Source organism: Pseudodesulfovibrio halophilus DSM 5663 (genome assembly GCF_059568665.1).
The window spans coordinates 31,464-84,453 of the sequence record NZ_JCANTV010000004.1; the positions used below are offsets into that span (position 1 = coordinate 31,464).

The following is a 52,990-nucleotide window of genomic DNA, read 5'->3' on the forward strand; positions in this document are numbered from 1 at the left end:
CACAAATTCAGTTCCAAAGTGCTCCGTCGGCCCAAACGCTCCCATCCAAAACTCCCGGCAAATCACCCTCTCCCGACAACCAAGTACCGCAGCAACTGCCTGTCGAGTCAAAGAGGCTCTTTTGACCGGCCACGCAGGGTCGGGTGATATCTATAGACGCGGACGTTCCACTAAATCTTGCGAAATGGATGCCTCCGGCGGGTCTCCGACGGGCCCTTCAGGCGGACCAAAGGGGCGGCCCCCCTTTGGAAACCCTGAGCTGTCAGCGGGCCTGCAGCGCACGGTTCATGCGACCGCAAAACCCGCGTCCCAGCTGCAACCCCGTTGACGGAGATATTGGACGCTGCAATTCTTGGCCGAACAGCTTGGAACTCCCTACGCTGTGATATCCCCCCACTACCTGAAACCGTCGTCAGCCACCCGCCAAGCCGCCTACACGTCAGGGCTTTCGGAAAGCCTCAAAGCGGCTTGGCAAGCCAAAAGTTTTTGGGAGATTCTTAAGAACCCTTTTGCAAAAGGGTTCTTAAGCCCCCGGAGGGCCCTCGAAGAAACAAAAGAGGCCGGGTCATCTGACCCGGCCTCTTTTGTTTGTGTCTGACCGTTCTTTTCGGGCCTGATCAGTCCTGCTGCATCCTTTCGATGAGCTGCTGAAGCCTTGCGGCCTGTGAGGCGAGTGATTCGATGGCTTCTCGCGACTCTTGCATGGCCCGTGCGGTTTCGGAAGAGACGGTATTTATCTCGTCTGTGGCGCGGTTGACTTCTTCGCTGGTGGCGGACTGTTCTTCGGCTGCGGTGGCGATGTTCCGTACCTGATCGGCGGACTGTTCCACGAGCGTCTGGATTTCGGTCATGGAGGAGCCGGCCTTTCCGGCGAGTTCGGTACCTTCGGTGATGGCGGAGACTGCTTCTTCCGTGGACTGGAGGTTTTCTCGTGCGCCGTCCTGAATATCCCTGACGGCCTGTCCCACTTCCTTGGTGGCGGCCATGGTCTTTTCGGCCAGCTTGCGGACTTCGTCGGCGACCACGGCGAACCCACGTCCTGCCTCGCCTGCGCGGGCGGCTTCGATGGCGGCGTTGAGTGCGAGCAGGTTGGTCTGGTCGGCGATGTCTTCGATCACCTGCATGACGGTGCCGATGCCGTCCGCCTGTTCTCCGAGGGTGCTCATGCTGTTTTTGAGTTGTTCGGAGCGTGCCTCGATGCGGTTGATGGCCCGGACCACCTGCTCCACAACGTTTGCGCCTTCCTGCGCCTGCTGCTTGGCGTTGTCCGCATTCTCGGCGGCGTCGGAGGCGTTTTTGGCTACTTCGAGCACGGTGGCGTTCATCTGCTCCATGGCCGTGGAGGTCTCGGCAACGCGTTCCTGTTGCAGGTCTGTTCCTCTGGAGGCCTGTTCGACCTGTGTGGCGAGCTGTTCGGCTGCGGAAGAGAGCTGTTCCGAGATGGTGTCAGCTTCCTGCGCGATGGAAACGATGTTCTCGCGCTGTCTTACGGCTCTGCGTTCCCCTTCCTTGATGGCGGTCATATCCTTGATGAGGGTGAAGCCGCCGATGACCTTGCCGTCGAGATCCTTGAGCGGCGCGGAGTCGACGATGATGTCGTACTGCTTGCCCTTGTCGGTTTTTCCCGAGGTCTCGACCCCGAGCAGGCAGGTGTCCTGATGCAGGCATTCGTGGAGCTTGGTCTTGCGGCTGGCGTCGCCGTAGACGAACAGGCCGAAGGGTTGTCCGATGTAGTCCTCGGGCCTTCCGGGCTTGTCGAAGAGGTCGAGCTCCTGCTGGTTGATGAAGGTGATGCGTTCGTCAAGGTCCACAACGACGCAGGGGACGGTTATGCCGCTGAGGAGCCCCTGAGAGAAGCCGAGCTTGGTCTTGAGTTCCGCGGTCATGTCTCGCACGGCGTCGATGGTTTCGCCGATGGCGTCGTTTGCGGGGTAACTGATCTCCGCGTTGTAGTCGCCCTCCGCCACTTTGTGCGTGAAGGAGGAGAGCCCTCGCAGGGGTCGCACCACCATGCGGATAAGCAGCACGAGGATCAGCGAGATGACCACTACGGCTACGGCTGCGATGCCCACATTCCAGTAGAGCACCTTCTTGTCCACGCCGTGCATCATCTCTTCATGGGTGAGCGAAAAGCCGTAGCTCCATCCCCACGGCTCGAAATACTTGATGAACACCTGCTTGTCGTCGCCCCGGAAGACGTACCTGACGAAGCCGTCCTCCTGTTCGCGAAACTGTGACCAGAAGGAGTAATCTTTCAGACTTTTCCCTTCAAGCGAGGGGTGCAGGATCAGGGTTCCCTTTCGGTTGAAGATGAACCCGTAGCCTTCGCCACCGATGCTCGCGGCCTCCACGGCCTTGCGAAACTCGTCGGTAAGGATTTTGCGGCCCACGTAGATCACGCCGATGACTTCGCCGGAGGCGTTCTTGAGCGGCTGGTAGGCGGTCTGGTACCATGCGTTCACCACGTAGGCGATGCCGCGGTAGGTCTCGCCTTTCATGATGGTCTTGTAGACAGGGCTGGAAGACGGGATGTATGTGCCCACCGCGCGGCTGCCGTCCTTCTTCAGCACGTTGGTGGAGATGCGCAGCAGCTTCCCGGGCAGCAACTGAAAGATCGTGGCGGTTCCGCCGACGCGCTTTTGCACCCTGTCCACGACATCATGAGTCCCGGTCACCGTGTGCAGGCCCATCTTCATCTTCGGGATGGTCACACGCTCGCTTTTGCCCGTGATCTGGTTGACGATGGTCATGGACGTGGAGTCGTTGCGATCCAGATACGGAGTGCCCTCCTCCTCTATCTCGGCCTCCATGTACGACAGGTCGCCCTTGACCTTGTCCGCGAGCGTGGAGTGCTGCATTTCCATGGTTTCGAAAATGCTTTGTGAAAATGCTTCCATGGAAGTTTCGCCGAGCACCGTGAGCGAGTTCTGTACCTGTACGTAGGTGATGGCGGACATGGTCACGATAGCCAGCACGACTACGGACAATACCCCAATTTGCAGCTTGGACTGGAAAGGCATGTTCTTGAGCACGAAAACCCCCCGTTTTCGATGGAATGATACGTCCGGCCTCCTCCGCCCGAAAGCAACGCCACTTCGGGAAGGATTAACTATTTTGTCACTCCGCAAATGAGAAAAGTCAATGGAATCATGAGAGCTTTTGACGCATCATATCAAAAATGTCGCAGCGCCGGCACCGCAGAGCACCACCCACAGCACGTCCACGCGCATCCTGAGCGCAATGAAAGCGGCAACGGCAATGGCGACGGACACTGCCGACCACTCGGTGCTCAGCACAAAACGTCCCGCCACTGCGGCCATGAGCCCCACAAGGCTGATCAGGCTGCCCTTGAGCATCCGGGCGGCCATGGGAGAGGCAACCAGAAGGCGGGATACAGGGGCAATGAAGCGCAGGATGATGAAGGACGGGGTGAAGACCCCCACGGTCGCCACGGCGGCTCCGGCCAGCCCGGCCACCTTGTAGCCCACGAAGGTGGCGGTCATGACGATGGGTCCCGGCGTTAGCTGTCCCAGCGCTATGCCGTCCATGAACCCGGCTTCGGTCAGCCAGCCGCGCACTTCCACCACCTCGTGCAGCATCAGCGGCACGGAGACGTAGCCGCCGCCGAAGGCGAACAGGTCGATCCGGGCCATGAGCGCGGCCAGTCCGCCGAGTTCGGGCCGGAGGGAGTGCAGCGCAAGCCAGCAGCCCGCCGCCAGTAGAACGAGGCATGAGGGGACGAGAAAACCGCCACGGCCGCTTCCGCGCGGGGCGTCGGGGCGCAGGGCGGGAAGCTCCCTGAACAGAGGCACCGCCAGCAGACAGACCGCCACGAGGGCGATGATCGGGTTGCCCTTGAACGCCAGCCAGACGCCCGCGCCGAGGGCGAGCAGGCGCGCCCTGAGGGAGTCGCAGTATTGCAGGGCGAAGTCGAAGGCGGCACTGAGCACCAGCGCCACCACAACCACCTGAAGCCCGGCGAACGCCGCCTGTATCCGGGGCATGTCCGCGCCCTTGAAATAGAGCATGGACAGCCCGAGCATGAGCAGAAAGGCCGGAAAGGAAAACCCGAGATAGGCTACAAAGGCACCGGCCGTACCGCGAATACGCAGCCCGGCCCACGCCGCAACCTGCATTGCCGTTGCGCCGGGAACGAGCTGGGCCGCGCCCATGCCGAGGCTGAAATCTTTCTCGTCAAGCCAGCCGTGGCGTTCCACAACGGCTTTTTTGATGTAGGGTATCATGGCCGGGCCGCCGAAGGCGGTGGTCCCCAGTTTCAGAAATACGCCCAGCAGGGCAAGCAGGCTCGGTCTGGTCAAAGTCCCTCCATGACGTATGGATGCCACCGGGATTCGCTCATTGCAACCCACCGTTGCGGTTGAGAATTGCCTTGGCACCTGCTATCCCATCGCTAAAGGGAGGTTCCGTCCCATGTTCAAGAACGACCAACAGTACACTCTGGACAGCGTGGTCCGCATCGGCATCACCGCCGCGTTGCTCTGGGGAGCGGTGCTGCTTCTGGATACGCTCAGCGACGTCCTGCTCCCGTTTACCGCGGCGCTGGCCTTTGCCTACTTCGTCAACCCGTTGGTGGAGCGCGTCCAGAGCAAGGTGAAAAACCGCAAGCTCGCCGTGGGACTTACTTTAAGCTCCCTTTTCGTGGTGCTCGGCACCGCGCTGTGGGTCACCGTCCCCATGGCCATCCGGGAAGTGACGCGCACCGGCAAGCTCCTGACCTCGCTGGTCAACGATTCCAACATGGCCCAGCGCGCCGTGGAATACCTGCCGGAGGACATCTGGAGGGCGCTGGTGGACTTCGTGAAGCGGCCCGAAATCCGGGAACTGCTGACGGAGTCGGGACTGCTGAACACCGCACAGGAGGCGGCCAAGAAGGTGCTCCCCGGCGTCTGGAACCTCGTGAGCGGCACCGCGGACACCATGCTCGCAGTGGGCGGGCTCATGATCATCCTGCTGTATCTCATCTTTCTGCTGGCGGACTTCGAGCGCCTCAAGCACTGGACCGACCAGCTACCCCCCTCGTGGCAGAACCCGGCAAAGGAATTCTCCGACGAATTCACCGGCGCCGTGGACCGCTACTTCCGTACGCAGGCGTTCATCGCCCTTACCGTGGGCATCCTGTTCTCAACGGGCTTCCTGATTCTGGGTATGCCGCTGGCGGTGCTGCTGGGGTTGTTCATCGGCCTGCTGAACATGGTGCCTTATCTGCAGACGCTGGGACTCATCCCGGCCTTCATTCTGGCGGGGCTGGACGCACTGGCGACGGGCGGGAATTTCTGGGCCGCGCTCGGCGGCGTCGGGCTGGTGTTCGCAGTGGTGCAGACGCTTCAGGACGGATTTCTGGTGCCCAAGTTTCAGGGCGACAGCCTCGGCCTTTCGCCGTGGATGATCCTGCTCTCGCTTTCAGTATGGGGAAAGCTGCTCGGCTTCCTCGGGCTGGTGCTGGCCCTGCCGCTCACCTGTCTGGTGCTGGCCTACTACCGTCGCAAGATCATGCACCGGCCCACCTGACGGGCCGACTTCCGAGTAAGGGGTCGTGCGGTTACAGATCGCACTGCTTGGGCGCGTTGCTGTTCTCCGGCTCCACCTGAAATGGAAGGATGATGAATATCTCGTTCCCTTCCGGATGCACGTCCAGCCCCACTTCTCCGCGATGCAGCTCCACCACCTGTCTGACAAAGTACAGGCCGTGTCCCGATCCCTGCTCCGCGGCGGTGTCCGCCCCCCGGAAGCCCGGCTCGAACAGCTCCATGGGATCGTCCACGTTCGGCGGCTCCCCGGTGGTGAACACGAACATGCGTATGCCGCTTCTTTCCTTTCCGAAATAGTCCTTGAGGATGCGCCAGCCGTAACTGATGAACTTGCCGCGCCTGCCGTCAGAGGTTTCGATCTCGCCGGTGTACTTGACGGCGTTGGAAAAGAGGTTGGCGAAGACCTGCGAGATCAGGCCCACGTCCATATACATGCGGATGGCCTGATCAGGCGAGCCGCCGAAAGAGAGGTCCACCTTGATGCCGCGCTCGGTGAGCCGCTCGCGGTATCGCTCCAGCTGCGGCTCGATGACCTGACGCATGAGATTGCACGGCCGCTTCTCCAGAACGTAGCGTCCCTCTTCGAAGTGCCTGCGGCGCAGCAGCGTCTCGAGGAACATGCTGGTCTGCACATAGTGGCGGTATATCTCCTCGTACTGCTCCCGCAGGCCGCCGTGCAGCCTGTCGAGCTTTTTCGCCATGGTGCGGCAGCACTCGTTGTCCGCGGCTTCGGCCTCGTCGCGGAGGTCGGCGAGGGAGTCTATGCGCCGCCGGAGTCTGTTGAAATACAACTTGAAGTAGATATTGGGAACGATGACGTTGTGGCCGATGTCCTCCACCAGATTCCTGATGAAGTCCAGATGCTCGCGGCTCCTGTCGCGAAGGATGCGGTTGTGGAGCTGAAACCCGACGCGGTTGGCGTATTTTTCCAGAAACAGGAGCATGGCGTCTTCGTGCTCCCGCGGCAGCGCCACCACCAGCATGCCGATGATGTCGTCCGGCGGGGTAAAGGGAAGCATGTCGTTGAATTCCGGGTTGCACCGGACCGGGATGTAGAGCCGCTCGCCGCGCCGGACCGTCTCGCGGCCCATGTCCTCGTCCCACCCCCGGGTGATGCGGGGGTCTCTGGAATATGCTCTGGAGCAGGACGCGAGGACGAAGGTCTCTTCATCTTCCAGCACGTACATGGCACTTTCCAGCTTGAAGACGACCTTCAGAATGAGGATGAGAGTTTCATAGAACCGGTCACGTCCTTGAAACTCCTGACTGAGATCGAAGAAAATCGTCAGGGCGCGGCTTTTCTTCTCGTCGAACGAGTAGCGCCTGTAGTCCTCGATCTTCTCCCTGATGCGGTTTTCGATGTAGTCGTCGTCAATCCCGCACGTCGTTGGCCCGTCGAAACGCATGAAGCCTCCCGGACTCTGAATAAAGGGGTCCAGGAGGCTTATATACCTTTCCGTTCGGGCGGTGACAAGGTGTGCCGAAAAAAACTAATCCTACATCAGCACGTTGAAGAGATATCCGACCAGCAGGATGCCCGCGCCCACCACGGCGGTGAAGACCGCCAGCAGCCGGAACTTGAGCACCCGGCGCAGGATCAGCAGCTCGGGCAGGGACAGGGCGATCACCGACATCATGAACGCCAGGGCGGTCCCCAGCGCCGCCCCCTTGCCGATGAGCGCGTGCACCACCGGGACCATCCCGGCCGCGTTGGTATACATGGGGATGCCCATGACCACCGCCGCGGGAACGCCCCACCAGGCCTCGCGGCCCATGATGCCCGCAAGGAAGTCCTCGGGGACGTAGCCGTGGATGCCCGCGCCCACGGCGATGCCTATCACCACGTACAGCCAGACCTTGCCCACGATCTCCCGTATCGATTCCAGCCCGGCCCGCACGCGATCGCTCAGGGTCATGGAAACGGAACTCGGCGCTCCACCCATGGAGAGCTGGGAACGCACCCAGTCCTGCAGATGCGGCTCCATCTTCAGCCGCCCAATGATCCACCCCGCGACCACGGCCACGGCGAGACCGGTGACGAGATAGATTCCGGCCACCTTCCAGCCGAACAGGCCGTAAAGCAGGACCAGCGCTACCTCGTTGACCATGGGGGCGGAGATGAGAAAGGAGAAGGTCACGCCAAGCGGCACACCGGCGGTCACGAAGCCCACGAAAAGCGGAACCGCCGAACAGGAGCAGAACGGCGTCGCCACACCCAGCGCCGCCGCGAGGCCGTTGCCCGCCAGCTGCCTGCGGCCCGCCAGCATGGCCCGCGCGCGCTCCGGGGTGAAGTACGAGCGCAGGATGCCCACGAAAAACACAATCAACACCAGCAGCATCAGCACCTTGGGCGTGTCGTAGATGAAAAACGCCACGGCCGCGCCGAGCGGCTTGGCCATGTCCAGCCCGAAGACCTGCGCGGTCACATGGTCGGCAACCGGCTTGAGCATCTTGTAGACTGCGAACCACAGGACAATGGCGGGGATGCCTATCCCGAAAATCCTTGCCGCGCTCCACTGGGGAGCCTTCTTCGCCCCGCCGCCTTCCGACATGCACGCGCAGGGTTCCTGCGGTGCCATGTTGAGTTCCTGCATGTTATTCCGTTCCTTCGGTTTCAGCCATCCGCTGCGCGAGGCAGGCCACGAAGCCCCCCACGCAGTCCAGATCCAGCGAGTAGTATTGCCAGTTGCCCTGCCGTCTGGAACTCACCACGCCCGCCCGCTTGAGTACGGACAGATGCCGCGAAACCGTGGACATATCCAGCCCAACGGCCTCCTGAAGCTTGCAGACGCACTGTTCGCCTTCGACGAGCATGCAGACCATCTTCAGTCGCGCGCCGTGTCCCAGCGCCTTGAAAACCTCGGCGCAACCCTCGATTCCGGCATCCGGCAACCGTGCGGCTGCCATGTCTTCCATCTGTTCAATTTGCATGTTTGGCAAAATAGACAAACAACATTGCGCTGTCAACCGCCGTGCGAGATTTACTCCCGGCAGGTTTTGTGACACATTCCGCCGGAACACAGCAGAACCCTCACCGGAGCCCAGAGCATGGAACAGACCGTTCTCGTACACGTTACCGGACAGGACCGTCCGGGCCTGACCGCCACCCTTTCCGAAGTGCTTGCCGAATACGGCGCGGACATTCTCGACATCGGCCAGGTGGTCATTCACGACTTTCTCACGCTCGGCTTCCTGCTGAAGCTGCCCCGCGACTCGCGCCCCGTGCTCAAGGAGCTGCTGTTCAAGGCCCACGAGCTGGGGGTCTCCATGAAACTTCACCCGCTCGAGAACGAACGCTACGAGAAATGGGTGGACGCCGCCGACCGCCCCCGGCACATCGTGACCCTGTTGGCGCGCGCCATCACCCCGGAACACATCGCGGGCATCTCGCGCATCATCCACGACAACGGGCTGAACATCGACACCATCCGCCGCCTCTCGGGCCGCCGACCGCTGGACGAGAGCAGGGACCCCGGGCGAGCCTGCGTGGAGTTCTCCGTGCGCGGCGTTCCCGGCGACCTCGGCGTGATCCGCAAGGCGTTTCTGGACATGTCCGCCGAGACGGGCGCGGACATCGCCTTTCAGGAAGACAGCATCTTCCGACGCAACCGGCGGCTGGTCTGCTTCGACATGGACTCCACGCTCATTCAGGCCGAAGTCATTGACGAGCTGGCCGTGGAAGCTGGCGTGGGCGACAAGGTGGCGGCCATCACGGAGGCGGCCATGCGCGGAGAGCTGGACTTCAAGCAGAGCCTCCGCAAGCGGCTGGCGCTGCTCGAGGGGCTGGACGAGACGGTGCTCGAGAAGGTCTACGAGCGCCTGCCGCTGACGGAGGGCGCGGAGCGGCTCATCAGCAACCTCAAGCGCGTGGGCTACACCATCGCCATTCTCTCCGGCGGGTTCACATATTTCGGGGAGCGGCTTCAGGAGCGGCTGGGCATCGACTACGTCTTTGCCAACAAGCTGGAGATTCTCGACGGCAAGCTCACCGGCCGCGCCGAAGGGACCATCGTGGACGCGGACCGCAAGGCGGAGCTGCTCCAGCAGCTCGCCGAACACGAAGGGATCAGCCTGCAACAGGTCATCGCCGTGGGCGACGGCGCCAACGATCTGCCCATGCTCAACCTCGCGGGCCTCGGCATCGCGTTCCACGCCAAGCCCAAGGTCAAGCGCGGCGCGCGTCAGGCCATCAGCTCGCTCGGGCTGGACTCCATCCTGTACCTCCTCGGCCTGCACGACCGGGAGACGCTCGAATAAACGGGATCAGTTGACGGACAGCTCCAGCACCATGCGCAGCAGCATGGCGCCGGTTCTGCGGGAGGGGAACGGGTCGCCCGCCGGAAGAAACCCGAAGCGGCGATAAAACCCCACGGCGTTCAGGCGCGAGGCCAGTTCGATCCGCCCGCCGCCGCGCTCGACGGCCTGCGTCAGCAGCGTGGTCAGTATCCGGCTGCCGAGCCCGCGTCCCCGCCATGCCTCCTCCACGCACATCTGCGTCACCACCCACCGCGCCGGGCCGATGCCGGTCAGGCGTCCGCAGGCGCGAATGCCGCTCTCGCCCCGGATGACGGCATGGATGCTGTCCTCTTCGCGGTCATCGCGAACGCCGTCGAACTCGCTGCCGAGGTGGCTGAAGAACACCTGCCGGCGCAGTTCGCAGGCCTGCGCGTGATCCCTGCTGTCCGGATCGACCACGCGAACCTTCATCTCCGACACCATTTTGCACCCCTTGAGCAATATTTGCGTTTCATTCCCCGCCGAATACGCCCCGGGCCTCACCGCTTCACAACAATTCTGTAACGATCCCGGATCATTTGGGCCAAAATCGTTTCCGGCACGGTGCTTGCCTTTTGTCCGACAAAAAGGAGAACGACCATGACCCGCTTTCTGATTCCCACGCTGACGATGCTTGTGCTCCTGACCGGTTGCGCGAACAAGGCCCGCACCGGTGCCGGACTGGGAGCCCTTGCCGGGGCAACCATCGGCGCGCTGACCTTCAACAACAAGGTCTCCGGCGCTGCCATCGGTGCCGGGACCGGTCTGCTGCTCGGGTACCTCGCAGGGAACGAGCTGGACAAGGAAGACCGCGCGCAGCTCTCGCGCACGCTGGAGCACACGCCGTCCGGCAGCAGCCGAGAGTGGCGCAACCCAGACACCGACATGCGGTACAGCGCGATCCCGCGCCCCGCCCGCCGCGACCGAGGACGCATTGAACGCGACGTGGCCCTTACCGCCACCTTCCCGGATGGAAGGAAGGACACGGTGCACGCCACGGCCTACCGCGCTCCCGACGGAACGTGGCGGCTGATTCAGTAGCTATTCGAGGGGAAGGGTGAAGACGAAGGTGCTGCCCTCGCCGATGGAGGACTCCACCCAGATGCGGCCGCCGTAGTGCTCGACGATCTCGCGGCAGATGGTCAGGCCGAGGCCGGTGCCCTGCGGCTTGTGCTTGATGATGTTCAGGCTGGACTGGTGGAACTTCTCGAAGATGCTGTCGAGCTCCTCGGGCGCGATGCCAACGCCGGTGTCCTCGATCTCCACCCGCATCATGTCGTCCCCGGCCATGCGGGCGCGCACGGTGACCGTGCCCTCCTCGGTGAACTTGACCGCGTTGTTGAGCAGGTTGATGAACACCTGCTGCATCCGGTCCGGGTCCACCATGACTTTGGGCAGGTTCGGGTCGATGTCCTGAATGAGGCGCACGCCGCTGCGCTGGTCGAAGATGCCCTTGACCGCCTGCACCCCGCGGCCGACGAGCTCGCCGATGTCCATGGGCCGGTCCTGCCAGCCCATGCTGCCGGACTCGATCTTGTTCAGATCCAGCACGTCGTTGATGAGCCGCGTCAGGCGTTCGCCTTCCTGACCGATGATCTCAAGGTTTTCGTTGATGCGGTCACTCTTGTGGAGCAGTCGATCGTCACCCTCTGCCATCGGCTTGAAATTCTTGTTGAAGTCACGAGAGAGCAGCTTGGCAAAGCCCAGAATCGAGGTCAGCGGGGTGCGAAGCTCGTGGGAAACCGAGGACAGGAACGCGGACTTCATCTCGTCCAGTTCGCGCAGCCTGCGGTTGGCGTCCTCCAGCTCCCGCGCCTTGCGCACGAGATCCTCGGTGCGGTTGCGGACCAGTTGCTCAAGGTGGCGGTTGAGGTCGGCCAGCTCCTCTTCGGCCTTCTTGCGGTCGGTGGTGTCTTCAAGGATGCCTTCGATGGAGACGATGTTCCCGTCACGGTCATGCACGGTGCGGGCGTTGATGGACCCCCAGACGATGCTGCCGTCCTTGCGGCGGTACTGAGCCTCGAACCGGATGATCTCGCCCTCGTTGGTGACGGCGTCGAGGAACATGTCCCCGCGCTCTCCGTCCAGGAACATCAGCCCCTTCACGTTCCGGGTGCGCAGCAGGAACTCCTTGACCGAGTCGTACCCGAAGAAGCGCGCCATGGCGGGGTTCGCATTGAGCATCTCCCCTTCCGGCGTACACTGGAAGATGCCTTCCACCGCGTTCTCGAAGATGCCGCGGTATTTCTCCTCGGCCTCCTGCAGGGTGTTGTTCATGACCTGCAGCTTGCGTTCACGGGCCTCGATCTCCGCGCTCATCTTCCGGAACCGCTCGGCGATCTCCAGCAACTCTGAATGATATATCTCGCCGAAGTCATAAGAGAAATCACCGCGAGCCACGCGGCTGATACCTTTTTGCAGGACCTGTAGCGGCGTGGCCAGAAAGACGCGCAGCAAAATGCCCGTCACGGCCAGAATGACCACGACGGAAACGAGGATGAGCATCACGGAGACGAGCATCTGCCGCTCGAGGCGGTCGCGCTCGCTCATGAGCGTGAAGTCGATCTCGGCACGGCCGATGGTACGTCCTTCAAAGACGATGTCCTTGACCCGTCGGAAGTCCGGCTTGATGCCGATCATTTTTTCATGGGCGTAGATGACGTCGTTACGCGAACCATAGATACGAAAGCCCTGCACCATCTCGTTCTGGGCGTAGACGGCGCCTATGAGCCGGGCGTTTTCGTAGTCGAGGTTCCAGATGGGGACGGCGAGAATCTCCACCACGCGGGCCGTGAGCTCTCCGGCCTTGCGTTCGGCGGCGTCGCGCATGTCGCGGGACTGGTGCCAGTAGGTGTAGGCGATCATGGCCGTGGCGAAGAACACCACGATGACCACGAGGCTGGCGGTCAGGTCACGCGACAGAGAGCGCCCTCTTCCGGGAAAGAGGGGCGTGCCGCGTTTTGCGTTTTCAGTGCCAGCCATTCATCCTCCGCATTGCTGCCCGCCAACTTTGTGAAGCAGTGCCGCTCACTCTAGTGTAAACCAATTGATATTGCAATATGGGGAATTGCTTTCGCATTCCGGCAGGTTCCGGGAAATCTCCCAAAATGCGGCTTGCCCGTCGTCGGGACCGAAGGTACAAGGCTTCGAACATGCCCAAGCTGAGAACCCTTTTCCTGACCCTTGCCCTGGCTGCAATTCCGCTTGTGGCCGCCGCCCATCCTCACGTCTTCATCGACGCGGAAGTTACCTTCGAAGTTGACGAGGACGGCGTCCGGGGCGTGCGGCAGCACTGGCTCTTCGACGAGATGTTCACCCGCGCCCTGCTCGGGGACCTCGACCTGCCGCTGGACGACGCATCACCGCAGTGGAGCGACAGCATCAAAAGCGGGGCATTCGACTACCTGAAAAACTCCGACTACTTCACGGCCGCGTTTTCCGGCGGCGAACGGCTGGAAATCCCGGAGGCCACGGAATTCAAGGCGTCCCTTCGCGACGACAACCGGCTGGTCTACGACTTCTTCATTCCCCTGCGAGTGCCCGCTCCGGGCATGTTTCGGCTGGCGGTGTATGACAAAGAATACTACGCCGACATCCTGCTCAAGGAAGACGCCGTGGCCTACGACAACACCTCGGAGCTTGCCGCCGAACATACGATCCGTGACGAGCAGGACCTCGCCTACTGGGCGGGATTCAACATTCCGCGCGGCATTCACTTTCGGGTAGGCAGCCCTTCCGGCGTCTCCATTCCGACGCCGGTGCCGCCCGGCTCCGTGCAGAAGAAGGTCGAGCCGAGCTTCTTCCGCAAGGTGGTCATGCAGGCCCGCGCGTGGCAGAAGGCGCTCAAGAAAAAGATCACGCCGCTGGGCGGCGATATCCGCGACAACCCGCTCGGGCCGGCGTTCTGGACCTTCCTCGCCCTCTCCTTCCTGTACGGGGTGGTGCACGCGGTGGGGCCGGGGCACGGCAAGTCCGTGGTCTGTTCCTATTTCCTCGCACGCCCCGGCGACCTCTGGCTCGGGGCGCTCATGGGCAACGCCATCACCTTCGTACACGTGGGGTCCGCGGTGGCCGTGGTCGCCGCTGCCTACATGATACTCGGGGCGGGCATGGGCGGCTTCCACGAGGCCGCAAAAGTCATGCAGCCCGCCAGCTACGGCCTGCTCATGCTCATGGGCGTGTTTCTGGCGGTGAAAGCCGTTCTGGAGCTCAGAAAGGGCGGGATACTCCGCGAAGCCGAAGCGGGCGCGGCCTGCACGCCCGGCGACGTGGCCGAAGCCCGCAGGGGCAAGAGCCATGTTCTGCTGGTCTCCTTCGTGACCGGCCTCATCCCCTGTCCCGGCGCGGCCGTGGTGCTTGCCTTCGCCGTGGGGCTGAACATCCTGTGGTCCGGGCTGGCGGCCATGTTCGCCATGGCGGTGGGCATGGGCCTGACCACCACCCTGTTCGCGTGGGCCGCCGTGGGCGCACGCGGCGCGACGCTCCGCATGGCGGGGCACAACCGCACCATCCTGAACTGGTCCCACGCCCTGCTCACCACCCTCGGCGCACTGTTCATCGCGGCGTTCGGCGCCGGGATGCTGGCCGCCTCGCTGTAGGCCTATTCCAGCCGGAGCACCTGCCCCGGGTGGATGACGCAGCGCGAACCAAGATCGTTGAGCTCGCGAAGCCGCTCCAGCGAGACCCCGTGCCTGCGGGCGATGCGTATGAGCGAGTCGCCCGGCTGGACGTGGTAGGTATCCGCCCCGTTCTCCTCGCGATAGGCCTTGAGCACCGGATTGTAGCGGCGCAGGAACCCTTCGGTTGCTCCGGCGGGGAGAAAGACCGCGTGGTTGCCGCGCGGGACAATGTCACTCAGCAGCTGCGGGTTCAGGTCCTTGATCATCTTGTAATAGGTATTGGCGGCCTTGGCGATCACGATGAGCGGCACGGAGCGCCGCCCCTTGACCCGCACCCGGTCGAACCGCAGCGGCGGATAGTAGTCCTCTTCGCGCAGGTCGAAGCCGAACCGTTCGGGGTCTTCCATGATCATCCTCGCGCACACGGCGCGTACCACGTAGCGTTCGGTCTCGGCCGGCAGGTGCAGACGGTAGAAGTCGTCGGTCTCCTGATCGCGGATGCGCCGCTCCAGCCCGTTCTCGCCCATGTTGTAGGCCGCGGCGGCAAGCGTCCACGAGCCGAAACGGTCGTGGAGCTCCTGAAGGTAGTCCAGCGCGGCCTTGGTGGCGAAGTAGAAATTGCGCCGGTCGTCCACGTTGCGGTTGACGGTGAGTCCGTACTTGCGGCCCGTGGCGGGCATGAACTGCCACATGCCCTTGGCCCCGGCCCACGACCCGGCCTGATTCCGGAGCGCGCTCTCGATGACCGCGATGTACTTCAGGTCCTCGGGCATGCCGCGCATCTCCAGCAGCCTCTCAATATGAGGGAAATAGCGCGAGGACCGCTTGAGCCACAGGATGACCTGCGCGCGGTCCCAGAGCATGAGCAGCAGGTCCTTTTCGAACCGCTCGCGCACCTCCACTATGTGCAGCGGCACGGACTCGCCGCAGAAGTCGGCCTTCTTCACCGAACGCACCACTGACTCCAGAGAGGGAAACGCCGCCGGGCGTTGCTGCTCGGCGGCGCCAGCCGTGGCTGCGAAGACAAGCGTCATGATCAACGCGCAGATCGCATATCTCATGCGGTATGTTGCACTCCTAAAGCTTGGACTTGAGCACGATGTCGGTGATGGGTCCGCGGGACCGCTCTCCCTTGAGCACCATGTGCGCGTAATTGCGGTAGCCCTTGAGCTTTTTCACCGCCCAGTTCAGTCCGTTGTTGGATTCGTTGAGATAGGGGTTGTCCACCTGCCGGGTGTCGCCGAGACAGATGCACTTGACGTTCTCGCCCATGCGGGTCAGCAGCGCCCGCGTCTCGGAACGCGAGAGGTTCTGCATCTCGTCGATGATGACCACCGCGTTTTCGATGTTCATCCCCCTGATGAAGGCCACCGGCTGAATCTCGAACCGCTTGGGGTTGAGCTTGAGATTCTCCGCCGACGGGTCGGCGAAGATGCGGTTGGCCGAGCGCATCTCGTGCAGCTTGGCGAGCTGGTCGCTCACGTAGCGCACGTAGGGCGTCATCTTCTCTTCAATGTCCCCCGGAAGGTATCCCATCTTGGCCCCGATTTCCACCACGGGCTTGACCAGATATATCTTCCGAAACGGGTTGTCCTTGCGCTCGAGCACCAGATACAGGGCGGCGGCCAGCGCGAGGAAGGTCTTGCCGTAGCCCGCCTCGGACTGGATGGACACGATGTCGATCCCCTCGTTGAGCATCAGCTCCAGCGCAAGATTCTGGTACACGCTGCGCGGTTTCACGTTCCACGCCTCGTGCTGGAAGCTCATGGACTTGGGCCCGTGCGGCCCGTAGAGCACCGGGGTGCCGTTTTCCCAGCGAAAGCAGTTGGGAACGGGCTCCTCGTCCGGCTCCACGAAGCCGGTGTAGTTCTGCGACTCGGAGCGGAACGGCACCGAATCGCGGTACGCCTCGCACGGGATGCCGAAGACCTTGGCCTTGATCTGCAGGATGCGGTCGTTGGTGATGAGGATGGCCCCTTCGGGGGCCGTGTGCATGATTTCCTTGAGGATGCGGTCGTCGTAGGTTTCGTCGGTCAGCTCCTGGGCGAAGTCCGGGGGCAGGATGCAGACGCTCTCGTCGTCGAGGATGCACCCGACCGCCTTGGCCACGATGTGACCGACGCGGGGGTCCTTCTTGAGCTTGTCCAGCTCGGCAAGGACCGTGTAGGGAATGTGGATGATGTTTTCCTGCCCGTTTCTGAGGGCAGCGATGCTTTTGGGATTTTCAATGAGGACGTTGGTATCGAGGACAAAATGCTTCTGGGCCATAATCCCCCGTCCGTGTTAGCTGTTTTCCGTTTCTGAACTCAGCCTGACGATACCCCGAAGGGAGATGCCTCGTCCGTTTCCATGCGACCTCCTTTTCTCATGGATAGTACCATGCGGGGTTTTCGTGAATTTGTCTAGAAGCACCATACCCCGGATCCTGTCACCGGTGCATGACCGCAGCGTGACGATAGTGCGTAGCTGTTGCGTTTCGGGCCCTGCGGAGCTAACAGGACCGCAACAGACAAGGAGCGATCATCAATGCAGTATATTGCGGTATTCAAGAAGGAAAAACGCGGCTTCGGCGTCACCTTCCCGGATTTTCCGGAATGCGTGACCTTCGGGGCAGACATGGAAGAGGCGCTGGACATGGCGCACGAGGCGCTGGCGATGTTCGTTGCCATGCAGCTGGAATCCGGCGGAGAACTGCCCGAACCGCGTGATTTCGACGCGGTGCGCGGCCTGCCGTCCACCGGCGACGCCAAACTCGCGGCAGTGGAAACGGCTGCCGACGGCTCGGATTTCGAGGAGGTGGGCGTGACGTTTCACCGGCACCTGCTGGAACGCATCTCCGAATACTGCGACCGGCACGGCGTGGATCCGGCGGACTTTCTTTCCGTGGCGGCCCGCGAGGCCATCAGGAACGACGTTTTCAAGGGCTAGGCGCATGAGGCCCGCCCCGCGTGTCACAGGGTCGGGTCCATTGCGGACGTCAGCAGCCGCGCGATGTCCTTGAGGTCCGGGCTGTAGTCGCCCTCGCGGACCTGCCGCTTGAGTTCCTCGATCCGGCGACGGCGGCCTTTTTCGGCCTCGTCTTCCGTTCGACGCTTCTCATCGGCGCGTGAAGAACATACTGAGCGCAGGGCCTCGTCGAGGCCTTCGCGATCCCGTGCCACCAGTCTCCCCTCCGGTGTTGCGGTTTCCTTTCAAGGGGGGAAGGGCCGAGCCCTTCCCCCGTTTCTCCCCGTCTCCCGCTGCAGGCCTCCCGGAACGATGATCTCCGTTCCGGACCCTGATTCGGGTGCGTACATCTCTTATCGGCCGCCCGCCGTTTCGGATTAGGGGCGAATTCCGTCCGAGGCGGCCGCGCCGACTCAATCATCTCATAACGCTTGTAATTTCATGGGGTCATCGGCTATCCATGGAGGTAACGAACGGCAATCCCAACAGGGGCGAACAGCATGAAGACGATCAAGGCAAAACTGATAACCGGCTTTACGCTGGTTCTGGTACTGACCGTGGCAGTGGGCGGCATCGGTTTTTATCAGATTTACGACAACTCCCAAAAGAACGAGCGCATGATCAGGGTCGAGCTGGAGTTCTCCAACTCGGCCATCAACATTCAGCGCCTCATCCTCCAAAACCGACGCTATGAGAAGGACCTTCTGCTGAACGCCGGCAATCCGGAAAAACAGCGTGCCTACCTCGAAAAATTCGAGCAGGCCTCAAAACGACTTCGCGCTGAGATCAACCAGCTTCGCGACCTCGCCACGAAGACCGGGCACGTCAGCGACAAGGAACGCCGCGCCCTGGCCGGAATGCTCGAGGACTACGACGAATATCACGACCTCTTCTTCAGGGCCGCAGACACGATCCTCGAGGAGAACATCGGCCCGGAGCAGGGCAACAGAATGCTCTCCGAAGCCAAGGACGCCATCTACCGCGTGGAAGAAGCCATAGAGGACGCGGAGCTGGGCAATCACGTGGTATCGAACAGCATCAACGAGCTGCTTGAGCAGAGCCGCCTTGCCGAAATTCAGCTGGCTGTCCTCACCTTTGCCGCGCTCATCGCGGGGCTCGGAGTCTCCTACCTCATCTTCCGGGCCGTGGAAACGCCCCTGCACCGCATGATCACGTACACCGACAAGGTCAGCTCCGGAGAACTGGACGCCTCGGTGGACATCCCGGACCATGGGGAGATGGGTCACCTCAAGGCATCCGTGCAGAGCATGGTGGCGGAACTCAAGACCCGGCTCGGCTTTGCCGACGGCATCCTCAAGGGGCTGACCAATCCCTGCCTCGTGGTGGACCGGGACGAGCGGCTCACCTTCCTGAACAAGGCCTACCTTGACCTCTACAAGCTCAGGGGCAAGCCCGAGGACCATCTCGGAAAAACCATGGGCGAACTCTTTTACGGGGACGAGAGAAAGTCCACCATCACCGGACAGGCCATGCGCGAACAGCGCTCCATCGTCGGCAACGAAATCACCTCCGACCTTTCCGACGGCAGCCGCATTCACGTCCGCTTCGACGTGGCCCCGCTGTACGACCTCGACAACAACCTCACCGGTGCTTTCGCCCTCATGAACGACCTGACGGGCATCAAGAACACCCTCAGCCAGATAGAGGAAAAGAACCGCACCATCGAGGACGCCGCCGGTCGCGCCAACCGCGTTGCCGACCAGGTGGCCTCGGCGTCCGAGCAGCTCTCCGCGCAGGTCGAGCAATCCAGCCGGGGCGCCAACCAGCAGCGCGAAAACGCCGCCGGCACGGCCACGGCCATGGAAGAGATGAACGCAACCGTGCTCGAGGTAGCCAAGAACGCCTCCAGCGCCTCGGAGCTGGCGGACCAGTCGCGCGGACGCGCACAGGAAGGCGCCGAAGTGGTCGAGATGGTTGTCGGGACCATCAAGCAGGTCCACGAGAGCGCCTCCGAGCTCAAGGTCAACATGAACGAGCTGGGCAAGCAGGCCGAGGGCATCTCCAAGATCATGAACGTCATCACCGACATCGCGGACCAGACCAACCTGCTTGCGCTCAACGCCGCCATCGAAGCCGCACGCGCCGGGGAGGCCGGGCGAGGGTTCGCGGTGGTCGCCGACGAAGTCCGCAAGCTGGCCGAAAAGACCATGACCGCCACCACAGAGGTGGGCGACTACATATCCGCCATTCAGAGCGCCACGCAGAAGAATATCGCCAGCACGGACAACGCCACCAAGGCCATCGACCGCAGCACGGAGCTGGCCGATCAGTCCGGCAACGCGCTGACGGAGATCGTCTCCCTCGTGGAGCAGACCGCGGATCAGGTGCGCAACATCGCCACCGCGGCCGAACAGCAGTCCGCCGCGAGCGAGGAGGTCACCCGCTCCACCGAAGAGATCAGCGTCATCGCCGACCAGACGTCGCGGGCCATGACCGAATCCAATCAGGCCGTGCTGGAGCTTTCCGAGCTGGCCCGGGAGCTCAAGACCGTCATCGAGGACATGCAACGCTAGGCCGCCGGGGAGAGCCATGACGATGCCGGGAAAAAACGTCTGTCTCGTGGAGTGCTCTCCGCCACTGGTGCGCGCTTTCGAGGCCACGGGATGCAGGGTGCTCTCCCTGCGTCCCGGCCCGCAGCGGTCCCTGCTGGACCTGCCCGCCGAGCTTGATCGCCACGACTTCAGCCCGGACCTCGTCTTTCAGCAGGAAAACCTCGGCAGGCGACTTTTTCTGGAAGGACTGGACGCACTGGACTGCCCGAGGCTCTTCTGGGCGGTCGACCCGCACCTCAACGCCTATTGGCACACCTGCTACGCCAGACTGTTCGACCTGACCCTCTGCACGCAGGACCGCTGGCGCCCAGCCGTGGAGGCCTTCGGCGCACGCACGGCGCATCTGCCGTGGTACGGCCACGCGCGGGCATGGTCCTCCTTCGGCGACCGCACCCACGATCTGGCCTTTGCCGGGCGGGTCACGGCCCAACGGCCCATGCGGCAGCGGCTGGTGAACATGCTCGCCGAACGATACGACGAACGCTTCGTTCATCGCGACGACCTGACGCTGCCGGAGATGCTTGATTTTTACGCTGACTCGAGGCTCGCGCCCAATGAATCCATTCTGGGCGAGGTGAACTTCCGGCTCTTCGAGACCGCCTCCTGCGGCTGCGTGCCGGTGACGCAGGACCTCGGCTCCGAGCAGGACGCGCTCTTCGTCCCCGGAACCGAGGCGGCGGTCTACGCGGACGCGGCAGAGATGCGCGCCCTGTGCGATCACCTGCTCTCCGACCGCGCGGCGAGCCAGGCCATGGCCCGCGCCGCGTGGGAGCGCGTGAACCGCGACCATCTGCCGGAACATCGGGCTGCGCGCATTCTGGAGTTTGCCGACGAAGCTCCGGCCGCGGCTTCGGGCAATCCGCAAAAATGGCTGACCCTCGCCGCCACCCGACTGCTGGAGTCCGGGCTTTCCGTGATGGACAACGGCGAACTGGTGCGGCGGCTGTGTTCCATCCCGGCGGACGCCGAAGTCATGGCGGCCACGCTCAGGATGCAGACCCTTGCGGACGACAAGACGGCCATGGCCTCATCCGCCGCCGCGGTGTTCGCAGACGCCGGGTACGCATCGTCCACGGACCTGAACCTCTGCGCCTCAGCCGCCGCCATGCGCTGCGGCGGGGATACCATGCGGGAACTCGCCCGCGCCATGCTCATGCGGCACCTGCGGGCGATCGACGCCAGAATCCCGGAAGCCCCCGAGTCTCCCGGAGCCATGCTCCGGCAGTGGGCCAGGCTGCTGCTGCGACAGGGAAAGATCATGCGGCACGGCTTTCCGTTTTCCGCTTCCCGCCACCTGCCGGGCGCCGCGACGGACTGCCTCGTCACCTCGCTGGAGCTGGAGCCGGAGAATCTGGACTCCCTGCGGCTGATGGAAAACGCCACGCGCGCCCAGCGCGGGCTGGAACACGCCCGCAGCGGCTATCTGGCCATGCTGACTCTGCATGTACGCGGAGACTGGCGGCTCGAACTCGAGAGCGCGCTGGCCGACCTGCGCGCGTTCCGTATCGAGCAGGGCATGGAAACCCTTCGCTACGCAAGGCACCTCGCCCTTGAGGCAGACGCGGAAAAAGCGTTTCATCGCGCCCTCAGGGCCAACGACCCGCGCGCCATCCTCGCCGGACTGCTGGAGCAGCCCGCCTAGTTCATCTTCAGGCAGTCCGCGACAACTCCGTCGGGCTCCACCGGAAGATCCCCGAAATGTTCCTCAAACAGTTCCCGCGTCCGGCGGGCCGTTTCTTCCGCTTCAACCAGTTCGCCGGTTTCCCGAAGAGACAGCGCGAGCCCAGCGAGGACCGGGATGAGAGCGCGGTTGTTCTCGGTCCACCCTTTCTCGAACAGGGCCAGACACTCACGATAGACCGTTACGGCCCGTCCGTGCTCGCCGGCAGCGGCCAGTACCGCGGCGAGGCCTTCAAGGTCGGCCGCGATGTCGGGGTGCGTCTCCGGCTTGAGCCGCTTGTCCACTTCGAGGGCGGCTTCCAGATATGCCACGGCCTCGGCGTGCCTTTCGGCAAAGTGCAGGGTGAAGCCGTACTGATGCAGGATGCGGTTGGCGTCCGGGGTGGCGAGCCCGTCGCGGACCATGTCGGCGCAGGCCGCAACGTGCGGAGCGAGGGGTTCCGGCACCTGCGATCCGGGTTCGGCGTCGGGCACGGCCAGCGACAGGGCGTGCAGGGCCCGACTCTGCCATACCGCGTGTTCCTGCGGGTCGAGCTCGTCGAGGATGAACCGGCGCACCTGCTGCGGCACGCTGAAGGTGCCGGTGCCGTGGTCCATCTCCACGAGCCCGAGACGGCACACCGGGTCGAGGGTGGCGGCCACCGCGAACATGGCGGCGGCGGGATTGATAAGGGCGGGATTGTGCATGGCGCCTTCGGCGGCGATGGCCATTTCGAAGGGCACGGGCGCGTCCGCGAGCACGCAGGCGCAGAAAAGCGCCTCGGCCCCGGCGGGGCTGTCGGCGCGGGCGGTTTCGACGGCGGACCGGATGCTTTCGCTGTTCATGGATACCTCCGTGCATGGAGATACCCGCCCGGTCCGCCGGATTCAAGAGCTATTTCTTGATGTTGATGGTGGTATTGAGGATGGAGTCAGAAGTGGTGATGACCTTGGTGTTGCTCTGGAACGAGCGCTGGGTCAGGATCATGTCCGCGAACTCCTGCGCCATGTCCGTATTGGACATCTCCAGCGAGTTCTGGTTCGTGGTGCCGAACGCCTCGCTGTCGGGAGCTCCGGTCAGGATCGTCCCCGCGTCCTGCGAGGCGGAGAACAGGTTGCCGCCCTCGCGCCGCAGGCCGAAGTCGTTCTGGAAGCGGTACAGGGTCAATTGAGCCAGCCGCTCCGTCTCCCCGTTGGAGAAATTGCCCTCCACGAACCCGTCGCGACTGATGGAAATATCCCGCAGGTACCCCTGCGCATACCCGTCCTGCGTGGCGAACTTGGTTCGGGAGCCGTCCGGGAACGAGCTGGTGTTGTTCACGCTCAGAGAGGTGTCGCTCATTTCCGGAAGCGCGGCGGCGTTGATCCCCACGGAGGCCGCGTTGCTCGCACCTCCTGCCCAGCTCAGGGTCGAGGTTGTCACCCCGAAGTCCAGCCCCACGGTTTGCGCGGCAGTGCTGCCGTTGGAAGAGATGAAGGCCACGTCAAACGTGGGCATGCCGTTGCTCTGAATCAATCCCATGTCCGCCGGCGCCCAGTTGCTGAGGGTTCCCGCCGCGTCCGCCGTGAAGGCGCTCATGTTCACGAGGCTCCCGCCGGGGCCGAAGCTGAGGGTGCCCACCGCGAGCAGCCCGGCCTGCGAGCTGCCCTGAAAACCTGCACGCCCATCCTCCGAGGCCGGGATGGTCACGGCGTATTCCCAGAAGGTGTTTCCGCCGGAAGCGTTGGAGACGCCGTTCTCGTTCACCGGGTCGAAGGACACCGTCAGTTGATGGGGATCGCCGTTCTCGTCGTAAACCTTGATGCTGGATGTGTACGGAGCCCGTGCAAGAGGCTCCTCGTCCGAGGCGTCGTAGCTGCCGAACATGGCGAAAAACGGGTTCGTGCTGCTTGTGATGGAATCCGGGCTCGTGCGGTCGAGATTGGTGATCATGGAAACGGCGGAAGTGGCGCGCGGCGGGCTGACCACCGTGCGCAGGGTCTGGCCGTCCACCACCACGTCTTCCATGGGCAGCTGCACATCGCCGATGGTGCCGGTGGACTCGCCGGTTTCCCGGTCAACGCCGAATCCCTGCAGACGATATCCGGCGGGGTTCACGAGATACCCCTCGCGATCGAAACGGAAGTTGCCTGCACGGGTGTAGAAGACGTCCGAGCCGTCCGGGTCCCCGACACCGAAAAATCCCTTGCCTTCGATGCCTATGTCGGTGACCTCGCTGGAGGTCTCCATGGCCGACTGCCTGAAGTCCGCCAGCACGGCCGCCACGCCGACGCCCTTGCCCATCTGGCTGGACTCCATCACTCCTCCCGCGGAGCGGTGGCTGCCGGTGGCCATCTGCGAGTACATCAGCGAATTGAAGTGGATATCCGCCTTGCGGTATCCCACCGTATTGACGTTGGCGAGGTTGTTGCCGACGACCTGCATGCCGTCGCTGTACGCCTTCACCCCGGTGGCGCCTATATACATTGAACTGAATGCCATGACTTCCTCCTTCGGGCACTCCCCGGTTCCCCAACCGGGCAAAACGTTCCCGATATTCTCCGTGCCATTACCTAGCAACAGCCATGCCACGGGATTGACATTTCATCCCGGCGGGTTATCATCCCCATGCAGTGGGCAAAACATGCCCCGGCACGAAGAGATGCCCTGAAAACCGCACCGTCTGGACAAAAACATGCCGGTTGCGTAGTCTGGAAACGATTTTAACCCCCAAGCACGGGAGCAGCGAATGGCCCGCACACTTTCCCGCAGAGACATGCTCCGGAGCCTTGGCGTTCTGGGTCTGACCCTCGGCGCGGGCTCCCTGCCCGTAACGGCGTTTGCCGCACCGGGCACGAAGCGGCACAGCCGCACGGCCCTGCTCATGGGAACATTCGTCACCGTCACGGTGGCGCACCCGTCGGGGGACTTCGCGGATGAAGCCGCCGGGAGGGCCTTTGAGGCCATCCGCGCAGAGCTGCCCGTTTTCGACGGACACGACCGCTCTTCCGCCCTCTCCGTGCTCAACCGCGACGGCGAGCTGGCCGCGCCGCCGCCGCAGATGGTCTCCCTCATGGAGGCCGCCGCCAACTGGCACCGCTCGACAGACGGCGCTTTCGATCCGTCCGTCACCCCGCTGGTGTCTCTCTTCCGCGAGGCCGCGGCAAAGGGTGTCGAGCCGGACCGCCAAGAGGTCAGGCAGGCGCTCGAACTGGTGCACGCCGAACGAATCGTCGTTTCCGGCCAGCGTCTGGCGCTGGGCTGCGACATGGCGGTCACCCTCGACGGCATCGCCAAGGGCGCACTGGTGGACAGGGCCTCCGAGGTCATGAGCGACTTCGGCGCCTCCACGCACCTCATCAACGCCGGAGGTGACATCCGGGCCAGGACCGACTCGGACCACCGCTCGTGGCGGGTCGCTGTTCAGTCGCCCGACGGCGGCGAGTACCCTGCGGTCACGCGGCTTCGCAACGGCGCCGTCGCCAGTTCCGGCAGCTACGAATCGCTCCGGCCCGAGGCCGGCGGATTCGCCCACCTGCTGGACCCCAGAACCGGATATCCCTGCCGCACCGCGGCCGGGGTCACCGTCATCGCCCGCAACGCGGCCGAAGCCGACGCGCTCTCGACCGCGGTCTACGTCCTCGGCCCCAGAAACGGCCTGCAACTCGTCAGGTCACGCCCCGGAACCGAATGCCTCATCCTCGGCCCCGACGGGACCGAGCTGCGCAGTTCGGGATTCGACAGGGTTGCCATTTGATTCGGCCGGGCGTAGACGGACCCTTGAAATCATCAAAAAACAAACATTGGAGCTTCATCACATGAAACGTTACGCATCCGCGCTCTGCGCCCTCGTCCTTCTTCTCGGCCTCACCGCCTGCAACCAGCAGCAGAAGGCCGACAGCCTGAAGATCGGCGTGGTGGACGAAACCGTCGCCTTCCAGAGCAACTCCGCCACCTCCGAAGCCATGGCCTACCTGCAGAAGAAAGGCGAAGGACTTCAGGCCGATGCGCGCGAAGCCTACGAAGCCATGCAGGCTGACGAAAATCAGGAAACCACGGCCCGCTACAAGCAGGCCATGAGCAAGCTGCAGCAGAGCATGGGCAAGGAACAGCAGCGCATCTTCGGCAAGCTCAACGAGGCCTTTGTCAAGGAACTGGAAGCCTTCCGCAAGGAAAAGGGCCTCGACATCATCCTGCCCAAGCAGTCCGCCCTTTCCATGTCTCCGGAACTCGATGTGACCGAAGAAGTCACCGAGCGCATGAACAAGGTCCAGATCGACTTCGACGCCGTTGTTGAAGCCGACAAGGCCGAAAAGGGTTCCGAAGCCGAATCCAACTAGATCCGGCAGCCTGAACGACAAAGGCCCCCGCACCGGAAGGTGCGGGGGCCTTTTTTACATCGAAATCCCGAATCAGATGGAATCGCGGAAATCCTTCATCTCGCCTATTGCCGCGTCAAAGGAGGAGTCGAACTGCTCGAACTGCTCGCGCAGCTGCTCTTCACGCCCCTCCTTGGCCGCCATTTCCATGGACAGGGCCATGTCGGAAAGGCGCGACGCCCGGACCACGCCGGACATGCCCTTGAGGGAATGGGCGGCCTTGGCAGCGCCATCCAGGTCACCGTTCTCCACCGCCTGAGCCAGCGTGTCGCGCCGCTTAGGGCTGTCTTCCAGATAGGCGTCAAGCAGTTCCGCCGCCAGTTCGTTGTCGCCCCCGAGACTTCCGAGGAAAAAATCGGAATCGAAAAATGTCATGCTGTACTCCCTACATGATAGTCGACATAATCGTATCGTACATGCAATCTGCCATGCTCTTCAAGCTATGGGTATTATTTCCGCAATTGCCGCAAAAAGGAAAGATACTTTTCCGTTACCGACTCAAGGCCGTACTCCTGCTCCACCCTGAGTCGCGCGGCACTTCCAGCGTTTCGCAATGATTCCCGAGACATCCGAGACACATTCAGCAGCGCGCGCGCCAGCGCCTGCGGGTCCCGCGGCGGCACGACCGACCCGGTGTCCCCGATGATCGCGGCGGCGTCCCCCACATCCGTGGATACGCAGGGCACTCCGCACGCCATGGCCTCGCCCAGCACATTCGGGAAGGATTCGCCTACGGAAGAGAGGGCCAGCAGGTCCAGCCCCGCCATAAAGCCCGGCATGTCGTCCAGACGACCGAGCAGGTGCACCCTGTCACCCAGCCCCGCAGTCCGAATACGTTCCGCCAGATTCCGGTTGTCCTCGTCCACGCCCGTGCCGCAGAGCGCGAAGCGCAGGCGGGGGTTCTCCGCCATCGCCCGGCCCGCCGCGTCAAGAAAGGTCGCATGGTCCTTCATGGGATCATGGCGTCCGGCCAGCCCCACAAGGAAGTCATCTTCGGCAGCGCCGACGCGCTCGCGCAGAGCCCGTCGCGCCTCGGCGTCCGGGCGGAAGCGTTCGGTATCGAAACCATTGGGGACAACCTGCGTGCGGCGGGGTCTGTATCCGAGAGACTCGTGGAAGCGTATGGCCTCGTCCGAGTTGGCCATGACCGCGTCGGGAAAGCGGGAGAACGCGGCGCAGGCCCGGACCGTCAGGCCCGTGGTGCGCCTGTATTCTGCCAGATTCATGTAGGAGCAGCGCAGGTTCCAGACGAGGGCGCTGCGGGGAGCGAACCGCGTGGCGGCAAAGGCCAGCAGGTCCGCGTGGTAGAGCCACGACAGGACAATATGCGGCCGCCTCCTGCGCAGCAGGGCAATCAGGGACGCCAGCGCCCCGGGCGACGGCACGCCGCGACGCATCCCGAGACCCACGACTGGCACTCCGGTCTCGGCGATGCGCCTGCCAACGGTGCCGGGCTCCAGCAGCGACACGACCTCGACATCCGCACCCTTGGCGCGGAGGCCGCCGCACAGCTTGAGCAGCATGGTCTCGGCGCCGCCGGTGTTCAGCCCTGTGATGACGTTGAGTATGCGCATAGTTCCCCGACCTCCGAACGGAAGTCAGGAATCCGCTAGCATGTTTTCCGGGCGATTGCGAGTCAATGGCGGCAGGTATTGCCGGAAAGGACCCTCCAGCGCCTGCCGTCGTGCTCCGCCGCTATCTCCTGCAGGAGGCTCCCGCCGCAGTTGAGGCAATAGAACCGGTTCATGCCCTTGAACCATTCGGAGGTCTTGTACTGACCGGGATTGTGCGACCGGACCCAGACGTCCTCCTCGGGCGAGCGCGACTCGATGAGCGGATACACTCTGTCGCACGAGGTTCCCCCATGCCGCGGAGCGGTGACCAGCGTCGGCCTGTCCAGCTCCATGCGGGACTTGGTGGAGAGAAACGGCAGGCTGGAATCGGAGCAGAACAGCACGGAGCAGTCCCTGTCGCCGTAGCGAAAGACTCGGCTGAAGCGATCCTCGGCCAGTCCCCGGGCAAGCGAGATCAGGTCCTCGGGCCGGGACTGGCCCGGGACGCTGCGCGGCGTCACCTGCACACCGTTGAGGCACATCATGTGACTGTGGGGGATGAGGTAATCCACGCGCTCGCTCTCCAGCGAGAAGAACCGCAGCCGTGAAGGGCTGTCCCAGAGTAGCAGGGCACTCTGGGCGGCCAGCGACAGGGACTGGCAGAGCTCGCCGAGCGGACCCGTGGGCTGAAGTCTGGCCTCGGTCGCGGCAGCCACCGCGCAGAGGCGGTAGCCGTTCCCGCCGCGGATGTCTCTGGCCATGTCGAACACGCTCTCGCGGCTGCCGGAGATCAGTTTCCTGGCAACGGAAAAATAGGCGTCCGGGGCGCTGTGGCGCTCCATGCTGCCGCGAATGCCCTGCCACAGCGCCTCGAAATCTTCGGGTTCACCTTTCCCGGAGATGCGCAGCGCACAGTCCAGCGCCAGCCCGGCGAGCTTGCGGCCACCGGCAAGGAAGAGCTCTCTGACAGCGGTTTCGTCGGCTCCCTCCCCCTGCTTCGGAGCGGGAAGCTCGGTTGGGGCGGCATCTTCCGCCTCATGCCAGCCGCGCATGTCGCAGGGCAGCCCCACCGCCGTCCGGCAGACCTCCGCCAGCGACTGCGGCAGCCAGCATTCGGTTATCGAAAAGCCCTGCCCTATGAGCGACAGAACCCCATCGACATGGTCAGGGTCGAAATGCGTGATGATGGCCGCTCGCAGTTTCTTCACCCCGCGCGAGCGGAGCATCCCGGCCAGCTGTCTTTCGCTGCCGCTTCCTCCGTCGACAAGATATGCCCCCCGTCCGGTGGCAAGCAGAAAAGCGTCTCCCCGTTCCACAGGCAGCGCTCTGAATTGAAGCATTGCGTCCCTCCCGCACAAATATGTTCGCCACGCTAATACAAGCCATGCTATCGGTCAATCTATATAAGCTGACGGTATGTGTTATTTTTACATTATTGCCCAACCTCCCGAAATCACACAACCGCAGGACAGGGCGCATTCAGGCGCTGAAAGCGGTTTTTCGGTAATTTCAGCCGATTGAAAACGATTTGCGCATTGCAAAAAAACAACGCCCCGGATTTGACACGATTGCTTCGACTCCTTATATGCCTCCTCCCGGAACAAACACGGAGTGTGGATATGAGATTTTTTTCCATAATGATTGCAACACCTTTGCTTTGCACGGCTCTCGTGCTCATGGGCGGCGTGGTGGCTTGGCAGAACATGGAAATAGATTCCCTGCGCCACAAACTCGCCCTGACGAAGAGGACGGCCGAGGCGCGCAAACAGATGATAGAGGAAGCACGACTGCTCACCAAGGCGGTCTCTTCCCCCAACGTACTTACCGTCACCGTGACGGCGTACAACCCCGTTGAGGAACAGACCGACTCGGACCCGCTCATCGCGGCCAGCATGAGAAAGGTCCGCGAGGGAACCGTGGCGGTCTCCCGCGACCTCTTCGATCAGGGCTGGGTCTTCGGCAAGAAGATCCGCATCGAGGGAGTGGGCATTTTCGAGATCAACGACCTCATGAACAAGCGCTACTCCAAGCGCATCGACATTTTCATGTGGGATGAAAACCAGGCACGCAGCTTCGGCAAGCGCGACATCCGCGCTGCCCTGCTTGACATATAGGACCGACGCCTCCTCATGAAAAACGGGCGCGGCTTCACGAGAAGCCGCGCCCGTTTTCGATTCTGCAATTGTCCGCGGATCAGAGCGAGCGCAGCTCCCGCATCACTGAGGGGAGCACCACATCGATGACGCCGCCGAGCGCTTCATCAAGAAGGTCCTCGCGGGAGGCCACTCCCGGGAGCACCGGCTTCTCCACTTCCGCAAAGCCCTTCTCGGCATAGATGGTACGCCCGTCGCGCAGGAGCTCGAAGCGGACCTGAAGCACGGCCTTCCACGCCGTCTTGCCGGTGGGCTCCAGAGAGGCGCGCAGCACCTGCCCCTTCAGGACGGCATCCGCCGGGAAGGCGCCTTCCATTTCATGATAACGCACGTCGCAGTCGTCGTTGGACATCTCCGTGAACACGGCGCGCGCCACCCATTCGCCGAGGTCGCCCGCGGCGCGGATCGGCTGGTCTTTATCCGTCCTGCCGAGCACCTCGTCGGCCCGCGCGTCCTCAAACTTGATGAGGCTCACCACGCCCGGGCAGTCGCCCCGCACGGCCTGCACGGGAGTGTAATGAAGAGGCACGATGCCTCCGGAAGCACACCCGGCAACCATCAGCAGCATGATCCCGGTCAGTATCAGTCGTTTCATATGGTTTCCTCCGCCGGAGACCCTCCGGGCGCGCTCTTCGGCTCCGGCGGCTCCTGTTCAAGCTTTTCAAGTTGCTGTTCCAGACGGTCGAGCACGGAACGGGAAATATCAAGCAGCCTGTCGAGGCTTTCCCCGGCAAACCTGCGGGCCTTGCTGTCCAGCTCTTCCTTGGTCACCTCGTCGTCGGACACTTCGGGTCCGGCACCGTCGGGGGCGTTGCCCGCGTCACCGCCGCGCATGCGCGCGATGCCGCTTTCCACCGCTTCAAGCGTCTTCCGGGTCTGCTTCATGCCCTCTCGCAGCAGGCCGGTCTGTTTCTCCAGCCGCTCCACCCGGGACCGAAGCTCCCGGAGCTCTTCCCGGGAGTCGCCGCCGGAACTGCAGGCTGCCAGCAGAAAAACGGCGCACAAGGCACACATAATACCTTTCATGACTCCTCCTTCATTGATACGACAATTAGCACGCCACAGCAGGGATTGCCAACAATCACGCACTTGCAATTCCCTCAAGAGGCTGTACAATTTGATATCAATGGAGGTTTCATGAAAAGAATAATTCCGGCGCTGGCCGCGTTGCTGCTTCTCGCGCTTCCGGCCTTTGCGCAGCAATACGCATCCGGTCCCCCGCCTGCCGATTTTCGCGGCATGGAATGGGGCACGCACATCGATCAGCTCCCGGAGCTGGCCCCGGTTCAGGAGCCGGGCTTCGAGGACACCTATTTTCGTCGCGACGAACCCTTGAAGATGGACGGGGCGGAGCTGGTCTCCGTGGCCTATTACTTCAAGGACGACCGGCTCTACCGCGTGGGAGTGGCCTACGAAGGCGGGACCAACCACTTTTTCCTCAAGGACTCGCTCATAAAGCGCTACGGGAACGGCAGACAGGTCGGAGCCCGACAGGGCTGGGTGTGGCCGCATTTTTCCGTGGAGATCGGGTATGACTCCGCGAGCGATCGCGGCGCGATTTTCTACACCTGGGAAGGCGATCCCGCAAAGGCGCCGGGAGCAAAGAAGTGAACGACAAACCTCGGAACCGGCACGAACAGGGACGCACCGCCCTGCTCTTCGGCGCGACGCTGGCGGGCCTCGCTCTCGTGCTGCTGCTCGATTTCGGGGTCATCTATTCCATGACCGTCGAGCCGGACAAGGCCGCCGGGCTGATGAAGTTCGCCTACCTGCTCACCGTGGCGGGAGTGCTGCTGCTCGGGTTTCAGGGCGTTCTCGTCTTCAGGGGCATCATGGCCCGCATGGGCGAAGACCGGCGCAGGGCCGAAGAGCTCACGGAACGCATCGGCAAGCTCACCGTCATCGACGCCCAGACCAAGGCGTTCAACCGCCGCAAGTTCGACGCGGTTATCGTGCGCGAACTCGAGAACACCCGGCGCTACGGCAGCCTGTTGGCGGGCATTTTCTTCGACATCGACAATTTCAGGGAAGTCAACGAGCATTTCGGATACGGTGAAGGCGACAAGCTGCTGTTCGCCATAGCCCGGTACGTGCACGGACGCATCCGCGATACAGACTACCTCTTCCGGTGGCGGGGCGGCAAGTTTCTCATCCTCATCCCTCACATAGAGCTGGACAAGGCGGGAATCGTAGCCGAAAAGCTCCGCAGGAACATCGAGGCCCAACCCTTCGCCTCCGGCATTCACACCACCGTCAGTCTCTCCGTGACGCAGGCCCGGACCGACGACACCCCCGAGACCTTCATGCAGCGCCTGCAGTCCGCGCTCACCGCGGCCAAGACCAAGGGACGGAACAGGACCGAGATGGCGCGACCGCTCTGATGACAACCTTCAACCGGCCATGAAGGCGGGAGACGATGCGCAAGACCCTCAAGGAATTTCTGCTGCTGTACGCACCGCTGGCGCTCTGCATCATCGTTGCCGCGGTCTGGTTCTCCCAGACAAGGCGCAGCGACTATGTCGAGCGGGTGGCCACGCAACAGCGCAGCAAGGTCCTGCGGCAGAAGCTGCTCTTCGACCGTTCCATCGAGCAGCACAGCGGCGACGCGGTCTTTCTCGCCCGTTTCATCGCCGAAAACCATCGCGAACTCCCCGAGAAGGACTTTCTCAACACCCTGCTCGCCGACTTCAGCCTGAGCCGGTCGAACTATGTCAGCCTGCTCGTCCTCGACCGGTTCGGCCGCGAATACGCCCGAACCGACGTCACGCCGGCCGGTCCCGTGACGGTTCCCGAAAAGCAGCTGCAGGACAGGAGCGGCTCGGTCTTCTTCCGCAGAGGCATCAGCGCGCCCATGGGGTCCGTCTACATTTCCGAACTGGACCTGAACGTCAAAATGGGACGAATCGACCGGGAGCGACACCCCATGCTCCGCTTCGCGACCCCCGTCCGCAATGATTTTGGTGTGTTCGGGGCCGTCATCCTCAGCCTTGACGGAGACCGGCTGCTGACCCCCCTGACCTCCGCCAGCAGGCAGTCGGGCGTTTGGCTTCTGGACAGCGACGGATACTGGCTCGTCGGCCCTACCCCGTCCCGGGAGTGGGGCCTCGCCGGAAAGGACGGCTCGCTCGAGCGCTTCAAGAGCGACTTTCCGCAGGCGTGGCCGAAGATCATGCAGGCCCGCTTCGGCCAGTTCCGAAACGACAAGGGGATGTTCACCTTCAACCGGCTGGCCAGCCCCACGGACACCCTCGTGCGTCCGGGGAAGCCCATGATCTCCCCGAAAGGGCATGGTCTGCGCATCGTTTCGTTTCTCCCCGAAGACAAGCTCGTGCCCGAGTGGTACCGCCTCTTTCTCGGGATGTCCCTACTGTTGCTGGCCTTTCTGGGACTCGCCCTGTGGCGGCTGGCCTCCCTGCGCGTGCAGCGGCTGGAGACTGAGCAGTCGTTGCGAGACAACGAAAGACGCCTGAAAGCGATCACAACGGCGGCGCATGACGCCATCGCCGTTCTCGACCCGGACGGGCGCATCGTCTTTCTGAACCCTGCTGCAGCGGATATCTTCGGGTACTCCAGAGAGGAAATGCTCGGCAGCCTCATGTCTTCCCTGCTCGTCTCGGACAGCCCCGACGACTCCTTCGACGCACTGCTTCATCCCGCCCCCGGCACCGCCGGCGAAGACATGCAAAGCCGCACTGCGGAAGTCGTCCTGAAGACTTCCGCCGGGGCGCCCCTGCTCGTGGAGACCACCACCTCCTTCATCGAACTGGACGAGGCGCCGCACACCGTTGTGACCATGCGCGACGTCACCCAGCGGCGAGCTGCCGAAAAACGCCTGCGCGAAAGCGAGGACGCGGCACGGGCCCTGCTCAACGCCACGCCGGACACGGCTGTCCTGCTCGAATCCGACGGGACCATCGTCTCCATCAACGAGATCGGCGCCAAGGGGCTGGGCAGTACGCCGGCAAGGCTGGTCGGCAGGAACATCTTCGACCTCTTTCCGGCCGAGGTCGCCAGAAGACGCCGGGTCCACTTCCAACAGACTCTCGCGGAGGGTGTTCCCCGCGAATTTCATGACGAACGGGAAGGACGCCGCTTTCACAGCGTCATCTATCCTTTCTCGGACAAGGACAAGGACCGCGCGGCTCTCTTCGCGCGGGACGTCACGGAGCAGACGCAGCAACGAAAGCGGGCGGACACCCTTTCCGCCGCAGTGGAGCAAAGCTCGGCGGGTGTGTTCATCATCGACAGGGACGGGGTCATCCTGTTCGTCAACCGGCGGTTTACCGAGATGACCGGCTACGAAGAGAGCGAGACCGTCGGGTCCAGACCCGATATCCTTGACGGGCCGCGCGGAGCCGGATTCTTCGATGATGTCTGGCCCGTCCTGAATCAGGGCCGCGAATGGCGGGGCGAGGTCCGCCAGCGCAACCGCTCCGGCGAGGACACGTGGGTCCTCCTTTCCGTATCCCCGGTCCTCGGCCCGGATGGAGAGATATCCCAGTTCGTGGGGGTGGAAGAGGACATCACCGCATCCAAAAAGACCGAAGCCGCACTGCGCGCCTCGGAGCAGCGATTCCGGGACGTGTCCGAGGCGGTGGGCGAGTTCATCTGGGAGCTGGACCGCAAGGGCCGCTTCACCTTCGTGACCAGCGACGTGGAGACCGCCACCGGCTACGCGCAGGACGAGCTCATCGGCAAGTCGCCCTTTTCCTTCATACCCGACGAGGACTCGGAAGAGCTCAAGCGTTACTTCCGGGACGTCTGGAACACGCAGCAGCGCTTTTCCGAGATCGAGCACCGGTTCGTCACCAAGGACGGCCGACCTATCTGGATGAAGGTCAGCGGCATCCCCTACTGGGACGAGGCGGGCAACTTCAAGGGCGTGCGCGGCGCATCCATGGACATCACGGACCGCAGGAAGTTCCACGAGGCGCTCAGGGCGAGCGAGGAAAAGCTGCGCGCCCTTGCCGAGGCAGCATACGAAGCCATCATCATGATCGACTCCAACGGCACGGTCATCTTCTGGAACGACGCGGCCGTCAGAGTCTTCGGCTACACCGAGGACGAAGCCATGGGGCGCGATATCCACGAGCTGGTCACCCCACCGGAGCAGCGAGAACAGGCGCAGCTCGGCATGTACCAGTTCGCGTTCACCGGCGAAGGCAAGGTGGTGGGCGCCAGCAGCGAGGTGGAGGCCATGCGCAAGGACGGAAGCCGCTTCCCGGGCGAGCGCTCCGTCTCTTCGTTCCATCTCGGCGACAAGTGGTATGCGGTATCCATGGTGCGGGACATTTCCGAGCGCAAGGCCGCCGAAATGAAGCTGCAGGAGCTGGCCACCACGGACGCCCTCACCGGTCTGCACAACCGGCGGCACTTCATGGAACTCGCCGAGAAGGAGTTCGCCAAGGCCAGCCGATACGGCCGGCCGCTTTCGCTTTTCATGCTGGATCTGGATCATTTCAAGAACGTCAACGACAGCTACGGGCACGACATAGGCGACCTCGTACTGGAGGCAATGGCCCGGGTGCTCGACACCAGACTCCGCGAAACCGACATCCCCGGACGCATCGGCGGAGAGGAGTTCGCGGTGGTGCTTCCCGAGACCGAGCGGGACGAGGCCGTGGATACCGCCGAGCGGCTGCGCCGGGAAATCCAGCAGACCGCCATCGAGACCCCGGCAGGCTTCCTGAAGCTCACCGTCAGCGTGGGCGTGAGTTCCATCGCCCCGGACACTTCGGAGCTGAAGACCATGCTCCGCCGAGCCGACAAGGGCCTCTACAAGGCCAAGGGGTCGGGCCGAAACCGCGTTTGCCACTTCGAGGAAGGGTAATCATAATGCTTTCGCGCCAGCGGACAATCATCTAGGGTGGACACCCTTACCCCCAGCAACGGTTCACAATGAAATCAGTCAGGAAACACATACGGCGCAGACCCTTTCTGGGAGTAGTCCTTCCGGCGCTGGCCGCCGTTGCCCTGCTTTCCGTGGCCATCTGGGCCTACCTGCTCCCAAGCATGAAGGAAGCCGTCCTCGAAAGACGCATGGAAACCATCCGCGAGCTTTCGCATACCGTCACGCATCAGCTTGAGCTGTTTCACCGGCGCGCGCTGGAGGGCGAGCTGACGCGGACCGAAGCCCGCCGGAGAGCCGCGGACTACGTTCGCAACCTGCGATACGGCATCAACGACAAGCACTATTTCTGGATCAACGACACCACCCCCCGCATGGTCGTCCATCCCTACCGGATGAACCTCGAAGGAGAGGAGCTGTCCGATTACACCGACGCCAACGGCGTGGCCCTGTTTCGCGAGGCGGTGAAAACCGCGCGACGGGGCGGGGGCTTCATCACTTACAGCTGGCAATGGAATGACCGGCCGGAGGTGCGCTCTCCCAAGATTTCCTACGTGGAGCTCTTCGAGCCGTGGGGCTGGGTCGTCGGCACCGGCGTCTATCAGGCCGACCTGCAGGAGGAGTTCGCCGTCATCCGCAACAGGGTGACGCTGTTCATGCTTTTCGTGCTGGCCATCACGGCGGGCCTCACGGGCTACGTTGCGTTTCGCATCCGCAGGGCCGACCAGAACACGGAAAAGGCCGTGCGCCAGCGCGAACGCCTCATCGCCGCCCTCAAGCAGGGCGAGGAGCGTTACCGCACCATCGCGGACTTCGCGTACGACTGGGAGCTCTGGATCGGTCCGTCCGGAGAGGTCAAATACTGTTCCCCCTCGTGCGAGCGAATCACCGGCCTGCCGCCCGAGGACTTTTTCGAAAGGCCCAAGCTGATCCGAAACATCATCATCCCCGAAGACCGCGACGACTGGGACGTCTATCTCAGCTCCTTCAAGGAGCGTGACGACTCTTTTCTGGATTTCCGCATCGACCACCCGCAGCATGGCAGGCGCTGGCTTTCGGTCGTGGGCAGGAAGGTCTTCGGCATCGGCCTGAAGCCGCTGGGCGTCCGCTTCAGCTTCCGCGACGTGACCGAGCGCAAGCAGATGGAAGAGCAGCTCCGGCATCAGGCCCTGCACGACCCTCTCACCGGCCTCGCCAACCGCAACCTGTGCATAGATCGCGTGCATCAGGCCATGGAGCGCTCCAAGCGCCGCGAGCACTATTTCTTCGCCGTGGTCTTTCTCGACCTTGACCGCTTCAAGCTCATCAACGACTCCATGGGCCACCACTACGGCGACGCCGTACTGCAGGAGACCGCGCGTCGTCTGCTCAAGGGGGTCCGCAGCCTCGACACCGTGGCCCGCTTCGGCGGCGACGAATTCGTGCTGCTGCTCGACGAGCTGCAGAATCCGGGCGAGGCCATCCGCATCATCAAGCGCATCCGGAAGGAACTGGCGAAACGCTTCGAACTCGACGGCCACAGCGTCACGACCACCGGCAGCTTCGGCATCGTGCTCAGTCCCACGGACTACGACAAGCCCGAAGACCTGCTTCAGAACGCCAACATCGCCATGCACCGCGCCAAGGAGGCGGGGCGCAACCACTTCAAGGTCTTCACCTCCCGTATGCTTGAGACCGCCGTGGAGCAGCTCACGCTGGAGAACGACATGCGGCGCGGTCTGGAAGAAGGCGAGTTCCATGTGGAATACCAGCCCATCCTGCTGACGCAGGAGAGGATGGTCATCGGCTTCGAGGCGCTTGCCCGGTGGGCACACCCGGAGCGCGGGCTCATCTCTCCCGCGGAATTCATTCCCGTGGCCGAGGAGACCGGACTCATCAACGAACTCGGCCGCTTCGTGCTGGAGCGCGCGCTGGAGACACTGGCCCAGATGCGGGCCTCCTCCCCGGCCGCCATGCCCCTGTTCATGGCCGTGAACATTTCCGCCAAGCAGTTCTGCCAGCTCGATTTCTACGAGACCGTGACCTCAGCGATCCATTCTTCCGGCGTGCCCGGCAACAGGCTCAAGCTGGAACTCACGGAATCCGCCATCATGAACAACCCCGAGCACGCCCTGCGCATCCTGCACAAGCTCAAGCGCGCCGGGGTGCGGCTTGCCATCGACGACTTCGGCACCGGCTACTCCTCCCTGACACAGCTGCAGCACCTGCCGGTGGACACTCTCAAGATCGACCGCAGCTTCGTCATGCACATGGGCGAGGACCAGGAGAGCCGGGAGATCGTCAAGGCGGTCATCGCCCTCGCGCACAGCCTCTCGCTGGACGTGGTGGCCGAAGGCGTCGAGGAATCTCACCAGCACGTCAAACTGGAGGACCTGCGATGCGAAAGCGTACAGGGTTTCTTCTTTCACCGCCCGCTCTCGGAAAAGGATGCCCGCGGCCTTGTCGAGACGCAGGCTCCGCTTCCGGCCTCCTACATCGGACGCATCGGCGGCACCGGCTCCGGCCGCGACGTCTGATCCCGTTTCTTTTTCTCCTCGTCGCCGCGCTTGTCCCGGCTGTTTCCGCTCAGAGCGACTCGCTGCTGCGCGTCATCGACGGCGACTCGCTCGTGGTGGATGTGGACGGACGCAAGACCGAGATCCGGCTCATCGGCGTGGATGCCCCCGAGCATGGACAGGAGTGGGGTGACGCGGCGCGGGACTTCGTCATCGACTTTATCGGCGACCGCCCCCTCGAAGTGCGCTTCGGCCGGGATCGGACCGACCGCTACGGGCGGACGCTGGCATACGTGTACACGCCGGACGCCATGCTCAATCTGGAGCTTGTGCGGCAGGGCTTCGCCCTTGCCTATCCCGTGCCTCCGAACGTCACGCATGCGGACCTGTTCGAACACGCCCAGAAGGCGGCACGGAAAAACGGCAGGGGGTTCTGGAAACAGGGAGGGTTGCGGCTCACGCCGCGCGAGTACCGGAAGCGGCACTGAGCCCGCTCCCCGGTCATGACGCAAGCGGGGCCGGCTAATCCATGTCCACGAAGTAGCTGATGCGCGTGCGGGGACTCAGGTATTCGAAAATCTCCTGAGGCAGGTGGGCCAGGCGGATGCTCTTCTCCACCTTCAGGTCCGGCTCGTCCGCGAGCTCCACGATGAGCGCCTCCTTGCGCGGCACCTCGGAATCATAGAGCACCACGCTCGGCCGCAGCTGGTTGGAGGGGTTCACGGACATGACCATGCCGATGGCTCCGTTGGTCAGCTGCACCACGGTGCCCGGCGGATACACGCCCAGACTGCGGATGAACAGGGCCAGAAATTCGGGATCGAAAAGGTTCTTCTGCTGCCCGAACATGTATGAGAGCGCGAGGTACGGAGTAAGCGACTCGTCGGGGTCCGGCTGGTTGCAGAGCTTGTCGTAGGCGTCTGCGATGCCAACGACGCGCGCCAGACGGTCGATGTCGCCCCCCGGCAGCCCGTCGGGATATCCGGAACCGTCCATGCGCTCGTGGTGCTGCTCCACCACGGCGATGGCGTTTGCCGGAAATTCTGGAATCTTGGAGAGAATCTCCGCGCCGAAGGCCGGGTGGCTCTCCATGAGCTGCTGCTCGGAACGGGTGAGCTTGCCGCGCTTCTTGAGCAGCTTCTTTTCAATGCGGGTCTTGCCGATGTCGTGGAACAGCGCGCCGATGCCCAGCGTCTGCATTCTGGCCGAGTCCAGCCCGGCGCCGCGCCCGACCATCATGGACAGTATGGCCACGTTGAGCGCGTGGGAATACATTCGCTCGGCCGGCTCCATGACGTTCATCAGGTGCAGCGTGGACTCCTTGTCCGTGAGAAAGTGCTCGGTGAGCCGCCCAACAAAGGCGATGCCCTCGCTGACCGACTGCGAGTTCCCGCGGACGATGCCCTTCATGATGTTGGAAAAATCCTGAATGGAGCTGTTGAACCGCTCCTCGCATTCGGCGATGCGGCGCTTCTTGTCCTGAAGGCGCTTCGTGCGCTCGCGCTTGAGCTCCCAGAGGCGGTCCACGGCCTGTTCGGCTTCGGCATCCTGCTCCTTCACCGCTTCGGGCTGCGGGGCCTGGGACGGGGAAAGCGGCAGTACGTCGCTTTTTTCCGGAACACAGATTATTTCCGTCACGCCGAGACGGCGCAGCACCGCGATCTGCTCTTCATCCTTCACCTTGAAATTGTTGAAAAGGAATGGGTGGGAGAACCAGTTGGACTTCTCCAACCTGATGAAGACTCCCGGACGGAGCTGGTCGACGGAAATTCTATATTCCGGAATATTTACATTAGCCATTTTTTCAACATAGCCCAGCGCTCGGCAAATATCAAGAAAAGCGGAGCACTAGACCCGCCCCCGGCACGGTTTACACATGCTGTGGAGAAGACACGCCCGCCACCCGTTCAAAGCCGCTGTCAATACGCTTCTTTATCCCTCAAAGGCCCGCGAGCGCCCGCTGCGCGCCGGTATGGAAAACCGGGTGTATACTCCGTCCCATCCGACGAAACCTGCCCGTGCGGAAGCCGGAGAGCGGGAACACCGGCAGGACTGGAGACGATCCACATGGCCAGAAGTGTCATCGAAATCTGCAACAACGCCCTGCTCGATCTGGGCGAGGCCCCCATCATGTCGCTGGACGACGGCAGCAAGGGCGCGGAGCTCTGCTCCCGCCGCTGGCCCGCCGTGCGCGACGCCGTGCTCCGGGCGCATCCGTGGAACTGCGCCATGGCGCAGGCCGAGCTCGCCGCCGGGGCCGACGCCCCCCTCTGGCGCTGGGACTACCTCTACTCGCTGCCATCGGACGTTGTCAGGGTGGTGCGTGTGGTGGCCGCCGACGGCACGGACGTGAGCGAGTGGGAAATTCAGGGCTCGCTCATCCTGTGCAACGAACAGGCCCCTCTGTTCATCTCCTACGTCAAGCGCGAGACCGACCCGGCCAATTTCGACCCCCTGCTCACCGAGGTCATGTCCGCACGGCTGGCGGCGATGCTCGCCTACCCGATCTCCGCTTCCACGAGCCTCGCGGACTCCTGCTGGCAAAACTACCGCGACAAGCTCTCGGAGGCGCGCGGCGTGGACGCCCGCGAAGGAGTCCCGGAATCGGGCATGCCCATGAACTGGCTCGGCGCCAAGATAGGGTAACGAAAAGCGCCCTTCGCGTGCCTGACGACAGCGGCGAAGGGCGCTTGACCTTAAAAACGTTCCTGCTCGCCGAGGCTAGCGCCCCGGCCCATAATGGGGCGGCGGTGGCTCCGGCCCCGGCTCCTGATCGTCCTGCGAGTCAGTGTTGCGTTTTACCTTTTCGCCGAGCAGCATGAGCTTCCGCTCCAGCTCGTCGATCTGTCGCTGCTGGTCGGCCACCACGCCGTCCAGCTCTTCTATGGTCCTGTCCTGCATGGCCACGAGGGCCTCGAGTCGTTCCAGTCTGTCTTCCATGACGGAACGATATCACAGGGTCCGCGCCTTTGAAACAGGCATCGGACCGCTCGCCCGGGTCAACGCTTCTGCTCCCGTTCCCCGAAACAGGGGATGCAGTACGGCTCGCCTCCGAGCATCCTCACCCGAGACTCCATGACAGGCTCCCCGCACCCCGCGCAGCCCAGACTGTCCATGATCATGGGGCCGCGCGGCATGGGACGTTGCGGCGAAGACGTTTCGAACAGCTCCTCCAGCGGCAGCTCCATCATGCGTCGCTGCTGGGCAACACGCAGCCCCGCAAGCCGGGCCCGGCCCGCCGCATCCAGCCCTTCGGAAACATCCAGCCGCATCAGCTCGCGCGCCTGCTCATGCTCCGCCCCGAGCGCCCCCGGTTTCAGACGGATGCGTTCCCCGGCGCCGTCCTTGCGGCTGTAAAACGTGAACGCGGTCTTCCCCCAGTCCCGATGGATCAGGTTCCCCTTCCCGAAAGTGCAGCCGGTGAGGAATTGAATGGCGTCCACGCCACACATGTCGGTTTCGCACACTGCACAGATCGGCTCCGTGTCGTTGTGGCCGAATCGTTCGAGGCAGTATTCCGCAGCCCTGATGCCTATGGACAGGCCAGGGCAGACATGCCCGTGAAAATCGATACAGGCATCAACCCTTTCCTGAGGTATGATACAACTCATGGAGCCCTCCGTTTCTATTGTTCGATCGTGTGATCATGAGCAGGCCGCTGCCGCCCGTGAAGCGTGGCAGCGGTCTCGTCGCGGGGCACCACCACCGGCAATCCGCCCACCTCGCCCAGCGTAACGGGAAGCCCGTAGACGTCCTCTATCATTTCGGCCGTTACCTCGGCACGTTTCGCGGCGGCGTGGATACCGCCGTCCCTGAGAAAGATGAAACGGTCCGCGAAACGAAGCGCCTGATTCACGTCGTGCATGGTCACCACTGCGGCCATGGCGTGTTCGCGCACCACGTGCCTGATCGTGTCGAGAATGTCTGCGCGGTTTCGCATGTCGAGGGCGCTGGTGGGCTCGTCGAGCAGAAGGATGCGAGGCTCCTGAACCAGTGCCCGCGCGATGGAGACCTTTTGCAGCTCGCCCCCGCTCATCTCGTGGAGGTTGCGCATCGCCAGATGCTCCAGACCGAGATGACGCACGGCGGCCTCGGTGATGCGCAGGTCACTCTCCGTAGCCCGCCAGCGCATGTGGGGCCTGCGTCCGAGCAGCACGGCGTCGAAGGCGGTCATGTTGCCCGCTTCGCTTTTCTGGGCCACATAACCCACCCGGCGCGCCACCTGATCCGGCCGCAGACGCAGAACGTCCGAGCCATCCACCATGACCGCTCCCGACGAGGGCCTGTGGATGGCGTTGACGCATTTGAGCAGAGTGGTCTTCCCCGCGCCGTTGGGTCCCATGACGGCCAGAATCTCTCCGGGGTCCACGTGAAACTCCACGCCCTCCAGCACGGGGCGCGCGCGATATCTGAACGACACGGACGAGACGGTCAGGATCATGCCCGCTTCCCCCTTGTGACGAGCCACAGAAACATGGGCGCGCCGATGAATGCGGTAAGCACGGACACCGGCAGGGCGTGCGGCGAGAGCACCAGCCGCGCCGCGGTGTCGGCCAGCAGCAGGAGCAGAGCCCCGGCAAGGGCCGAGCCGGGCAGCAGGAAGCGATGGTCGTCGCCGGTGAAGCGCCGCACCATGTGCGGACAGACAAGCCCCACAAACCCGATGACGCCGAGAAACGCCGTGACCACGGACGTGATCAGAGAGGCCGCGAGCATCCCGGTCAGCCTGACCCGCTCCACGCGTACCCCCAACCCCCGCGCGGTCTCGTCGCCCGCGTCCATGGCGTTGTAGTTCCAGCGGTTGAGCACGAAAAAACCGATCGCGGGCAACGTCACGCCAGCCATGACGGCCAGCTCGCCCCAGTCCGCGCGGGCCGCGTCGCCGAACGTCCAGAAGACCATGGCCGCAAGCTGCACGTCATCCGCGAAGTATTGCAGGAACATGGTTCCGGCCGTGAACAGGGACCCCAGCGCCACTCCGGTGAGAATCATGGACTCGGGCGTGGCCCCGCGCATTCGCGAAACGCCAAGGACCGTCAGGGTCGCCACCATGGACATGACGAAGGCCATGAGCGTGGTGGCGTAAGGGCTGCTGATGACCACCGCGTCGGCTCCGGTGGACTGCATGCTGCCGCCCCCGAGAGTCATGACCGAGACCGCCGCCCCGAACGCCGCCGCGTGCGTCACGCCGAGCGTGAAGGGAGAGCCCAAGGGGTTGCGCAGCACCGACTGCATGACCGTCCCGGACGAGGACAGCGCGGCCCCGGCCAGTATGGCGGCCAGCGCCTGCGGCATCCGGATGGACCAGACCACGGTCTCCAGCCTCGCCTCCACCGCCTGCCCGGTCAGGGCCCGGAGGACTTTGGCAAGCGGCATGTCTGCCGCCCCCGTGGACAGCGCGTAGACCAGTACCGCGAGCAGCAGCGCCCCTGTCCCGAGAACCATCAGCCCCTTTCGCGAGGTGTGCCTGCGGTATTCCGCAGGAATCTTGCCGTCGGCGAAGTGCATCTCATCGCTCCAGTATCTCGGCATTCTCCCCGACACGGATCGAGGATGCGTCAAGGCGCGTGAAGGCCAGCCCGCCGAAAGCCGCATTCAGCTCGTCGAAGACGGGGCTGCCCACGAGAAACTCGTAGATCGCGTCGGCCTTTCCTGCCGGGTCGATGTCCGAGAATCGCTCCGGGTACAGCACGCTCCCGATGAAGTAGGCGTCCGCCAGCGTGTTGCCGTGGTTGGAGGTATACCAGTTGTACGGCAGGACACCGTAAACCCGTCCATCACGGCACGCATCGAGGTGCTCGTATGCCGGGTCGGTGGCCAGCTCGTACAGGGAGTTTGCTTCGCTGCCGGCGCGGATGGTGGAAAGGTCCACGAAAATGTAGTCGGGATTCCAGACTACGATCCGCTCCTTGGTCGCGTCCGCGTGGCGAGCAGGGGCGCCGCTCTCCGGCGCGGCAACGTTGGCGGCGTTCAGGAAAAGAAACGGAGGATATCCCGGCTCCGTGGAGCGGAACCCGTGCGGCCCCTTGAAGGCGATGCCGCCGACGTAGCAGGAGGGATTGCGCTCGGCTCCGGCGGCCCGCCTCGTGAGGTCGTCGACGGTATCACGCAGGAACGTGACCACTTCCTCGGCCCGCGTTTCGACGCCAAGCACCCCGCCCATCAGCCTGAGGCTGTCATAGACGGCGTCTCGACGCAGCCCCAGATCTCCGTAATCCAAACAGACCACGGGAATGCCGGTCTTGGCCTGCAGCTCGTCGGGGTCGTACCCGGAGCGCGCGTAGGTCTTGAAAATGACCTGCGGCTGCGGCTCCAGCAGGGCGATGCGTTCGGGGTTGTCGCGTCCCCGGAACTCGCCGAACAGCTTCATGTCTCGGAACTGCGGGTTGGCCAGCGCGTAAGGTCTGGCGTCGATGCGGCTGTGCCTCGTCTCCACGGAATCCACAGCAACGGCGCGATCCTGTTCCCGGAGATACGTCAGGTAGCGAAGGCAGCCCGGTCCGGAACAGATGACACGCTCAGGCGAGCGCGGCACCGTGACGGTACGACCCAGCGAGTCCGTGACCGTCATCGTCACCGCCTCCGGATCGCCGCCTGCGGACACCTTCTCCGGCGCATCCGAACACCCCGCGATGAAAAGCGATACCATCACCACCAGAACCGACCCCGCCACTGCGGAACGCACTCCCGTCATAATTCCTCCGCCCTGAGTATGAATAACAATATGCAATTACTGCTTAATCCAAGTATATCTATTGCAAAATCGTGTCAACAATCACGCACGGAAAACACAGGAAGACGTTTGCCGAAATAACACGGACAAGGGGAGGGAGCGCGAAGACGCGCTTGAGCAGGCAACGCGACGGGCGGGCGAGGATTCAGCGGGCGAAGCGGTTGGTCATGTAAACTCCGGCGATGACCATGGCGCCCCCGCCGAGGACGGCCAGCCCAACGGTCTCTCCGAGCAGGAGCTGGGCGAAGATGATGGCGAACACCGGCACGAGGTTGATGAAGATCGCCGCGCGGGACGGCCCGATGGCCCGGATGCCGCGGTAATACCACGCATAGCTGACCCCTGTGGCGATGACGCCCAGATACAGGATGTTCAGCCAGTCGCCGACGGAGGAACGCAGCACGTCCTCCACCAGCCCGGCGTTGAGGGCCGGGCCCAGCAGGAACAGCGCGCCCAGAACGCAGGACCATGTCACGGCCCGGGCCGGGTCGAGGTGCCGCATGGCGACACGCCCGCCGATGGAGTAGCCGGTCCACGCCGCCACGCAGCCGAGGATAAGGAGATCGCCGGTGGCCACGCCGTGGTTCAGGAGCGAGAGCGGGTCGCCTTCGGAAAGCACCATGGAGACACCGAACAGGGAGAGCAGCGTCCCCATGACGCGCAGCGGACCGAACCGCTCCTTGAAGACAACGGCGGAGACCGACGCCACGCAAACCGGGATGCAGGCCACTATGAGCGCCGCCCGCCCGGCCGGGATGGTCTCCAGCCCCGTGAAGAAAAACCAGCTGTACATGAACACGCCTGTCAGCCCCAGAAAGGCCGTGTGCGGCACGAACTTCAACGGCAGGCGCGGCAGCCTGCCCTCCTGCCGCCACGCGCTGATCACCAGAAAGACCGCCGCGGAGAAGAAGCGCAGAAACGAGGCCGAGAGCGGCCCCATGGTCCCGGCGAGCATCTTGCCGGAAATCCATGTCCCGCCCCAGAGGGCCATGGTACCCACCAGCATAAGGTAGATGAAGAGATTGGACTCGCGGCTCACGGCAGCAGCCCCACGGCGCGACACGGCGCTCCGTCGCGCCCTTCGAGGTTCAGCGGCAGGCAGGTGAAGATGAATCCCGTGAGCGGCAGTCGCGAAAGATTGCAGAGATTCTCCACCAGAATCATGCCCGCGCCGAAGAGAATCCGGTGCGCGTCGGTCACGCTCATGGGGTCCGGGGAAGGGAAGTCCATCCCCACGCCGAGCAGTCCCGAATCCGCAAGGACTTTGGCTCCCTCCGGGGTCAGATACGGGTGCTCGTAGAAATACTCGTCGGAGCCCCAACGGGCATCCCAGCCACTTCGCAGAAGAATATGGTCCACCCCCTGCGGCAGGTCCTTGAGCTGCTTCGGCCCGATGGCCTTTTCGGATTCAGACACGTCGAGCACGGCGGCGGGGCCGGTGAACACGTCCGGGGAGAGCCCGTCCAGAGCGGGGGCGCCTTCGAGCATGTGCGCCGGGGCGTCCACATGCGTTCCGGCGTGAGTCGGAATGCCCAGCCACCAGGAGTCGGGCGGCAGGTCCACCTGCGGGTCGCCGGGATAGACCGGCATGCCGTTTCGTATGGGCCGGGAAAGATCGATTGTGCGCATGATCCGGGCAGACTAGGCCCGAGGCGCAGGGGTGTCAACGCTCAACGCGTGAACAGCAGGCTGTTTGGGCGGCTGGTGATGGCCATGTCGTCGCGCAGCTCCCGCCGGGCCAGCTCGCGAAGACCGTCAAGGCTGTCGGCTCCGGTCAGGCGGGGCAGCAGCTTCAGGCCGAAGGCGAAGTTGGCGGCGAGGTACACCGCGTATTTCTTGTAGAACTTCACGGCCCGTTGCGCATCGTAGTGCTCCTCCAGCGCGTCGAGCAACGCCAGCGCGGTCCTGCGATAGATGTCAGCGCCGTGACGAACCCCGTCGATCCACTGGGAAAAGAGCCACGGCCGCGCCACCGCCATCCGGCCGAGCGAGAGCCCGTCGCAGCCGGTGCTGTCCAGCATGTGCGTCGCGTCTTCGGGCGTGCAGACGTTCCCGTTGCCGAACACCGGGACGGAGACCGCCTCCTTCACCTGCCGGATGTGATCCAGCACCGGGGGCCGCGTCCTGCGGTCTGGCGAGACGCGCGGGTGAAAGACCAGACAGTCCGCGCCGGCCTGCTCGAAGCGGTTCGCCAGTTCCACCGCGCCTGCCGGGTCCGGGGTCCAGCCGGTGCGGAACTTCACGAACACCGGAATGTCCACGGCTCCGCGGATGGCTCTGACCACGGCCTCGGCCCGCTCCGGCTCCCTGAGCAGCGCGGCCCCGGCGCCGCGTTTGACGATGGCGGCCACGGAGCAGCCCATGTTCACGTCCACGCCGAAGAAGCCTTCGCGCTCGACCCTCTCGGCGGCAGCCGCCATCTCCGCAGGCTCGCCGCCCATGATCTGGCAGACCAGATGCGAGAGTTCCTCTTCGCGCCAGCGGAACACGGCCGAGACCTTCGGGTTCTCCGTGGGCAGCGCTTTGGCCGAGGTCATTTCCGAGAACAGCAGGCCGCAGCCGCCGAAGTCGTCCAGCACATGGCGAAAGGCCACATGCCCCAGCCCGGCCATCGGGGCCAGCCAGAGCCTGTTGGCGACGGTCCTGCCGCGCACTGCAAGGGGTTGCGAAAGTCTTTGGGCGAGTTCGTTCATGGCGTCTCCGTGCGCAGGATTCCTACCGACTGCCCGCCCCTGTCAAGAGGAAATGTCGCCCCCGGAACGCCCGCGACGCCTCCGGAAACGCCCCGCCCGCGCACCCGGGGATATACTGCTGCCCAAACCGCGCCGGAAAACCGGCCCCGACAAAGGAGCAATCATGAGCATCACCACACCGGCCCTGACCAACTTCACGGCCGGGGAACTGAGCCCCCGGCTGGAAGGGAGGGTGGACATCAGCCCCTACTTCAACGCCTGCCGGACGCTTGAGAACTTCCTCGTCCACCCCCACGGCGGAGCATGGCGACGGTCCGGCCTGCGCTTCATGGCCCGCGCCCTCGGCGACGGCCCCGGCCTGTTCATTCCCTTCGAGTTCAACAGGGAACACACCTACCTGCTGGAGCTGGACAGCATCGGGCAGAAGACCGTCATGCGAGTCTTCTCCGGCGACTCCCCCGTCCTCGCGGAAGGTGCTGAATTTCGCATGGACCTGCCGTATCTGCCCGACGATCTTCACGAGCTGCGCCATGCCCAGTCCGGAGATTTTCTCGTGCTGGTCCACCCCCGGCACCCGCCGAGGAAACTGCTCTGCGCCGGAGCCGCGGACTGGACGCTCACCGAACTCGCGTTCACGGACAAGCCCGAGAACTGGCAGGAGGGCAACTACCCCTCCTGCGTCACCTTCCATCAGGAACGGCTGGTGCTGGCCGCCACGCCGGACAGGCCCGCCACCATCTGGATGTCACGCGTGGGCGACTTCACGGACATGCGGCTGAAAAGCCGCGAGGCGCCGCTGGAGGACTGGCGGGACTTCACCTGCTCCGGCACCGGGATGGGGAAAGGCGGCGAGACCTTTCTGGTGAAGGACGGCGGCCTGTTCGAGAAAGGCTACGGCCTGCGCGGCAAAAACGCTCAGGGGGCGCTTCGCTACTACCAGTACCGGGGCGAGGAGGTCTTCGATCCCGACGGCGCGGACGAGACCGTGCGGTTCGACTCGGACATCGAAGTCATCCACGACGCTTCCGGCAACCTGAACGAGGCGTTCTGGACCAGCTGCGAGGTGGGCGACCGCGTGGAAGCTCCGCCCGGGGAGAAGCCGCTGGACGACGATGCCGTGGAGCTCACGCTCTCCGGCAGGCAGGCCAACGGCATCCGGTTTCTCGTGTCCAAGGCGCGGCTCTGGGTGGGCTGCGCGGGGGGCGAGTGGACCGTATCCGGCGCGGCATCCGGCGACCCGGTGACCCCGTCCGGCGCGCAGGCCGGTCATGAAGGCACCTGCGGAGCCGAGCCGCACCAGCCGGAAACCGTGGGCTTCGCCTCCATCTTCATCCAGCGCGGCGGGCGCAAGATCCGCGAGATGGCCTACCGCTTCGAATCCGACGCCTTCGTCTCATCGGACCTGACCCTGCTCTCCGGGCACATCACCGGCCCGGGCGTGACCATGCTGGCCTGCCTTCAGGAGCCGGACCCCATCATCTTCTGCCTCAGAAAGGACGGGAGCATCGCGGCCCTGACCTATCAGAAGGACCAGAACGTCGCGGCCTGGAGCCGCATCATCACCGACGGCTTCGTGGAGCACATCTGCGCCATCCACTCCCCGGCATCGGGCCGGGACGAGCTGTGGTGCATCGTGCGGCGGGAAGCGGGCGGCATCGAGCGGCGGTACGTGGAGCGGCTGGACCCGGAATTCGATGGCGACGCGGTTGACGCGTTCTTCGTGGACAGCGGCGTCACTCTTTCCGCAGACGCACAGCGCACCTTCGGCGGCCTGGAGCACCTCGCTGGCAGGACTGTCTCGGTGCTGGCGGACGGCGCGGTGCACAGCGACGTGCCCGTATCGGCGCAGGGCACCATCAGCCTCAACACCGAGGCCGACACGGTTCAGGCCGGGCTGCCCTTCGTCTCCACGCTGCGCCCCGTGCGCATGGAGTCCGGTTCGCATCGCGGCACCGCACAGACCAAGCGCAAACGGGTGGTGAGCGTGTCCGTGCGCTTTCATCGCACTCTGGGCGGCAAGGTGGGCCCCTCCCCCGACAGGCTGGAGACCATCCACTTCCGCACTCCCTCCACGCCCATGGGCAGCGCGCCCGAACCGTGGAGCGGCGACAAGAGCGTGCTCTTTTCCGGCGGATGGGACCGCGACGGCGACCTCACCGTGGTGCAGGACCAGCCCCTGCCGATGTGCCTGCTGCTCATCGTGCCGAAGGCGGTCGTCAACGAATAACAAGCAAGGAGAAAGACCATGGGCATGAACAAAAACGTGGCCGCGGACATCAACGGCGCCGTGCGACTGTTTTCGGACCTCCGTTCCATGACGGACGGAGGCGGCGACGGCGACGAGTCCCGAGACATCGCCCGACAGCAGGCCCGGCTCAAGGAGCAGGCAGCACGGGCAAACGCTGAAGACGTCCTCGACGCGGGCGAGGAGAACGCCGGGGCTGTCCGGGAGGAAGGCGAGCAGCGCCTCGGAAGACTTCGCGCAAGAGCCAGCCGCTCCGGACTGGCCAGAAGCGGATCGCGCGCGCTGGTCGACGCGGCCCGCACCGCCGAGGCCCGCGAAGATGAGCAGAAGACGCTCGACTATGCCGAGACGCAGGCTCGCGAGATCCTCCGGAAAGGGAGGCGGGAGGCCGACACGACCCGCCTGGCGGCCGGACTGAGCCCTCGCGGAACGGCCATCGGCCTCGGGGCAAAACTTTACAGAAACAGGAGGTAGGCAATGACGGTATCATCCACCACCAACCGCGTGTCATACGCAGGGAACGGCTCCACCAAGGACTTCGCGGTGCCGTTTCTCTTCATAGCCGCAGCCGACGTGCAGGCGGTGCTGCGTTATCCCGACGGGAGCGAGGCCATTCTCTCCCGAGGCACCCACTACTCCCTCGAGGGGGAAGGCAGCCCTTACGGGGGCACCCTGCGCACGGGCACCGCGCCGCTTGAAGGCGAAACGCTGGTCATCCGGCGCAAGCCGCCCATCCTTCAGGAGGTGGACTACATGGAAAACGGCCCGTTCCCGGCGGAGACGCATGAACGGGCGCTGGACCGGCTGACCATGATCTGCCAGTCCCTTTCCGAACGCCTTGACCGCGCGGTAAGCCTGCGCGTCTCCTCCGCCGTCAGCGACGTGAGGATGCCCGACCCGCAGGAAGGCTGCACCCTCTGCTGGAGCGGCGACAACATCGCCAACGGCCCCACGGGCGAAGACGTGGCGGCGGCCCAGACCAACGCCGAGATCGCCCGCGCCAGCAGCGAGGAGGCGCAGGCGGCACGCGACGAAGCCGTGCAGGCGGCCTCCACCAGTTCTCTTCCCGATATGACCTCGCTGACCGGCTGCGAAATGCTTCGCGTGACGCCGGACGCCCTCTCTTACGAGCACCGCACCGCCGCACAGGTGCGCTCGGATATTGGCGCCCCCGGCATCGCGGTCCCCAACCTCTGGACCGCGCCCCAGGAGTACGAACAGACCGCGCTGGCCATCGAAACCGGGACGGTGACGTGGGACATGGCCGCCGCACCCCGCGCGGTGCTGACGCTCACCGAGAACGTGACGGCCATCAGCATCACGAACCCCGGTCCGGGAGAACTGACATTGATACAGGACGCCACCGGCGGACGATCCGTTGCGTGGCCCGCGTCCATCCTCTGGCCGGGCGGCGTGGCCCCGGTGGTGACGCCCAAGCCCGGCGCCGAGGACGTGGTCACCTTCATCGAGCGCGGCGGCGTGCTGCGCGGCACGGCCCTGCAGGACTTCAAGGCGGTGGCCTGATGTTTGATCCGATCTCTCACCCGTTTTCCGGCCTGAGGACCGCTCTCGACGCAGCGGTTTTCCGGCACGCAATCGGCCATTCCGCGCTCGTGGAGAACGGCTTTTCCGCCTCGCCCGCCCTCGGCACGGATGCGGTCATCTCCGTCTGGTTCAAGCCCACCGCTGCCAGCCTTGCGCCGCTTATCGACATGAGCGGGCATTACCATCTGCGCATCGAAAAAACCGGGTCTACTGTCACATACAAAATCAATGACGGCACGCCGCAGGCATACGGCGGCAGCGTCGGGACGTCCTTTCACGAACTGCTGGAAAACCTGCTGATCGCGCTCTGCGGGTCCTCGCACGGATATTACGCCGACCTGCACGCCGTGGACCGGACGACCGCCGACCCCTTCGGCTCGGTTTCGCCGACCGTGTCCACCCTCTGGACGCCTCGCGTCTATGCCGGAGAGTACAGCGCAGGCGGCAGTCATCTCGACTTCGCCGATGCCGCCAACCTCGGCCGGGACGTCTCCGGCAACGGCAACCACTGGACCGTGAACGGCAGCCCTGTGCAGACACTGGATACGCCGACGGACAACTACTCCACGCTGAATCCGGCAACGACCTCGGATTCGGCAGTGTCCTATGCAAACGGAAACACAACCGCGTCCGTCGGCGGCACCAGCGGACGTGAGTCGTACAGCACGCATCTGATTCCTCCGGGCAAGTGGTATATCGAATCCAAAACCGACGCGGGAAACGCCGGAAGCAGCAGTGCGTTTATCGGGCTGCGTCAGCCGGGAAATGGCGACCAGCCGTTTTACTATCGCGCTGACGGGACGCTTGTGGTCGACGGGGCCAGTGTTGGTACATTCTCCGCTTGGTCGGGGGGTGATGTGCTTGGTCTGCTCCTCGATACAGAAAATGATCAATTTGAAGTGCGGCTGAACAACGCTGTCATTCACGCAGGCTCGTACTCCACCGACGATCGGGAGATACTGCTGCATCTTGCCAGCGCCAACGGCGGCGCACAGACGGTCAACTTCGGCGCAACGGGCTTCGCCTACGGGCCGCCCGTGGGTTACAGCCCGCTGTCCAGCGCGAACCTCCCCGAGCCGGAGCCGCTTGACCCGGCGAAGGGCGTGGACATCGTGCTTCGCAGCGGTACGGGCGCGGACGCCACGGTGAGCGGTCTCGGCTTTGCGCCGGACTTCGTGCTGACCAAGGGGCGGGACGCGGCCACCTCGTGGGGGGTGTTCGACACCTGCCGCGGCGCAACGCACTGGCTGGCGATGCAGAGCGCAGACGCTGACCGGACGGACGCCGAGTCATTGAAGGCGTTTGCGGCTGACGGCTACACCATGGGGAGCTCCACTTTTGTCAACTACGGCGACAGCAGGCCGTATGTGGACTTCTGCCTCAAGCGCGGGCCGGAGTTCGGGTTCGATATTGTGCCCTATGTTGGTGACGGGATTGCCGGAAAGCAGCTCGCCCACAACTGTGGCGGCGTTCCCGAGTTGATAATCGTCAAGAACATCACCACCAACGGCCAGAACTGGATGGCCTACCATTCCGCCCTCGGTGCCACCAAGCTGGTCTATCCGAACCTCGACAATGCGCTGGTCACGTCGAGCGCGGGGTGGAGCGACACGGAACCGACAAACACGCACTTCACCGTGGGGCATACCGGGAACACCAACGAGGACGGGTCTGAGCACATCGCCTACGTCTTCCGCTCCGTCCCGGGTTTCTCCAGGGTGTTCAGCTACACAGGCAACGCCGAC

46 protein-coding genes are annotated in these 52,990 nt (G+C 63.8%); 20 read left to right on the top strand and 26 right to left on the bottom strand.

All coding sequences use genetic code 11. The annotated features are described in order from the left end of the window. Nucleotides 1-617: 617 nt before the first annotated feature. Together BR24_RS01560 and chrA are read right to left on the bottom strand one after the other, a co-directional pair. Nucleotides 618-3,032: a methyl-accepting chemotaxis protein gene (locus tag BR24_RS01560; protein WP_496539756.1), complete on the bottom strand. Its 2,415-nt coding sequence runs from the start codon at nucleotides 3,030-3,032 to the stop codon at nucleotides 618-620. A 135-nt stretch (nucleotides 3,033-3,167) separates the two neighbouring features. After that, nucleotides 3,168-4,319: a chromate efflux transporter gene (gene chrA, locus BR24_RS01565; protein WP_496539757.1), complete on the bottom strand. Its 1,152-nt coding sequence runs from the start codon at nucleotides 4,317-4,319 to the stop codon at nucleotides 3,168-3,170. A gap of 112 nt (nucleotides 4,320-4,431) precedes the next feature. Here chrA and BR24_RS01570 point away from each other — a divergent pair, with 112 nt between their 5' ends. Further along, nucleotides 4,432-5,529, top strand: a complete 1,098-nt coding sequence (locus tag BR24_RS01570) for an AI-2E family transporter (RefSeq protein ID WP_496539758.1) — start codon at nucleotides 4,432-4,434, stop codon at nucleotides 5,527-5,529. A 31-nt stretch (nucleotides 5,530-5,560) separates the two neighbouring features. On the opposite strand, the gene BR24_RS01575 is transcribed toward BR24_RS01570, so the two are convergent. From BR24_RS01575 to BR24_RS01585, 3 genes are all read right to left on the bottom strand, one after another. Beyond that, complete coding sequence (locus BR24_RS01575) at nucleotides 5,561-6,955, bottom strand: sensor histidine kinase (RefSeq protein ID WP_496539759.1); 1,395 nt, start codon at nucleotides 6,953-6,955, stop codon at nucleotides 5,561-5,563. 90 nt (nucleotides 6,956-7,045) lie between these two features. After that, a complete protein-coding gene (locus BR24_RS01580; protein ID WP_496539760.1) occupies nucleotides 7,046-8,143 on the bottom strand; it encodes a permease in 1,098 nt (365 codons plus the stop codon). A gap of 1 nt (nucleotide 8,144) precedes the next feature. Next, nucleotides 8,145-8,480, bottom strand: a complete 336-nt coding sequence (locus BR24_RS01585) for an ArsR/SmtB family transcription factor (protein ID WP_496539761.1) — start codon at nucleotides 8,478-8,480, stop codon at nucleotides 8,145-8,147. A 117-nt stretch (nucleotides 8,481-8,597) separates the two neighbouring features. Between BR24_RS01585 and serB the strand changes: the two genes are divergently transcribed. Next, nucleotides 8,598-9,806, top strand: a complete 1,209-nt coding sequence (gene serB, locus BR24_RS01590) for a phosphoserine phosphatase SerB (protein ID WP_496539762.1) — start codon at nucleotides 8,598-8,600, stop codon at nucleotides 9,804-9,806. Nucleotides 9,807-9,812: 6 nt separating this feature from the next. Here the strand turns inward: serB and BR24_RS01595 are convergent, their stop codons facing one another. Beyond that, nucleotides 9,813-10,268: a GNAT family N-acetyltransferase gene (locus BR24_RS01595; RefSeq protein WP_496539763.1), complete on the bottom strand. Its 456-nt coding sequence runs from the start codon at nucleotides 10,266-10,268 to the stop codon at nucleotides 9,813-9,815. A 156-nt stretch (nucleotides 10,269-10,424) separates the two neighbouring features. Here BR24_RS01595 and BR24_RS01600 point away from each other — a divergent pair, with 156 nt between their 5' ends. Then, nucleotides 10,425-10,865: an RT0821/Lpp0805 family surface protein gene (locus tag BR24_RS01600; protein ID WP_496539764.1), complete on the top strand. Its 441-nt coding sequence runs from the start codon at nucleotides 10,425-10,427 to the stop codon at nucleotides 10,863-10,865. Here BR24_RS01600 and BR24_RS01605 read toward each other — a convergent pair whose 3' ends face one another. Then, nucleotides 10,866-12,806, bottom strand: a complete 1,941-nt coding sequence (locus BR24_RS01605; RefSeq protein WP_496539765.1) for a sensor histidine kinase — start codon at nucleotides 12,804-12,806, stop codon at nucleotides 10,866-10,868. Between the two features lie 170 nt (nucleotides 12,807-12,976). On the opposite strand from BR24_RS01605, the gene BR24_RS01610 reads away from it, so the two are divergent. Beyond that, nucleotides 12,977-14,422, top strand: a complete 1,446-nt coding sequence (locus tag BR24_RS01610) for a HoxN/HupN/NixA family nickel/cobalt transporter (protein WP_496539766.1) — start codon at nucleotides 12,977-12,979, stop codon at nucleotides 14,420-14,422. Between the two features lie 2 nt (nucleotides 14,423-14,424). Here the strand turns inward: BR24_RS01610 and BR24_RS01615 are convergent, their stop codons facing one another. Both BR24_RS01615 and BR24_RS01620 read right to left on the bottom strand, forming a co-directional pair. Further along, nucleotides 14,425-15,504: a lytic transglycosylase domain-containing protein gene (locus BR24_RS01615; protein ID WP_496539767.1), complete on the bottom strand. Its 1,080-nt coding sequence runs from the start codon at nucleotides 15,502-15,504 to the stop codon at nucleotides 14,425-14,427. Nucleotides 15,505-15,520: 16 nt separating this feature from the next. Beyond that, nucleotides 15,521-16,711: a PhoH family protein gene (locus tag BR24_RS01620; protein ID WP_496539768.1), complete on the bottom strand. Its 1,191-nt coding sequence runs from the start codon at nucleotides 16,709-16,711 to the stop codon at nucleotides 15,521-15,523. Between the two features lie 258 nt (nucleotides 16,712-16,969). Between BR24_RS01620 and BR24_RS01625 the strand changes: the two genes are divergently transcribed. After that, a complete protein-coding gene (locus BR24_RS01625) occupies nucleotides 16,970-17,371 on the top strand; it encodes a type II toxin-antitoxin system HicB family antitoxin (protein WP_496539769.1) in 402 nt (133 codons plus the stop codon). Between the two features lie 23 nt (nucleotides 17,372-17,394). On the opposite strand, the gene BR24_RS01630 is transcribed toward BR24_RS01625, so the two are convergent. Further along, nucleotides 17,395-17,604, bottom strand: a complete 210-nt coding sequence (locus tag BR24_RS01630) for a flagellar biosynthesis anti-sigma factor FlgM (RefSeq protein ID WP_496539770.1) — start codon at nucleotides 17,602-17,604, stop codon at nucleotides 17,395-17,397. Between the two features lie 285 nt (nucleotides 17,605-17,889). Between BR24_RS01630 and BR24_RS01635 the strand changes: the two genes are divergently transcribed. Then, a complete protein-coding gene (locus BR24_RS01635) occupies nucleotides 17,890-19,923 on the top strand; it encodes a methyl-accepting chemotaxis protein (RefSeq protein ID WP_496539771.1) in 2,034 nt (677 codons plus the stop codon). 16 nt (nucleotides 19,924-19,939) lie between these two features. Beyond that, the gene (locus BR24_RS01640) at nucleotides 19,940-21,604 is read left to right on the top strand and encodes a glycosyltransferase family protein (protein WP_496539772.1); all 1,665 of its coding nucleotides are present in this window, start codon (nucleotides 19,940-19,942) and stop codon (nucleotides 21,602-21,604) included. Here BR24_RS01640 and BR24_RS01645 read toward each other — a convergent pair. After that, the gene (locus BR24_RS01645; RefSeq protein ID WP_496539773.1) at nucleotides 21,601-22,467 is read right to left on the bottom strand and encodes a tetratricopeptide repeat protein; all 867 of its coding nucleotides are present in this window, start codon (nucleotides 22,465-22,467) and stop codon (nucleotides 21,601-21,603) included. The two genes, BR24_RS01640 and BR24_RS01645, sit on opposite strands and share 4 nt — an antisense overlap. Before the next feature lie 49 nt (nucleotides 22,468-22,516). Continuing rightward, complete coding sequence (locus tag BR24_RS01650) at nucleotides 22,517-24,103, bottom strand: flagellar hook protein FlgE (protein ID WP_496539774.1); 1,587 nt, start codon at nucleotides 24,101-24,103, stop codon at nucleotides 22,517-22,519. A gap of 247 nt (nucleotides 24,104-24,350) precedes the next feature. On the opposite strand from BR24_RS01650, the gene BR24_RS01655 reads away from it, so the two are divergent. Then, nucleotides 24,351-25,358, top strand: coding sequence for an FAD:protein FMN transferase (locus BR24_RS01655; protein ID WP_496539775.1), 1,008 nt, complete (start codon nucleotides 24,351-24,353; stop codon nucleotides 25,356-25,358). Between the two features lie 61 nt (nucleotides 25,359-25,419). Then, nucleotides 25,420-25,941, top strand: a complete 522-nt coding sequence (locus BR24_RS01660; protein ID WP_496539776.1) for an OmpH/Skp family outer membrane protein — start codon at nucleotides 25,420-25,422, stop codon at nucleotides 25,939-25,941. 72 nt (nucleotides 25,942-26,013) lie between these two features. Here the strand turns inward: BR24_RS01660 and BR24_RS01665 are convergent, their stop codons facing one another. From BR24_RS01665 to BR24_RS01675, 3 genes are all read right to left on the bottom strand, one after another. Continuing rightward, the gene (locus BR24_RS01665; RefSeq protein ID WP_496539777.1) at nucleotides 26,014-26,355 is read right to left on the bottom strand and encodes an Hpt domain-containing protein; all 342 of its coding nucleotides are present in this window, start codon (nucleotides 26,353-26,355) and stop codon (nucleotides 26,014-26,016) included. 74 nt (nucleotides 26,356-26,429) lie between these two features. Next, on the bottom strand, nucleotides 26,430-27,554 hold the full coding sequence (locus BR24_RS01670) for a glycosyltransferase family 4 protein (protein ID WP_496539778.1): 1,125 nt from the start codon (nucleotides 27,552-27,554) through the stop codon (nucleotides 26,430-26,432). A gap of 62 nt (nucleotides 27,555-27,616) precedes the next feature. Beyond that, the gene (locus BR24_RS01675; RefSeq protein WP_496539779.1) at nucleotides 27,617-28,873 is read right to left on the bottom strand and encodes an MBL fold metallo-hydrolase; all 1,257 of its coding nucleotides are present in this window, start codon (nucleotides 28,871-28,873) and stop codon (nucleotides 27,617-27,619) included. 279 nt (nucleotides 28,874-29,152) lie between these two features. Here BR24_RS01675 and BR24_RS01680 point away from each other — a divergent pair, with 279 nt between their 5' ends. Then, the gene (locus tag BR24_RS01680) at nucleotides 29,153-29,647 is read left to right on the top strand and encodes a 3D domain-containing protein (RefSeq protein WP_496539780.1); all 495 of its coding nucleotides are present in this window, start codon (nucleotides 29,153-29,155) and stop codon (nucleotides 29,645-29,647) included. 79 nt (nucleotides 29,648-29,726) lie between these two features. Here BR24_RS01680 and BR24_RS01685 read toward each other — a convergent pair whose 3' ends face one another. Both BR24_RS01685 and BR24_RS01690 read right to left on the bottom strand, forming a co-directional pair. After that, the gene (locus BR24_RS01685; RefSeq protein WP_496539781.1) at nucleotides 29,727-30,281 is read right to left on the bottom strand and encodes a hypothetical protein; all 555 of its coding nucleotides are present in this window, start codon (nucleotides 30,279-30,281) and stop codon (nucleotides 29,727-29,729) included. Further along, nucleotides 30,278-30,712 (bottom strand): hypothetical protein, encoded by a 435-nt coding sequence (locus tag BR24_RS01690; protein ID WP_496539782.1) that lies wholly within the window; start codon nucleotides 30,710-30,712, stop codon nucleotides 30,278-30,280. Before BR24_RS01690 ends, BR24_RS01685 begins: the two co-directional genes overlap by 4 nt. A gap of 111 nt (nucleotides 30,713-30,823) precedes the next feature. On the opposite strand from BR24_RS01690, the gene BR24_RS01695 reads away from it, so the two are divergent. The 5 genes from BR24_RS01695 to BR24_RS01715 all read left to right on the top strand — a co-directional run bounded on the left by BR24_RS01695 (nucleotide 30,824) and on the right by BR24_RS01715 (nucleotide 38,517). After that, nucleotides 30,824-31,297: a hypothetical protein gene (locus BR24_RS01695; protein WP_496539783.1), complete on the top strand. Its 474-nt coding sequence runs from the start codon at nucleotides 30,824-30,826 to the stop codon at nucleotides 31,295-31,297. After that, nucleotides 31,294-32,067 carry a GGDEF domain-containing protein gene (locus BR24_RS01700; RefSeq protein ID WP_496539784.1) on the top strand — a complete coding sequence of 258 codons (774 nt, stop codon included), beginning with the start codon at nucleotides 31,294-31,296 and terminating at the stop codon, nucleotides 32,065-32,067. The genes BR24_RS01695 and BR24_RS01700 overlap by 4 nt, the downstream gene beginning before the upstream one ends. A 35-nt stretch (nucleotides 32,068-32,102) precedes the next feature. Then, nucleotides 32,103-35,516 carry a PAS domain S-box protein gene (locus tag BR24_RS01705; protein ID WP_496539785.1) on the top strand — a complete coding sequence of 1,138 codons (3,414 nt, stop codon included), beginning with the start codon at nucleotides 32,103-32,105 and terminating at the stop codon, nucleotides 35,514-35,516. Between the two features lie 68 nt (nucleotides 35,517-35,584). Next, the gene (locus BR24_RS01710; protein WP_496539786.1) at nucleotides 35,585-38,050 is read left to right on the top strand and encodes an EAL domain-containing protein; all 2,466 of its coding nucleotides are present in this window, start codon (nucleotides 35,585-35,587) and stop codon (nucleotides 38,048-38,050) included. Nucleotides 38,051-38,142: 92 nt separating this feature from the next. Then, nucleotides 38,143-38,517 carry a thermonuclease family protein gene (locus BR24_RS01715; protein WP_496539787.1) on the top strand — a complete coding sequence of 125 codons (375 nt, stop codon included), beginning with the start codon at nucleotides 38,143-38,145 and terminating at the stop codon, nucleotides 38,515-38,517. Nucleotides 38,518-38,551: 34 nt separating this feature from the next. Here the strand turns inward: BR24_RS01715 and BR24_RS01720 are convergent, their stop codons facing one another. Beyond that, nucleotides 38,552-39,829: a cyclic di-GMP phosphodiesterase gene (locus BR24_RS01720; RefSeq protein ID WP_496539788.1), complete on the bottom strand. Its 1,278-nt coding sequence runs from the start codon at nucleotides 39,827-39,829 to the stop codon at nucleotides 38,552-38,554. A 267-nt stretch (nucleotides 39,830-40,096) separates the two neighbouring features. Between BR24_RS01720 and BR24_RS01725 the strand changes: the two genes are divergently transcribed. Next, nucleotides 40,097-40,675, top strand: a complete 579-nt coding sequence (locus tag BR24_RS01725; RefSeq protein WP_496539789.1) for a phage connector family protein — start codon at nucleotides 40,097-40,099, stop codon at nucleotides 40,673-40,675. Between the two features lie 75 nt (nucleotides 40,676-40,750). Here BR24_RS01725 and BR24_RS01730 read toward each other — a convergent pair whose 3' ends face one another. The 8 genes from BR24_RS01730 to BR24_RS01765 all read right to left on the bottom strand — a co-directional run bounded on the left by BR24_RS01730 (nucleotide 40,751) and on the right by BR24_RS01765 (nucleotide 47,455). Then, the gene (locus BR24_RS01730) at nucleotides 40,751-40,969 is read right to left on the bottom strand and encodes a SlyX family protein (protein ID WP_496539790.1); all 219 of its coding nucleotides are present in this window, start codon (nucleotides 40,967-40,969) and stop codon (nucleotides 40,751-40,753) included. A gap of 59 nt (nucleotides 40,970-41,028) precedes the next feature. Next, on the bottom strand, nucleotides 41,029-41,640 hold the full coding sequence (locus BR24_RS01735) for an FmdE family protein (protein WP_496539791.1): 612 nt from the start codon (nucleotides 41,638-41,640) through the stop codon (nucleotides 41,029-41,031). 14 nt (nucleotides 41,641-41,654) lie between these two features. Next, complete coding sequence (locus tag BR24_RS01740; RefSeq protein WP_496539792.1) at nucleotides 41,655-42,470, bottom strand: ABC transporter ATP-binding protein; 816 nt, start codon at nucleotides 42,468-42,470, stop codon at nucleotides 41,655-41,657. Further along, a complete protein-coding gene (locus BR24_RS01745) occupies nucleotides 42,467-43,537 on the bottom strand; it encodes a FecCD family ABC transporter permease (RefSeq protein ID WP_496539801.1) in 1,071 nt (356 codons plus the stop codon). Before BR24_RS01745 ends, BR24_RS01740 begins: the two co-directional genes overlap by 4 nt. A 1-nt stretch (nucleotide 43,538) precedes the next feature. Further along, the gene (locus BR24_RS01750; RefSeq protein ID WP_496539793.1) at nucleotides 43,539-44,723 is read right to left on the bottom strand and encodes an iron ABC transporter substrate-binding protein; all 1,185 of its coding nucleotides are present in this window, start codon (nucleotides 44,721-44,723) and stop codon (nucleotides 43,539-43,541) included. 184 nt (nucleotides 44,724-44,907) lie between these two features. Continuing rightward, nucleotides 44,908-45,825 (bottom strand): DMT family transporter, encoded by a 918-nt coding sequence (locus tag BR24_RS01755; protein ID WP_496539794.1) that lies wholly within the window; start codon nucleotides 45,823-45,825, stop codon nucleotides 44,908-44,910. Beyond that, nucleotides 45,798-46,391 (bottom strand): cyclase family protein, encoded by a 594-nt coding sequence (locus BR24_RS01760; protein WP_496539795.1) that lies wholly within the window; start codon nucleotides 46,389-46,391, stop codon nucleotides 45,798-45,800. The genes BR24_RS01755 and BR24_RS01760 overlap by 28 nt, the downstream gene beginning before the upstream one ends. Nucleotides 46,392-46,432: 41 nt before the next feature. Then, on the bottom strand, nucleotides 46,433-47,455 hold the full coding sequence (locus tag BR24_RS01765; RefSeq protein ID WP_496539796.1) for a tRNA dihydrouridine synthase: 1,023 nt from the start codon (nucleotides 47,453-47,455) through the stop codon (nucleotides 46,433-46,435). A gap of 163 nt (nucleotides 47,456-47,618) precedes the next feature. Between BR24_RS01765 and BR24_RS01770 the strand changes: the two genes are divergently transcribed. The 4 genes from BR24_RS01770 to BR24_RS01785 form a co-directional block, all read left to right on the top strand. After that, nucleotides 47,619-49,682, top strand: a complete 2,064-nt coding sequence (locus BR24_RS01770; protein ID WP_496539797.1) for a phage tail protein — start codon at nucleotides 47,619-47,621, stop codon at nucleotides 49,680-49,682. Between the two features lie 18 nt (nucleotides 49,683-49,700). After that, nucleotides 49,701-50,174 carry a hypothetical protein gene (locus BR24_RS01775; RefSeq protein WP_496539798.1) on the top strand — a complete coding sequence of 158 codons (474 nt, stop codon included), beginning with the start codon at nucleotides 49,701-49,703 and terminating at the stop codon, nucleotides 50,172-50,174. Nucleotides 50,175-50,177: 3 nt separating this feature from the next. Then, nucleotides 50,178-51,224: a hypothetical protein gene (locus tag BR24_RS01780; RefSeq protein ID WP_496539799.1), complete on the top strand. Its 1,047-nt coding sequence runs from the start codon at nucleotides 50,178-50,180 to the stop codon at nucleotides 51,222-51,224. Further along, the coding region (locus BR24_RS01785) for a DUF7483 domain-containing protein (protein WP_496539800.1) at nucleotides 51,224-52,990 on the top strand (1,767 nt) is incomplete at its 3' end. The genes BR24_RS01780 and BR24_RS01785, both read left to right, overlap by 1 nt.

Excerpts from the sequence above, each read along its gene's own strand:
- BR24_RS01570 (WP_496539758.1), top strand. The coding sequence starts at position 4,432 with ATGTTCAAGAACGACCAACAGTACACTCTGGACAGCGTGGTCCGCATC.
- BR24_RS01575 (WP_496539759.1), bottom strand. The coding sequence starts at position 6,955 with ATGCGTTTCGACGGGCCAACGACGTGCGGGATTGACGACGACTACATC.
- BR24_RS01580 (WP_496539760.1), bottom strand. The coding sequence starts at position 8,143 with ATGCAGGAACTCAACATGGCACCGCAGGAACCCTGCGCGTGCATGTCG.
- BR24_RS01585 (WP_496539761.1), bottom strand. The coding sequence starts at position 8,480 with ATGCAAATTGAACAGATGGAAGACATGGCAGCCGCACGGTTGCCGGAT.
- serB (WP_496539762.1), top strand. The coding sequence starts at position 8,598 with ATGGAACAGACCGTTCTCGTACACGTTACCGGACAGGACCGTCCGGGC.
- BR24_RS01595 (WP_496539763.1), bottom strand. The coding sequence starts at position 10,268 with ATGGTGTCGGAGATGAAGGTTCGCGTGGTCGATCCGGACAGCAGGGAT.
- BR24_RS01600 (WP_496539764.1), top strand. The coding sequence starts at position 10,425 with ATGACCCGCTTTCTGATTCCCACGCTGACGATGCTTGTGCTCCTGACC.
- BR24_RS01605 (WP_496539765.1), bottom strand. The coding sequence starts at position 12,806 with ATGGCTGGCACTGAAAACGCAAAACGCGGCACGCCCCTCTTTCCCGGA.
- BR24_RS01610 (WP_496539766.1), top strand. The coding sequence starts at position 12,977 with ATGCCCAAGCTGAGAACCCTTTTCCTGACCCTTGCCCTGGCTGCAATT.
- BR24_RS01615 (WP_496539767.1), bottom strand. The coding sequence starts at position 15,504 with ATGAGATATGCGATCTGCGCGTTGATCATGACGCTTGTCTTCGCAGCC.
- BR24_RS01620 (WP_496539768.1), bottom strand. The coding sequence starts at position 16,711 with ATGGCCCAGAAGCATTTTGTCCTCGATACCAACGTCCTCATTGAAAAT.
- BR24_RS01625 (WP_496539769.1), top strand. The coding sequence starts at position 16,970 with ATGCAGTATATTGCGGTATTCAAGAAGGAAAAACGCGGCTTCGGCGTC.
- BR24_RS01635 (WP_496539771.1), top strand. The coding sequence starts at position 17,890 with ATGAAGACGATCAAGGCAAAACTGATAACCGGCTTTACGCTGGTTCTG.
- BR24_RS01640 (WP_496539772.1), top strand. The coding sequence starts at position 19,940 with ATGACGATGCCGGGAAAAAACGTCTGTCTCGTGGAGTGCTCTCCGCCA.
- BR24_RS01645 (WP_496539773.1), bottom strand. The coding sequence starts at position 22,467 with ATGAACAGCGAAAGCATCCGGTCCGCCGTCGAAACCGCCCGCGCCGAC.
- BR24_RS01650 (WP_496539774.1), bottom strand. The coding sequence starts at position 24,103 with ATGGCATTCAGTTCAATGTATATAGGCGCCACCGGGGTGAAGGCGTAC.
- BR24_RS01655 (WP_496539775.1), top strand. The coding sequence starts at position 24,351 with ATGGCCCGCACACTTTCCCGCAGAGACATGCTCCGGAGCCTTGGCGTT.
- BR24_RS01660 (WP_496539776.1), top strand. The coding sequence starts at position 25,420 with ATGAAACGTTACGCATCCGCGCTCTGCGCCCTCGTCCTTCTTCTCGGC.
- BR24_RS01665 (WP_496539777.1), bottom strand. The coding sequence starts at position 26,355 with ATGACATTTTTCGATTCCGATTTTTTCCTCGGAAGTCTCGGGGGCGAC.
- BR24_RS01670 (WP_496539778.1), bottom strand. The coding sequence starts at position 27,554 with ATGCGCATACTCAACGTCATCACAGGGCTGAACACCGGCGGCGCCGAG.
- BR24_RS01675 (WP_496539779.1), bottom strand. The coding sequence starts at position 28,873 with ATGCTTCAATTCAGAGCGCTGCCTGTGGAACGGGGAGACGCTTTTCTG.
- BR24_RS01680 (WP_496539780.1), top strand. The coding sequence starts at position 29,153 with ATGAGATTTTTTTCCATAATGATTGCAACACCTTTGCTTTGCACGGCT.
- BR24_RS01685 (WP_496539781.1), bottom strand. The coding sequence starts at position 30,281 with ATGAAACGACTGATACTGACCGGGATCATGCTGCTGATGGTTGCCGGG.
- BR24_RS01690 (WP_496539782.1), bottom strand. The coding sequence starts at position 30,712 with ATGAAAGGTATTATGTGTGCCTTGTGCGCCGTTTTTCTGCTGGCAGCC.
- BR24_RS01695 (WP_496539783.1), top strand. The coding sequence starts at position 30,824 with ATGAAAAGAATAATTCCGGCGCTGGCCGCGTTGCTGCTTCTCGCGCTT.
- BR24_RS01705 (WP_496539785.1), top strand. The coding sequence starts at position 32,103 with ATGCGCAAGACCCTCAAGGAATTTCTGCTGCTGTACGCACCGCTGGCG.
- BR24_RS01710 (WP_496539786.1), top strand. The coding sequence starts at position 35,585 with ATGAAATCAGTCAGGAAACACATACGGCGCAGACCCTTTCTGGGAGTA.
- BR24_RS01720 (WP_496539788.1), bottom strand. The coding sequence starts at position 39,829 with ATGGCTAATGTAAATATTCCGGAATATAGAATTTCCGTCGACCAGCTC.
- BR24_RS01725 (WP_496539789.1), top strand. The coding sequence starts at position 40,097 with ATGGCCAGAAGTGTCATCGAAATCTGCAACAACGCCCTGCTCGATCTG.
- BR24_RS01730 (WP_496539790.1), bottom strand. The coding sequence starts at position 40,969 with ATGGAAGACAGACTGGAACGACTCGAGGCCCTCGTGGCCATGCAGGAC.
- BR24_RS01735 (WP_496539791.1), bottom strand. The coding sequence starts at position 41,640 with ATGAGTTGTATCATACCTCAGGAAAGGGTTGATGCCTGTATCGATTTT.
- BR24_RS01740 (WP_496539792.1), bottom strand. The coding sequence starts at position 42,470 with ATGATCCTGACCGTCTCGTCCGTGTCGTTCAGATATCGCGCGCGCCCC.
- BR24_RS01745 (WP_496539801.1), bottom strand. The coding sequence starts at position 43,537 with ATGCACTTCGCCGACGGCAAGATTCCTGCGGAATACCGCAGGCACACC.
- BR24_RS01750 (WP_496539793.1), bottom strand. The coding sequence starts at position 44,723 with ATGACGGGAGTGCGTTCCGCAGTGGCGGGGTCGGTTCTGGTGGTGATG.
- BR24_RS01760 (WP_496539795.1), bottom strand. The coding sequence starts at position 46,391 with ATGCGCACAATCGATCTTTCCCGGCCCATACGAAACGGCATGCCGGTC.
- BR24_RS01765 (WP_496539796.1), bottom strand. The coding sequence starts at position 47,455 with ATGAACGAACTCGCCCAAAGACTTTCGCAACCCCTTGCAGTGCGCGGC.
- BR24_RS01770 (WP_496539797.1), top strand. The coding sequence starts at position 47,619 with ATGAGCATCACCACACCGGCCCTGACCAACTTCACGGCCGGGGAACTG.
- BR24_RS01775 (WP_496539798.1), top strand. The coding sequence starts at position 49,701 with ATGGGCATGAACAAAAACGTGGCCGCGGACATCAACGGCGCCGTGCGA.
- BR24_RS01780 (WP_496539799.1), top strand. The coding sequence starts at position 50,178 with ATGACGGTATCATCCACCACCAACCGCGTGTCATACGCAGGGAACGGC.